Consider the following 54,926-nt stretch of genomic DNA (forward strand, 5'->3'; position numbering starts at 1 on the left):
GCAGCGTGGCCAAGGCTGTGGTGCGCTGGCGCGAGGCCAACGGTGCCTTCAAGAGCCGCAAGCAGCTGATGGAGGTGAGCGGCCTGGGCGCCAAGACCTTCGAGCAGGCGGCGGGCTTTCTGCGCATACGCGGGGGCGAGAACCCGCTGGACATGACCGGCGTGCACCCCGAGACCTACCCGGTGGTGGAGAGCATCATCGAGAAAACCGGCAAGAGCGTGGCCGATCTGATGGGCCGCGCCGACATGCTCAAGACGCTCAAGCCCGAACTGTTCGCCAATGAAAAATTTGGCGTCATCACCGTCAAGGACATCCTGGCCGAGCTGGAAAAACCCGGCCGCGACCCGCGCCCCGACTTCCATGTGGCGCGCTTCAACGAAGGCGTGGAGGAAATCTCCGATCTCAAGGAGGGCATGGTGCTGGAGGGCACGGTGAGCAATGTGGCCCAGTTCGGCGCCTTCGTGGACCTGGGCGTGCACCAGGACGGGCTGGTGCATGTGAGCCAGTTGGCCAACAAGTTCGTGAGCGACGCGCGCGAGGTCGTCAAGACCGGGCAGATCGTCAAGGTGAAGGTGCTGGAGGTGGACGTGGCGCGCGGGCGTATCAGCCTGACCATGAAGCTGGACGCCGCCCCGGCACGCCGCGATGGGCCGCGCGACAACCGCTTCGAGGGCGCGGGCCGCGCAGAACGGGGTTATGCCCAGCCGCAGCGGCGCAACGATCCTGCGCCGCAGTCGGCCATGGCCTCGGCCTTTGCCAAGCTGCAGGGCCGGCGCTGAATCTAGGTTGTGCGTTGGGCGTGGACGCTGCAATGGGTCGCACCACGCACATAATCGGCGCCTCGTCCGTTTCCAATCCTGCCATCCCCATGGAGCTTCAAGCCCTGCTGGCGCAGCCCTTCATGCTGCCCAGCCTGCCACGTGCCGTGGCGCTACTGATGAATGAACTGGGCAGTGCCGAGCCCAGTCTGCGGCGTCTGAACCAGCATTTTGGTTCCGACCCGGCGCTCGCCGCGCGCCTGCTGCAGGAGGCCAACTCCCCGTCGTTCGGCGCCCAGAGGCAGATCGCAGGCATTCCCGAGGCACTGGCCCTGCTGGGCGTGGCCCAGCTGCGCAGGCTGGTGAGCTCGGCGCCGCTGGGCGCCAGCTCGCGCTCGGTGCCGGGCGTGAACCTGCAGCATTTCTGGCGCTACAGTCTGAATACGGCCAAGCTGGCGCGCTCGTTCGCGGGCCTGGTGCACCAGAACCAGATTGCGGCCTACACGGCAGGCCTGCTGCATGCTGTGGGCGAGCTGGCGCTGCACCTGGGCGCCCCCGAGCGCATGCAGTCCATCAACACCCTGCTGGCGCCGCTGGATCCGCGCCGCGCCAAGCTGGAGCTGCGCCTGTTGGGCTACTGCTACGCCCAGGTCAGCGCGGGGCTGGCCGTGCGCTGGCAGCTGCCGGATGTGGTGGTGGACGCCCTGCGCCATCACCAGGCGCCCTTTGAGAATAATTCCTGCGAACCCCTGGCCGGCGTGCTGCACCTGGCCGCCTGGCGTGCGCGCGCGCGCGAGGCGGCGCTGGGCGAGCGCGAGCTGGCCGTGTCCTTTCCCGGCGAGGTGGGCGTGACCCTGGGCCTGGACATCGACATGGTGCTGCAGCAGGACCCGATCGACTGGATGGCGCGCTCGGACGCCGGGGAATACGTTTGAGCCTGCCCGGCAGATGAAGGCCATGGTGCCGGCCTGCCGGGTGCGCAGCCCGTGCAGGGGCGCTGCAAGCAAACCAAGGATTTTGAGCATTGACGACCGATATCGCCTCCAGTTCCCACGCGCGGCTCACGCCGCAGATGCGTAGCGTCACCGAGCGCATGGCGCGCGCCGGCCGCCCCCCGCTGCATACCCTGACCCCGTTGGAGGCGCGCGCCGCCTACGAGTTGGGCGCCGGCGTGCTGGAAGTCCCCAAGGCCGTGCTGGCGCGCGTGGAAGATCTGCATATCCCGGCGCGCGACGGGGCGCGGCTGCCCGCGCGCCTGTATGCAAGCGCCACGCGGCCCGGCCTGCCGCTGCTCTTGTACCTGCACGGCGGCGGCTTCACCATAGGTAGCATTGCCACGCACGACGTGCTGTGCCGCGAGCTGGCGCGCCTGGCCGGCTGCATGGTGCTGTCGATCGACTACCGCCTGGCGCCCGAGCATCCCTTCCCCACCGCCAGCAACGATGCCTGGGACGCGCTGGCCTGGCTGGCTGCCAACGCAGCCCGGCTGGGCGCCGACCCCGCGCGCCTGGCCGTGGGCGGCGACAGCGCGGGCGGCACGCTGGCGGCCGTGAATGCCATCCTGGCGCGCGATGCCGGCCTGCCGCTGGCGCTGCAGCTGCTGATCTACCCCGGCACCACGGCGCACCAGGACACGCCCTCGCACACCGAGTTTGCCCACGGCCCGGTGCTCGACCGCGCGGCCATCGGCTGGTTCTTCAACCAATACATCCCCGGCCACGCCGAGCGCGAGGACTGGCGCTTCGCCCCGCTGCTCGCCCCCGACGTCGACGGCGTGGCGCCCGCCTGGATCGGCCTGGCCGAATGCGACCCGCTGGTGGACGAGGGCGTGGCCTACGGCGACAAGCTGCGCGCCGCCGGCGTGGCCGTGGATCTGGAGATCTACCACGGCGTGACGCACGAATTCATCAAGATGGGTCGCGCCATTCCCGAGGCGCGGCGCGCCCACCAGGACGCGGCGTGCGCGCTGCGCACCGCCTTTCACATGGAGTGACACCCCTATGCAACGCCAAGACTTTCGCTGCCTTCACCGCCTGCGTGTGCGCTGGTCCGAGGTGGACATGCAGAAAATCGTCTTCAACGCCCACTACCTCAGCTATGCCGACTGCGCCATGACCGAATACTGGCGCGCGCTGGCCATGCCCTATGAGGCCGGCATGCGGGCCCTGGGCGGCGAGGTGTACCTGAAGAAGGCCAGCGTCGAGTACCACGCCTCGGCGCGCCTGGATGACCTGCTCGACTTGGGGCTGCGCTGCGCGCGCGTGGGCAACAGCTCGCTGGTGTTCGAATGCGGCATGTTCGCGGGCGAGCGGCTGCTGGCCGCCGTCGAGCTGGTCTATGTCTTCGCCGACCCGGCCACACAGACCAAGCGCGCCGTGCCGCCCCAGCTGCGCGCCATGATCGAGCACTTCGAGGACGGCGGCGAGATGGTGGAGCTGCGCGTGGGCGACTGGGCCACGCTGGGCCGCGATGCCACCCAGCTGCGCATGGCGGTGTTCGTGCAGGAGCAGGGCATAGACCCAGCGATCGAGCTTGACGAGCACGATGCCACGGCCGTGCACGCCGTGGCCTACAACCGCCTGGCGCAGCCGATAGCCACGGGCCGCCTGCTGTACGCGGCGCCGGGTGATGCGCGCATAGGCCGCATGGCCGTGGACCGCGTGGTGCGCGGCCAGCGCTGGGGCCGCATGGTGCTCGACGCCCTGGTGCATGCCGCGCAGGCACGCGGCGACGCCGAGGTCACGCTGCACGCCCAGCGCAGCGCCGAGGGCTTTTACCGCCGCGCCGGCTTCGAGGTGCAGGGCGAGCCGTTCGAGGAGGCCGGCATAGCGCACATCACCATGCGGCGGGTGTTGTCGTAGCGCTTACTTGAGTAATTCCTGCACCTGGTCGAGCGCCGCCTTGGCGCATTGCTCGTCCAGATGGCCGCCGGGGGCGCCGCCAATGCCCACGGCGCCGATCACCTCGTTGCCCACCTTGATCGGCAGACCGCCGCCCAGCAACAGGTAGCCCGGGATCTGGCCCAGGTTGACCGCGCCGGGGTTCTTCTGCGAGCCTTCCATGATGGCGCTGGTGCTGTTCTTCGCCGATGCCGAGGTATAGGCCTTCAGGCGGCTGGCTTCCAGGGTGTGGGGGCCGGCGTTGTCGGCGCGCAGCTGCGCGCGCACCTGGCCGGCGCGATCCACCACGGTGGCCGTCACCGCGTAGCCATTGGCGGCGCAGGCGGCAACGCTGCGCGTGGCGATCTGGCTGGCGAGCTCCAGCGACATGTTTTTCTCGGTGCGCACGGCCTGGGCGTTGGCGGCACAGGCGATGACGGTGGTGGCGAGCAGGGCGATGGTCTTGGTTTGCATGGGTGCTTTCTCCGGCAGGTTGACAGGCGCCGCAGCGGCGCTGCAGGCATGGATGCGACTGTAGAAAAAGCCTCCCTTGCGCACCATTCGCATGGCTACGCTGGGCGTTACGTAGTTTTACGCGGTGGGCGGCGCATCCATTTCCGCCAGGCTGGCGTAGCGGCGCACGAGGTATGCCAGGCTTGGCACCTGCAGCTTGGCGAACAGGTTGGCGCGGTGTACCTCCACGGTGCGTGGCGAAAGCTCCAGTGCGCGTGCCATTTCCTTGTTCGACAGGCCTTGCACGATCAGCGCCAGAACCTGGCGTTCGCGCGTGGAGAGTTCGGCAAACCGCTGCTCGGCATCGCGATCCGCCCGGCGTTGCTGGCGCGCGCGCACATGCTGGCGCACGGCCGCCTGCAGCGTCTCCAGCAGCAGTTCGTCGTCCACCGGTTTTTCCAGGAACTCCGCCGCGCCGGCCTTGAATGCGCGTCGGCACATGTCCACCGTGCCGTGGCCGGTCAGCAGGACGATGGGGTGGTCCACCCCCTGGTCCACGAGCTGCGCCAGCAGCACCAGGCCGCCGATGCCGGGCATGCGCACGTCGAGCACGATGGCGCCTATGCCTTCGCGGTCGAACTGCGCGGCAAACGCCAAGGGATCGGCCCAGGTCTGCACGCGCAGGCCAATGGTGGAAATGAGCAGCGCCAGACTGGCGCGTACTGCGTCGTCATCGTCCACCAGGTGGATCAACGGGGATAGGTCTGCGTTGGAGGCGGTCATCTTAGAGCGTGTTCAAGGTCTTTTCATGGAGCCCGCAAGGCAGCAAAAGGCTGCAATCTAGGCGCACGCCGCAGCCCATGCTGGCGGCCTGGGTAAGGCGGGCAACGACGAGTGCGGCCTTTTGCTGCCTTGCCCGAAGGGTTGCCCCGCAAAAACATCATCTGCGGCGTTGCAAATCCTCGCCGGGCCACCAGCCCGGCTGCGGTTTGCGCCTTGCATCTGCCGCCTTTGCGGGGCAACGGGCTCCATGAAAAGACCTTGAACACGCTCTTAGGGTGTGCACCGGCAGGCGCAGGGCAAAACAGGCCCCGGGGCCGGTGGCGGCCTCGTGCAGCTGCAGGCTGGCGCCCATGCTCTCGGCCAGGCTTTGGCTCAGCGTCAATCCCAGTCCCAGGCCGTGGGCACGGTTGCTGGCAAACGGAATGAACAGACGGGGCAGCATGTCGGGGGCGATGCCGGGGCCGCTGTCGCGCACCGTGAGCAGCAACTGCGCGCCCTGGTGCGCGATCGTGATCCAGATCTGGCGTTCGCCCAGGGGCATCGGCTCGATCGCCTGCAGCGCGTTGGCCAGCAGGTTGTGCAGGATTTGCTGCAACGCCACCGCATCGGCGCTGGCGGCGGGAAGGCCGGGCGCGAACTGCGGGTGCACCTGCACCTTGTGGGCGGCAAGCTGGGGTTCGAGCAGGTGCAGCGCGTCGGTGACGGCCTGGGGCAGGTCGATGGCCCTGGTTCGCGCCGCCGCGTCCGGGCGTTCGACCAGGCGGCGCAGCCGCGTCACCACGTCCGATGCGCGCCGCGCCTGCGCCACCGCCTGTGCCAGGGCCTGGCGCAGCAGCGGCATGTCGGGTTCATCGTCGGCCAGCAGGCGCTGCGCGGCCTGGCTGCTGGCGAGCACCGCCGTGAGCGGCTGGTTGAGCTCGTGCGCCATGCCGGCGGCGAGCTCCCCCAGGGTGTTCAACCGCGCCACCTGGCCCAGCTGCAGCAACTGCTCGGCGCGCCGGCGGGCCACGCGCTGGCGCAGCAGCTGGCGCAGTGCGGCGAGAAGGGCGGCGCTGCCCGCCACCCAGCCGAGCAGCTCAGCCCAGGGCAGCATGCCGGCGCGCACCGTCTGCTGCATGTGCAGCGCCAGGGGCTGGCTCGCGGCCGCGAGCGTCTTCTCGGCCCGCCAGTGCCAGCGTCCTGCTTCCTCCGTACCGCCCTGGATCTCGTAGCGCTGGCTGCCGAGCGTGAGCCAGGCCCGCACCGGGCTGCCGGCGAGCAGTGGCCAGTCGTCGGTCAGTACCGTGGTGTGCAGGTCCAGGTGCAGCGCAAAGCTGGCGGGCGAGCCGGCCAGCACCAGATAGAGCTGGCCGCTGGCCAGGTCGCTCTGGGCCAGCACGGCGTGGCCGCTGGCGCGCGACTGTGCGAGTGCTGCATCCATGCCCTGCGGCCAGCCGGCGGGCCAGGCCTGGGCGGCATCGACGTGGCGCAGCACTTCGCGCACCTGCGGGTAGGGCCGGGTGAGTGCGCTCCAGGGCGCGGGCCCGGCCGCTGGGCCTTCGGGCTGCAGCAATACCAGCGTGGCCAGGATGGCCTCGTGCTGCACCATGCGCTGGCTGAGCACGCGGTGGGCAATGCGCGCATCGGTGTCGAAGGCGTCATGCAGCTGCTGCAGGCGCTGCTGCACCAGCCATGCGCAGCCGGCTGCGGCCAGCACCAGCCAGGCCAGCAGCCACGGGGCGATGCGGCGCAATCCGTTCATGGGCAAATTCTGGCACGCGGCTTCACGTTGCCGGCGGGCGCATCACATGCTCGAAGCGTGCGGGCGCAAAGCGTGCCACCAGCACCGCAACGAGCAGCGCGATGGCGCACTGCATCCACCAGCCGCTGGAAAAGCCGCTGCTGCCCTGGTGCAGCCGCGCCATCAGCCAGGGCGGCAGGGCCGAGAGCAGAAAGCCGCCGCCCTGCATCAGCGCGTTCAGCGCGCCGGCCTGCAGCGGTGCGTGCAAGTGCTCTAGTGCCACCAGCATGAAAAAGGTGAAGCAGCCGCCCAGGCCCACGCCCAGCACGATGACAGTCGCCAGCGGCGCGGCCAGGGGTGCCGTGGCCAGCAGCGCAAAGCCCAGCGCCTGGCAGCCGAGCGTGAGCCAGAGCCAGGGACGGCGATCGGGCCCGCCGCGCGTGGCCAGCACTGGCAGCAGCAGGGCGGCCACCGCTTGTGCGATCGACAGGACGGCGACCAGCGTGCCGCTGCGCGCGGCGCTCAAGCCCAGCTCCTGGTAGTGCGGCGCCAGCCACGCGACCATGCTGGCGTAGCCGCCGTTCATCAGGCCAAAGGCCAGCATCAAATACCAGGTGCGTGGGCGGCGCAGCAGCCAGGCGGTGGCGCCGCCGCGTGTTCCGGCAGCCGTGGGCGGCGCCATGCGGCCCAGCTGCCACCAGGCAAGGGCCAGCGCCGCCAGCACGGGCAGCGACCACAGCGCCAGGGTGCCGCTCCAGTCCATGCCCCACTGCAGCGCCAGTGGAGAAAGCTGCGCCCCCAGTGCGCCACCGCCCATGAGGGCGGCCGAGTACACACCCATCATCGGCGCGACATGGTGCGGCGTATGCAGCTTGATCAGGCCCGGCAGCACGCCCTGCACCAGCGCCACGCCCACGCCGCACAGCGCGGCGGTGGCGATCAGCCAGGCAGGAACCAGGCGCAGAGCGCAGCCCAGCGCCAGCAGCGTGAGCGCCAGCGCCAGCGTGGAGCGCGCGCCCACGCGCTGCAGCACGGCGGGCGCGAGCCAGGTGCCCGCGCCCATCAGTGCCATGGGCAGCAGCGTGAGCCAGGCCAACGCCTGCAGACTCAGGCCCGTGTGCGCCTGGATGGCCGGCGTGAGCGGCCCCACGGCGGTGAGAAACGGGCGCAGGTTGAGCGTGACCAGCACCACCGTGGCCAGCCACGCCGGCGCGATGCGCGCGCGCTCAACCACGGGGCGTTTCTGGCCAAGGAGCGTCGCCGTACAGCTGCGCCGCGCTGATGCCGGTATCGAGCCGCTCCATGGGCAGGGGAGGAGGGCTTAAAGACAGGCGCAGGCGCTGGTAGCTGCCTTCGCTGGACAGGCCATAGGGCGCGGCATCCTGGTTGTCGAAGGCAAAGAAGACGCGCTCGGCCCCGGCCATGACCAGCGCCGCCAGGCACATCGGGCAGGGGTGGCCGCTGGCGTAGACGCTGCAGCCGACAAGGCTTGCGTCACGCCTGGCGCGCGTGGCCGCGCGCAGCGCCTGCATCTCGGCGTGCGCGCTGGGGTCGCAGGTCTGGAGGATCTCGTTCACGCCGCTGGCCAGTGGCTGGCCGTCACACGCGATCACGGCGCCAAAGGGCCGCCCGCCCTGGATGCGGTTGGCGCGCGCCAAATCGACGGCTTGGCGCAGCAGTGCAACGTCGTGGGTGGAGGTGATAGGTGCCATGCCCAAGGGTTTCGGTTGGTTGCTCGTGCGGGTGGTGCGCTCAAAGAACCTGAATTCCCTCAAATATCCTCAAGCAGCGCATAAGGCAGCGGCAGCAGCGTGAGCGGCACGCCGTCCGCTGCGCCGACCTGCAGCGCGCCGCCAGCGGCCGCGATCTGCAGCGACACCAGCGCATCCACGCCGCCACCGGGCGCCGCGGCGCACTGCACCACGGTGCCCACGGGTTGTTCGGCGTCACCCTCGGCGAACACCTCGGCGCCCACGGCGATGGCCGAGGGCGCGTGCACCAGATAGGCGCGGCGCTTGAGCGTGCCGCGGAACTGGCTGCGCGCCACCACCTCCTGGCCGGGATAGCAGCCCTTCTTGAAGTTCACGCCGCCCACGGACTCGTAGTTCAGCATCTGCGGCACGAAGGCCTCGGCCACTGGGGCGGTCAGGGTGGCGACGCCGCTCCTGACTTCGCTCCACAGCCACAGTGCCTCATCCAGCGGCGCACCGGCGGGGGCGGCGCTCGCGGCGGGCGCCAGCCACAGGGCGCGCGCCTGGCCGTCGGCTGGGTACAGCCGCACCACGCTGGCATCGCCCACATCGGCCTTGGCCCAGGGCTCATCGTCCGCCGGCGGCACGGCGCGGGCCGCATCGCCCAGCAGGCCGTAGAGCGCGAAGTCGCCAGTGGCATCGGTCAGCCTGGCCTTGGCGCGCAGCACGAACATGGACAGGCGCTTGAGCGTGGGCGCCAGCAGGTCGCGCGCGCACACCAGCAGCACCTCGGTGTCGCTGCGCTTGAAGGCGATGCAGCTGGCCAGCATGCGGCCCTTGACGTTGAGGAAGGCCGCCAGGCGCGCGTGCCGCAGATCGAGCAGCGCAAAGTCCTGGGTCAGCTGACCATGCAGGTATTTGGCGGCGTCTTCACCGGCTACGCGGATCACGCCGAGCTGGGATAAACGGGTCACGCCGCCCACGGGCAGGGGCGGGGGCACTGGCTTGGGGTCGGTCATGGCTGAATTATGATGCCCGGCTTTCCTTCATACGGGCTGCAGGGTTGTGCGTAGGTTCCTACTTTTGGTGTTGCTCATCGCTCTGGCCGCGGCCTTTGGTGCGGCCTGGTGGCTGCACTCGCCCATGCCGGTGCGTGCCGGCCTGGGCACGGGGCAGCCGCTGGAGCTGGAGATAGAGCCCGGCACTACGCCGCGAGGCGTGGCGCGTGCCGTGGTGCAGGCCGGCTTCGACACCGATGCGCGCCTGCTGTTCTGGTGGTTCCGCCTGTCGGGCAAGGACCGCGGCATCAAGGCCGGCAACTACGAGATTCCACCGGACACCAGCCCCCATGCGCTGCTGCAGAAGCTGGTGCGCGGGGAGGAGGCGCTGCGCGCCGTGACGCTGGTGGAGGGCTGGAGCTTCCGCCAGCTGCGCCAGGCGCTGGCGCGCGCCGAGCAGCTCAAGAGCGAGACCGAGGGCCTGAGCGACGCCGACATCATGGTCCGCCTGGACCGTGCGGGCGTGCCGGCCGAGGGACGTTTCTTTCCCGACACCTACACCTACGCCAAGGGCAGCAGCGATCTGGCCGTGCTGCGCCGCGCGCTGCATGCCATGGACCGGCGCCTGGAAGCGGCCTGGGCCCAACGCGCACCCGATACGCCGCTCAAATCCGCCGAGCAGGCGCTGATCCTGGCCAGCATCGTGGAGAAGGAAACCGGCCGGGCCGAGGACCGCGCGCAGATCGCCGGCGTGTTCACGAACCGCCTGCGCGTGGGCATGCTGCTGCAGACCGACCCCACGGTGATCTACGGCCTGGGCGAGAGGTTCGATGGCAACCTGCGCAAGCGCGACCTGCAGGCCGACACGCCCTACAACACCTACACGCGCGCCGGCCTGCCGCCCACGCCAATCGCCATGCCGGGACGGGCGGCGCTGCTGGCTGCCGTGCAGCCAGCGGATACGCGCGCGCTGTACTTCGTGGCGCGCGGCGACGGCAGCAGCCATTTCAGCGCCACGCTCGACGAGCACAACCGCGCCGTCAACCGCTACCAACGAGGGCAGAAATGATGCAGGGGTTGTTCATCACCTTCGAGGGCATAGACGGCGCCGGCAAGTCCTCGCATATCGACACCCTGGCCCAGGCCCTGCGCGCCGCCGGGCGCACGGTGACGCTGACGCGCGAGCCCGGCGGCACGCCGCTGGCCGAGAAGCTGCGCGCGCTGCTGCTGCACGAGGCCATGGACGCGCTGACCGAGACCCTGCTGGTGTTTGCCGCAAGGCGCGACCACCTGCTGCGCGTGATCGAGCCGGCGCTGGCGCGCGGCGAGGTGGTGCTGTGCGACCGCTTCACCGACGCCACCTTTGCCTACCAGGGCGCGGGCCGCGGCTTTGATCTGAGTGTGCTCTCTTATATGGAGCGGCTTGCGCAGACGGGGATTGGGTTGCAGCCCGATTTGATGCTCAACCCCGATCTGACCCTATGGTTTGACGTGCCGCCCGAAGTGGCCGCCGAGCGCCTGGCCCAGGCGCGCGCGCCTGACCGCTTCGAGGCCGAGCCCGCCGCATTCTTCGCCCGCGTGGCGCGCGGCTATGCCGACCGCGCCGCCGCCGCGCCTGGGCGCTTTGCGCGCATCGACGGGGCGCAGGCGCGCGAGCGCGTGGCGGCCCAGATGCTGGCCATGGTCGCCGCACGCGGCTGGCTGCCCGAGGACGCGCAATGAGCACCGTCGCGCCCTGGATCGCCGCGCAGCGCACGCAGCTCTTGGCCCAGCGCGGCCATGCCTGGCTGCTGCAGGGCCCTTCGGGCCTGGGCCAGTACCAGCTCGCGCTGGAACTGGTGCGCGCCTGGCTGTGCGACGCGCCCGGCGAACATGGCGCCTGCGGCCAATGCGCGAGCTGCCACGGCGTGGACGTGCACACCCATGCCGACCTGTGCGTGCTCATGCCCGAAACGCAAATGCTAGCCCTGGGCTGGCCCCTGCCCGAAAAGGCGCAGGCCGAGATCGAGGACAAGAAGCGCAAGGCCAGCCGCGAGATCCGCGTGGATGCCATGCGCGACGCCGTGGAGTTTGCCCAGCGCACCAGCGCGCGCGGGCGCGGCAAGGCGGTGCTGGTGTTCCCGGCCGAGCAGATGAACCATGTCACGGCCAACGCCCTGCTCAAGACGCTGGAGGAGCCGCCGGGCGACGTGCGCTTTGTGCTCGCCACCGAGGCCGCGCACGAGCTGCTGCCCACCATACGCAGCCGCTGCCTGGGCCACACCATGCTCTGGCCCGCACCCGATGCGGCGCAGGACTGGCTGGCGGGGCAGGGCGTGGCGCCCGATGCCGCGCAGGCCCTGCTGCGCGCCGCGGGCGGGCGGCCCGACGATGCGTTGGCCCTGCAGCGCGCCGGCCGCAGCCCCCAGGCCTGGGCGTTGATTCCGAAGGCCATGGCGCGCGGCGATGTTTCGGCGCTGGCCGAGCTCGAACCGGCCCAGGCCGTGGATGCGCTGCAAAAGCTCTGCCATGACCTGCTGTTGCGCAGCGTGGGCGCGCAGCCGCGCTACTTTGCCGCGGCCGACCTGCCCGCGCCGCCGGGCGTGGGGCCGCTCACGCGCTGGTCGCGCGCCCTCGCGCAGGAAGCGCGCACGGCCGACCATCCCTTCAACGCCGGCCTGATGCTGGAGTCGCTTGTGGCCCAGGCAAAGAGCACACTAAACTCGCGCCATTGATACCCCCTGAGCATCTATGAGCAGTCCCTCCACAGCGCCGCGCCCCAGCGTCATGCAGCTGAACATCAAGGAAAAGGCCGCGCTGTACGCGGCCTATATCCCGCTCTTCGAGGAGGGCGGCATGTTCGTGCCCACGACGCGCGAGTACCGGCTGGGCGATGATGTCTACGTGCTGCTCACCCTGCCCGATGAGCCGCAGCGCTACCCCGTCGCCGGCCGCGTGGCCTGGGTGACTCCCGCGCGTGCGGCGGGCAACCGCACGCAGGGTGTGGGCATACAGTTCCCGAGGGACGAGAAGTCGCGCCAGCTCAAGCTCAAGATCGAGGAAATCCTGGGCACGACCCTGGCCTCGGACCGGCCGACGCAGACCATTTGAGCGGCGCGCTTTTGCCCTGATGCCGACCTCTCGCCGGTCGGCTTTTTCGTTTTTCTACCGCCATGTTTGTCGATTCCCACTGCCATCTGAATTTCCCCGAGCTTGTCCACCAGCTGCCCCAGATCCGCCAGGCCATGGCGGCGGCGCAGGTGGACCGGGCGCTGTGCATCTGCACCACCATGGAGGAGTTTCCCGCCGTGCATGGCCTGGCCACCACGTACGACAACTTCTGGGCCACCGTCGGCGTGCATCCGGATACCGAGGACATGACCGAGCCCAGCGTGCAGGACCTGCTCGCGTGCGCCGCGCTGGCGCGCGTGGTGGCCATCGGCGAGACGGGGCTGGACTATTACGGCATGCAGGAGCGCAAGGGCGGGCGCAGCATTGCCGACCTGGAGTGGCAGCGCGAGCGCTTTCGCACCCATATCCGCGCGGCGCGCGCCTGTGCCAAGCCGCTGGTGATCCACACGCGCAGTGCATCGCAGGACACGCTGGCCATCCTGCGCGAGGAGGGCGAGGACGGCGGCGCTGGCAGCGCCGGCGGCGTGTTCCACTGCTTCACCGAGAGCGCCGAGGTGGCGCGCGCGGCGCTGGACATGGGCTTCTACGTCTCGTTCTCCGGCATCATCACCTTCAAGAGCGCGCAAGACCTGCGCGACGTGGCCGCCTTCGTGCCCATGGACCGCCTGCTCATCGAGACCGACAGCCCTTACCTGGCGCCCGTGCCCTACCGCGGCAAGACCAACAATCCGTCCTATGTGCCCTTCGTGGCGCAGCAGATCGCGGCCGTGAAGGGTTTGCCCGTGGAGGAGGTGGCGCGGGCCACGAGCCGCAACTTCGAGCATTTGTTCCTGCAGGGAAGCACCGCATGACGAGCCGCCGCAGCACCCTGGCGTGGCTGGCCCTGGCCGCGATCGCCCCCCTGTCGGGGCCGGCGCAGGCCGGTTCCTATGAGGATTTTTTCAAGGCCATCGAGCTCGACAATGACGCGACCATCTCCGCCTTGCTGAAGCGGGGCTTTGACCCGAATGCGCGCGACCCCAAGGGCCAGCCGGCGCTCATCGTTGCGCTGCGGGGCGACTCGCGCAAGGCCGCAGCCGCGCTGATTGCGGCCAAGGGCCTGAAGGTCGAGGAGCGCAACGCCAACGACGAGAGCGCGCTGATGCTGGCCGCGCTGCGCGGCAACCTGGAGGCGGCACGCGCCCTGATCGCGCGGGACGCGGACGTCAACAAGACCGGCTGGGCGCCGCTGCACTACGCCGCCTCCGGCACCACGCAGGAGGCCAGGCCCATGGTGGCGCTGCTGCTGGAGGAAAACGCCTACATCGACGCCGCCTCGCCCAACGGCACCACGCCCCTGATGATGGCCGTGCGCTACGGCCAGGCCGACGTGGCGCGGCTCCTGGTCGAGGAGGGGGCAGACCCCCAGCTCAAAAACGAGCTGGGCCTGACGGCGCTGGACTTCGCGCGCCAGGCCAACCGCGCCGACATGGTGGAGCTGGTGTCGCAGGCCGTGCGCCGGCGCCAGCCGAATCGAGGCAAATGGTGATACTTTCTTTTTTGTAGCTATCTGCGCTTGATGCGTAAGCGCTACAGCCCTTTTTCTTTGAGTATCACTGACCCGCGCCGGTGTCCGAAATGCGCCGCGCGTAGGCCGCCAGCACGATGCGCTCGGAGTGCACCAGGTAGTCGCCCAGCGCGGCCGCGGCCTCCTGCAGCTTGCCGGCCTCGAACAGCTCGATGAGCTTCACGTTGCCGTCCACATAGGGCGCATGCAAGAACTCCGGGTCGTCGAGCAGGCCGAAGGCCAGGCGCAGCTCGGCCAGCAGGTGCGCAAACATTTCGTTCAGCCGCTCGCTGTCGGCCAGCTCGACGATGGCCTTGTGGAACTCCATGTTGGCCGTGCCCACGCCGCGCCAGTCGCCGCCCTCGCGGCAGCGCAGCGCACTGTCCACGGCCTGGCGCAGGCGTTTCCTGGCCGGGTGGCGCGGATAGGCCTGGGCCAGGGCCTGGCATTCGATGAGCCGGCGCACGCGGTAGATGTCGATGATGGCCGCGATGCTGGGAATGGCCACCGACACGCCGCGGTTGGGCTCGTGCTTGAGCAATCCCTCCTTGGTCAGCACGCGAAAGGCCTCGCGCAGCGTGTTGCGCGAGATCTCCAGGCTCTCGCTCAAGGTCGCCTCGGACAGGCGTTGGCCCGGGGCGAATTCGCCGTGGACGATCTTTTCCCGGACCAGCCCCGCAATGCGGTCGGAGAGGTTTTGTTGCGGGTCGGTGGCACTGGTCATGGGGCAAGCGAGGGGTATCGGAGGAGACAAGTGTAGCCAGCACTTTTGCGCATGTGCCTGCCGCAGGAGGAGCGCCGCCTGGTGCGTATCAGGGTTTCTCAGGATATTGATCGTCCTCCTTTTGCGTAATCATTGTTCAACAATTTGAAGAAAATGGTTCTTCAATTTTTCACCAGGCATGCTGCCGCAGCTCTGTGCGTCCTGCCTTCAGCCGTCCGTTTTCAACTTTCATTCCAAGGAGTCATCCCATGAAGCGCATTCTTTTGACAATGGCCTGCGTTGCGGCGGGCGCTGCCCAGGCGCAGGTCAAGTGGGATCTGCCCACGGGCTATGCGGCCAACACCTTCCAGACGCAGAACAACCAGCAGTTCGCCAAAGAGGTGGAAGAGCTGACCGGCGGCAAGCTGAAGATCACGCTGCACCCGGGCGGCTCGCTCTACAAGGCCAATGAGATCAAGCGTGCGGTGCAGACGGGCCAGGTTCCGGCGGCGGAGTTCATCCTCTCGGGCGCCGCCAACGAAAACCCCCTGTATGGCGTGGATTCCGTGCCTTTCCTGGCCAGCTCGTACGCCGATGCCTGGCGCCTGTACCAGGTGGCCAAGCCGGCCCAGGAAAAGCTGCTCGCCTCCCAGGGCATGAAGCTGCTGTACAGCGTGGCCTGGCCGGGCCAGTCGCTGTATTCGAACAAGCCCATCCAGGCGCCCGCGGATCTGGCGGGCACGAAGATGCGCGCCTACAACCCGACCTCCACGCGCATTGCGCAGCTGCTCAAGGCCCAGCCGGTCACCATCCAGCTGTCCGAGCTGGGGCAGGCGCTGGCCACGAATACGGTGAACAACTTCCTCACCTCCAGTGCCAGCGGCGTGGAGAGCAAGCTGTATGAGCAGATCAAGTACTTCTATCCCGTGAACGCCTGGCTGCCGCGCAACGCCACCGTGGTCAACCAGAAGGCTTTCGACAGCCTGGACAAGGGCCTGCAGGAGGCCGTCCTGAAGGCTGCCGCCGCGGCCGAGAAGCGCGGCTGGGAGGCAAGCGAGCGCCTGGACAAGGAATACCTGAAGGAGCTGGCCGCCAAGGGCATGACCGTGGCCGAGCCGTCCGATGCGCTGAAGAAGGAATTCGCCAGCATCGGCACCACCATGGCCGAGGAGTGGGTGAAGGCGGCCGGCGCCGAAGGCAAGGCCATCGTGGACGCCTACCGCAAGCGCTGACACCTGGAGTTCGCCATGGATCAGCTCACCCGTCATTTCTACCGCCTGCTCATCGGGCTCGCCTGCGTGTCCATGGTGGCCGCGTTTGTGATCGTTATCCTGGGGATCCTGGCGCGGCAGGTGACGTTCATCGACATCCAGGGGCTGGACGCCTACGCCGGCTATGCGATTGCCGCAACCCTGTTCTTTGCCCTGCCCACGGCGCTGATGCATGGTGACCATATCCGCGTCACGCTGGTGCTCGATCGCCTGGGCAGCCGGGCCCGCGCCGTGTTCGAGTGGGGCGGGCTGATCGTGGCGCTGGGCCTGTCGGTCTATCTGGCCTGGTTTGCCGTGCGCGCCGTATGGCTGTCGTACACCACGCATGACATCTCCCCCGGTGCGGATGCCACGCCGCTGTGGATTCCGCAGCTGAGCATGGCCATAGGCTGCGTGGCCTTCGCGCTGGCCTTTCTGGACGCCATCGTGGCCCGCCTGCGCGGGCGTGAATGGTTTGTCGCCGGCCCGGGTTCGGTGGCCGAGTAAGCCGAGGAGATCAACATGGACATGATGGCTGCATTGGTGCTGATCATTGCGCTGTTCGCAGTGCTGGGCGCCGGCATGTGGATTGGCCTGGGCCTGCTGGCCGTGGGTTTGCTGGGCATGGAGCTGTTCACCAGCCGGCCGGTGGGCGACAGCATGATGCTCACGATCTGGGGCGCAAGCTCGGCCTGGACCCTGACGGCGTTGCCGCTGTTCTTGTGGATGGGCGAAATCCTGTTTCGCAGCAAGCTCTCGGACAGCATGTTCCGGGGCCTCGCGCCGTGGATGGACAAGCTGCCCGGGCGGCTGCTGCACACCAACGTGGTGGGCTGCACCATCTTTGCCGCCATTTCCGGCTCGTCGGCCGCCACCTGCGCCACCATCGGCAAGATGACCCTGCCCGAGCTGAAAAGGCGCGGCTACCCCGATGCCATGGCCGTGGGCACATTGGGGGGCGCGGCCACCCTGGGGCTCTTGATTCCGCCGTCGATCATCATGATCGTCTACGGCGTGGCGGCGAATGTGTCCATCGCCAAGCTGTTTCTAGCCGGGGTCTTCCCGGGCCTGATGCTGGCCGGGCTGTTCATGGGCTATATCGCCATCTGGGCGCTGTTCAACCGCGACCAGGTGCCGGCGTCGGACATATCGATGACCTTCCTGCAGAAGCTGTACGAGTCGCGCCACCTCATTCCCGCGGTGATCCTGATCGCCCTGGTGCTGGGCGGCATTTACACCGGTATTGCCACGGCCACCGAGGCGGCCGCCCTGGGCGTGGCCGGTGCGCTGGGCCTGGCGGCCTGGGAGGGGTCTCTGTCCTGGCAGAAGTTCCGGGAGGGGCTGATCAGCGCCTGCCGCGTGTACTGCATGATCGGGCTCATCCTGGCGGGGGCGGCGTTCCTCACGCTGGCCATGGGATTTATCGGGCTGCCGCGCCATCTGGCCGAATGGATTGGCTCGCTGCAGCTGTCGCCCTTTGCGCTGCTCATGATGCTGACGGTGTTCTTCATCGTGCTGGGCTGCTTTCTCGATGGCATTTCCATGGTGGTGCTGACCATTGCCGTGCTGCTGCCGACGGTGCAGGCCGCAGGCTATGACCTGATCTGGTTTGGCATCTTCATCGTGCTGGTGGTCGAGATGGCGCAGATCACGCCGCCCGTGGGGCTGAATCTGTTCGTGATCCAGGGCCTGACCAAGCGCGACATCGCCTGGATCGCCCGCGTCACCGCACCCATGTTCTTCGTCATGCTGGCGGCCGTGATCCTGCTGTACGCAGTACCCCAGATCGTGCTCTGGCTGCCCTCGCGCATGTAGTCAAAGCGGGAGATAAGCATGTCTGTGATGGATCTGAACAGCGACCTGGGCGAAAGCCTGGGCGCCTGGAGCATGGGCGACGATGCCGCCATGCTGGACATTGTCAGCAGCGCCAACGTGGCCTGCGGCTTCCATGCGGGCGACCCGGCGGGCATCCTCGCCACGCTCAAGGCCGCGCAGGCGCGCGGCGTGGCCGTGGGCGCGCATGTGGCCTACCCGGACCTGGTGGGCTTTGGCCGGCGCAACATGGACGTGGCCAGCCCCGACCTGGTGGCCGACGTGATCTACCAGATCGGCGCGCTGCAGGGCCTGGCGCGCGCCGCCGGCACGCGCATCCGCTACGTAAAGCCCCATGGCGCGCTCTACAACACCATTGCGCAGGACGAGCGCCAGGCGCGCGACGTGATCGCCGCCATCCGCGCGGTGGATGCCAGCCTGGCCCTGGTGGCGCTGGCGGGCTCGCCGCTGGTGGGCTGGGCGCAGGCGGCCGGCCTGCGCGTGATCGCCGAGGCCTTTGCCGACCGCGCCTACACCCCGCAGGGCCAGTTGGTATCGCGCCGCGAGAAGGGCGCCGTGCTGCACGACAGCGCCCTGGTGGCCGAGCGCATGCTGCGCCTGGTGCGCGACGGCGTGGTCGAGGCCGTGGACGGCAGCCTGGCGCGCGTGGAGGCGCAGTCCATCTGCGTGCACGGCGACAGCCCCGGCGCCGTGGAGATGGCGCGCGCCGTGCGCATGGCGCTGGAGAGCGATGGCGTCGTTGTACGCCCATTCGCGTGAAATGGAGACTGGAGCAAACACCATGCAAGCTAATGCATTGCAGCAGGCCCGCGCCGCCGCCGTGGCCGCCGCGCACCAGGCACGTGCTGCCTATCGCGCCGGCAGCGTGCGGCCCACGGCCGGCGTCGCGCCCGGCATGACCCAGGCCAACATGATCGCCCTGCCGCGCGACTGGGCCTGGGACTTCCTGCTGTACGCGCAGCGCAACCCCAAGCCTTGCCCGGTGCTGGATGTGATCGAGGCCGGCGCGCACCAGACCCTGCTGGCTGATGGTGCCGATATCCGCACCGACATTCCGCTGTACCGCGTCTGGCGCAACGGCCGGCTGGCCGAGGAGGTGCAGGACGCGACCGCCCTGTGGGCCGAGCACCCGGACCTGGTCACGTTTCTGATCGGCTGCAGCTTCACCTTCGAGACCCCGCTGCAGGAGGCCGGCATCGAGGTGCGCCACATCGCCGACGGCTGCAACGTGCCCATGTACCGCACGAATCGCCAATGCCGCCCGGCCGGGCGCCTGCACGGCGAGATGGTGGTGTCCATGCGGCCCATTCCCGCGCACCGCGTGGCCGATGCGGTGAGCATCTCGGCGCGCTTTCCCTCGGTGCATGGCGCGCCCGTGCATGTGGGCGACCCGGCGGCGCTGGGCATTGCCGACCTGGCCAGGCCCGACTTTGGCGACCCGGTGCGCATCGAACCCGGCGAAATTCCCGTGTTCTGGGCCTGCGGCGTCACGCCCCAGGCGGCGGTGATGGCCTCGGGCGTGCCGTTTGCCGTCACGCATGCGCCGGGCTACATGTTCATCACCGATGTGCCCGACAGCAGCTACCACGTGTGAGGCCAGCGTGCGTTTTTTACCCGTCTCACTGAACGCGCTGCTGGTGGAGCTGGCCGACCTGGACCAGACCCTGGCGCTGCTGGCTTCGCTGCAGCGTGAGCCGCTGCCCGGTGTCGAGGAACTGGTGCCCGCCGCGCGCACCATCCTCGTGCAGTTCTGCCCCTCCGCCACCGGCGTTGCCACCCTGGTGCGCGCTATTTGCGCGCGCGACCTGTCGCAGCAGGTGCAGCGCGGCGCCACGCTGGTGGAAATCCCCGTGCGCTACGACGGCGAGGACCTGACCGAGGTGGCGCAGCTGCTGGGCATCACGCCCGAGGAACTGGTGCGCCGCCATACGGGCAGCGAGTACAACGTGGCCTTCGTCGGCTTTGCGCCGGGTTTTGCCTACCTCTCGGGCGGCCACGCAAGCCTGGATGTGCCGCGCCGCGCCACGCCGCGCACGCGCATCCCGGCGGGCAGCGTGGGCCTGGCGGGGCAGTTCAGCGGCGTGTACCCGCAGGCCAGCCCCGGGGGCTGGCAGATCATCGGCACCACGCCGCTGGCCATGTGGGACATCGCGCGCGCCGTGCCCGCGCTGCTGCAGCCGGGCTTTCGCGTGCGCTTTGTCGATATTGCTACTCTATCTATAGCTGCTCGCGCAGAGCTGGAAAGGGTTGCAAGCCAAAAGTACGTTGAACCAGCCGCACCGGCGGAGGTGGTCGGCCCGGCGCTCGAGGTGCGCGCGCCCGGCCTGCTCACGCTGCTGCAGGACCGGGGCCGGCCGGGTTTGGCGGGGCAGGGGGTTTCGGCCTCGGGCGCGCTGGACCAGGGTGCGTGCCGCGCGGCCAACCGGCTCGTGGGCAACCCCTCCGATGGCGCCTGCCTGGAGACGGTGAACGGCGGCCTGCAGCTGCGCAGCCATGGCGACACGGTGCTGGCGGTCACGGGCGCCGATGCGCCGCTCACGCTCAGCGCCGCCAGCGGCGCGCGCTGGAGCGTGCCGCACTACCAGCCCGTGGCGCTGGCCGATGGCGATGTGCTGACCATCGGCGAGCCCACGGCGGGCACGCGCTGCTACGTGGCCGCGCGCGGCGGGTTCGACGTGCCGGCGGTGCTGGGCAGCCACAGCACCGACACGCTGGCCCATGTGGGGCCGCCCGCATTGAGCGCCGGTGATGTGCTCGCCCTGCGCCCGGTGGCGCAGGGCGCCATCGTCGGCAGCGCGGAACTGCCGCCCGACGACCTGCCCAGCGTGCGCGAGGACGTGGTGCTGGACGTGCTGCCGGGCCCGCGCACCGACTGGTTCACGCCCGAGGCCATGGCGCTGCTGGCAAGCCAGCGCTGGCAGGTCACGCCCCAGTCCAACCGCGTGGGCCTGCGCCTGGCCGGCGCGCGGCCCCTGGTGCGTGCCATCACCCAGGAACTGCCCAGCGAGGGCACGCCCTCGGGCGCCATCCAGGTGCCGGCGAGCGGCCAGCCGGTGTTGTTCCTGGCCGACCATCCGCTCACCGGAGGCTATCCGGTGATCGCCTGCGTCGCGCCCTACCACTTGGACCGCGCGGGGCAGATCCCCGTGAACGCCTGGGTGCGCTTCAACCCCATTCGGCCCTTCGAGGCCATCACCTGCCCATGAATGCCATGAAAAAAGTCCTGATTGCCAACAGGGGCGAGATCGCCGTGCGCATCGTGCGCGCCTGCCGTGACTACGGCGTGCAGTCCGTCGCCGTCTACGCCGATGCCGACATCGATGCCCTGCACGCGCGCATGTCCGACGAGGCCTATGGCCTGGACGGCGATCGTCCCGCCGACACCTATCTGCACATCGAGAAGCTGCTGGGCATCGCCCGCAAGAGCGGCGCCGACGCCGTGCACCCGGGCTACGGCTTCCTGTCCGAGAGCGCCGCCTTCGCCCAGGCGGTGATCGACGCCGGCCTGATCTGGATCGGCCCCTCGCCCCAGGCGATTGCGCGCCTCGGCGACAAGGTGGAGGCGCGCAAGATCGCACTCAAGGTGGGCGCGCCGCTGGTGGCGGGCACCAAGGAGCCAGTCAAGGACGCCGATGAGGTGCTGCAGTTCGCCGAGCAGCACGGCCTGCCCATCATCATCAAGGCCGCGTTCGGCGGCGGCGGGCGCGGCATGAAGATCGCGTGGCGCATGGACGAGGTGGCCGAACTCTACGCCTCCGCCGTGCGCGAGGCCACGGCGGCCTTCGGACGCGGCGAATGCTTCGTCGAGCAGTTCCTGGACAAGCCGCGCCACATCGAGGCCCAGGTCATCGGCGACCTGCATGGCCAGGTGGTGGTGCTGGGCACGCGCGACTGCTCGCTGCAGCGGCGCAACCAGAAGCTGGTGGAGGAGGCGCCCGCGCCCTTCCTCACCGACGCGCAGCGCCAGCGCATCCACCAGGCCGCGCACGACATCTGTGCCGAGGTCGGCTACGCCGGCGCGGGCACGGTGGAGTTCTTGCTCTCGGGTAACGGCGCCATCTCCTTCCTGGAGGTGAACACGCGGCTGCAGGTCGAGCACCCGGTGACCGAGCAAACCACGGGCCTGGACCTGGTGGTGGAGCAGCTGCGCGTGGCCGACGGCCTGCCGCTGTCCATCACCGCCACGCCCGCGCCGCTGGGCCACGCCATCGAGTTCCGCATCAATGCCGAGGACGTGGGTCGCGGCTTTCTGCCCACGCCGGGCCCGGTGCACCGTTTCGACGCGCCTTCGGGCCCCGGCGTGCGTGTGGACAGCGGTGTGCAAGCGGGATCGACCGTGCCCGGAACTTTCGATTCGCTCATGGCCAAGCTTATCGTGACGGGCGCCACGCGCGCGCAGGCGCTGGCGCGCGCGCGCCGGGCGCTGGCCGAGTTCCACATCGAGGGCGTGGCCAGCGTGCTGCCGTTTCACCGCGCCGTCATGGCGCATGCGGACTTCGTCGGCACGGATAGCTTCAAGGTACACACGCGCTGGATTGAGACGGATTTCGCCAATGACCTGGCGGCAGCCGTGCGCGCCGAGCCCCAGCCCGACGCCACGCTGCTGCGCTGCGCCATAGAGCTCGACGGGCGTCGCATGCAGCTGGGCCTGCCGGCCGCGCTGCTGCAGGGCCTGGCGGGCGCTGGCGGCGCAGCCACCGCCGCCGCACCGGCCCAGGCCGAGGCGGACGCCGCCAGCGTCGCCGCGCCAATCGCCGGCAACCTGCACGCCTGGAAGGTGCAGGACGGCGACGCGGTGCAAGCGGGCGATGTCATCGCCGTCATGGAGGCCATGAAGATGGAGATGCAGGTCATGGCGCACCGCGCCGGCCGCATCGCGTTGCAGGCGGCGGCGGGCAGCTACCAGGCGGCGGGAGCCTGCATCGCTCGCATCGTTTGATAGCACCACCGCCAAATGAAGCCCGTCACCCCGGACTCCGATCCGGGGCCTTGGTCCAGTGACCGTCCTCTGGATTCCGGCATGCGCCGGAATGACATAGCCTGAAGAGTTTTTCGCGTTAGCGCTTGTGTATCAAGCGCTGGCAGCTATGTTTTTTGCATCAAGAGGTGTGCGCCTGCAGGCGCGCAAACAGCCCGCCGGCGGCCACCAGTTCGGCATGCGTGCCCTGTTCAGCAATGCGCCCGCGCTCCATCACCACCACGCGATCGGCATGCTCTATGGTGGACAGGCGGTGCGCAATCACCAGCGTGGTGCGGCCGCGCATCAGGCGCTGCAGGGCGTCCTGCACCAGGCGCTCGGACTCGGTATCGAGCGCCGAGGTGGCCTCGTCCAGGATCAGGATAGGCGCGTCCTTGTACAGCGCGCGCGCAATCGCCAGCCGCTGGCGCTGGCCACCCGAGAGCTGCGTGGCGTTGTGCCCTACCACGGTCTTCATCCCCTGGGGCAGGGCGCCCACATACTGGGCCAGGTTGGCAGCCTCCAGGCAACGCTGCACGCGCTGCTCGTCGATGGCCGCGCCCAGCGCGACGTTGGCGGCGATGCTGCCATTGAACATCACCACATCCTGGCTCACCATGGCGAACTGCGCGCGCAGGCAGTCCAGGTTCCAGTCCTCGGCCGGCACACCATCGAGCAGCACCTGGCCGCTGCTGGGCGCGACAAAGCGCGGCAGCAGGTTTACCAGGGTCGTCTTGCCCGCGCCCGACGGGCCCACCAGGGCCACGACCTCGCCGGGGCGTATGTCCAGGCTCACGTCGCTCAGGGCGGGCGCATGCTCGCTGTCAAAAGATACGCTCACGCCCTGCAGGCTGATGGCGCCCCGGGCATGTGCCACCGCGTGCGTGCCACCCGTCTCCGCCGGCGTATCGCTGAGCAGCAGCAGGCCGCGCTCCAGCGCCGCCACACCGCGCGTGATGGGGTTGGCCACGTCGGCCATGCGGCGTATGGGGGCAATCAGCATCAGCATGGCGGCGATGAAGGAGGCGAAGCCACCCACCGTCACATCCTTGGCGCCATGGCCGTGGCTTTGCCACAGGGCGATGCAGATCACGGTGGAGAGGGCTCCCGCGGCCAGCAGCTGCGTGGTGGGCGTCATGGCCGCCGAGGCGATCGTGGACTTGATAGCCAGGCGACGCAGCTTCTGGCTGAGCGTGTTGAAGCGCTCGCTCTGCCCGGCCTGCGCGCCGTGCAGGCGCACCATGCGGTGGGCCAGCACGTTTTCCTCCACCACATAGGCCAGGTCGTCGGTGGCCTGCTGGCTGCTCTTGGTGATCTTGTACAGGCGCCGCGACAGTGTCTTCATGATCCAGGCCACGCCCGGCACCATCACGGCCACGATGAGCGTGAGCTGCCAGTTCAGGTAGATCAGGTAAGCCAGCAGCGCGACCAGCGTGAAGCCGTCGCGCGACAGGCCGATCAGCGCATGCACCAGCGAGGTGAAGCCGGTCTGCACCTCGTACACCACGGTGTTGGAAAGGGTGCTGGCCGACTGGCGCCGAAACAGCCCCATGTCGGCCGCCAGCAGGCGCTCGAAGAGGGCGGTGCGCAGCCGCAGCATGCCCTCGTTGGCGATGCGGCTCAGCGCATACTGGCTGGTGAACTGAGCCACGCCGCGCACCAGGAACACACCGATGATGGCCACGGGAACCATCCACAGTTGCAGCGATCCTTCCGTGAAACCCTGGTCCAGCAAGGGTTTGAGCAGCGCCGGAATCAGCGGCTCGGTGATGGCCGCCACCACGGTACCCAATAAGGCCATGGACCAGGCCAGGCGCTGGTAGCCAAAGTATGCGTGCAGGCGCCGCAGCCGGGCCAGCAACGGGAGCGACTGCGGCGAGACGGTCTGGGGCGCGCTATGATTCAAGTCTTGCATGAGGGGCGGATTTTACGTTTCGGCCATGTCCGGTCAGCACAGTTTGTCACATGGCGCGCTACGTTATGTGTAACATGCCCGCTTGTGTTGACCGGTATTCGACGGTCGTTTGACGGTTATTCGACGGTTGCCAATGACTATTGACCGCATTCCTTATTCCTCCCTTTCTTCCCTTCCTCGCACGGCTCTGCCGCCCTTGTCGCGGCGCCACGCCGTGGCGGCCCTGGCGGCCGGCGCCAGCATTCCTGCACTTGCGCAGTTTCGCGTCGAGATCACGGGCGTGGGCCTGACACAGCTGCCGATTGCCATTGCACCCCTGCGCGGCGAGGCGCAGTCGCCGCAGAAAATCTCCGCCATCGTGCAGGCCGACCTGGAGCGCAGCGGCCGCTTCGTCGGCGTCGATGCCGCGGGCGTGGCGCTGGATGAAACCTCGCGCCCCGACCTGTCGCAGTGGCGCCAGCGCAAGGCAGACGCCTTGAGCACCGGCAGCGTCACGCGCCTGGCCGATGGGCGTTTCGACGTGCGCTTTCGCCTCTGGGACGTGGTCAAGGGCCAGGACCTGGGCGGGCAGAGCTTTGTCGTCACCCAGGCCGACCTGCGCCTGGTAGCCCACCGCATCTCGGACTTCATCTACGAGAAGCTGACGGGCGAGCGCGGCATCTTCTCCACACGCATCGCCTATGTCACCAAGGTGGGCGCACGCTACAGCCTGTGGGTGGCCGACGTGGATGGCGAGAATGCGCAGTCGGCGCTGTCGAGCCCCGAACCCATCATCTCGCCGGCCTGGTCGCCCACGGGCGCGCAGCTGGCCTATGTGTCGTTCGAATCGCGCAAGCCCGTGGTCTACGTGCACGAGGTGGCCACCGGCAGGCGCCGGCTGATCGCCAACTTCCGCGGCTCCAACAGCGCCCCTGCCTGGTCGCCCGATGGCCGCACGCTGGCCGTGACCTTGAGCCGCGATGGTGGTTCTCAGCTCTACACCATCGACGCCAACGGCGGCGAGCCGCGCCGCCTGATGCAAAGCAGCGGTATCGACACAGAGCCGGCATTCTCGAGCGACGGGCGCAGCATCTACTTCGTGAGCGACCGCGGCGGCTCGCCGCAGATCTACCGCGTGGCGGCTGGCGGCGGCAACGCCGATCGCATCACCTTCAACGGCTCCTACAACATCTCGCCGGCCATCAGCCCCGACGGTCAGTGGCTGGCCTACATCTCGCGCGTGGGTGGCGCCTTCAAGCTGCAGGTGATGGACCTGAAGTCAGGCACCGTCACACCCCTCACTGATACCAGCGCCGACGAAAGCCCGAGCTTTGCGCCCAACAGCCGGCTCATCCTGTACGCCACCCAGCAGCAGGGCCGCGAGGCCCTGATGACCACCACGCTGGACGGCAAGATCAAGGCCCGACTGGCCGGCCAGGGCGGAGACATCCGTGAGCCCGATTGGGGGCCTTTCCAAAAGCAATGATTTTTCAGATTTTCAAACGCCCATTTCTCAGGACAACACCATGAAGCACACTCAAATCAAACGCGTTTCCATTGCCCTCACCATTGCCGCCCTCATGGCCGGCTGCAGCTCCGGCGTCAAGCTCGACGATGTTCCGGTGGAAGACAAGGGCGCAACCTCCACGCTGGGCGGTGGCGCCGGTGCTGGTGGAGCGGGCCAAAGCGGCGTGGCACCGGTCGACCTGACCCAGTCCGGCCGCGATGTCGGCGGTCCCGCCGGCGTGGCACGCATCATTTATTTCGACTTCGACAGCTTTGTTGTCAAGCCCGAGTACCAGTCGGTGCTGGAGGGCCACGCGCGCTACCTGAAGGCCTCGTCCGCGCGCAAGGTGATGATCGAAGGCCACACCGACGAGCGCGGTGGCCGCGAGTACAACCTGGCCCTGGGCCAAAAGCGCGCCGAGGCCGTGCGCCGTTCCATGGCCCTGCTGGGCGTGTCCGATGCCCAGATGGAAGCCGTGAGCTTCGGCAAGGAAAAGCCCGCCGCACAAGGCCACAGCGAGAGCGCATTTGCGCAAAACCGCCGCGCCGAACTGTCCTACCGTTGATGGCTGCGCGCATGTCTTTTCCCCAGCGTTCGCGTGCCCTGACGGCGGCGGTTTTCACGGCTGTCGCCTGCTGGGCCGTGCCCAGCCATGCGCTGTTTGGGGACGATGAGGCGCGCCGCGCCATTTTGGAGCTGCGCCAGCGCGTCGATGCCCTGCAGCAGTCCAACCAGCGTGCGGGTGAACGCGCGGGTGACGATGTGTCGCAACTGCGCCGCAGCCTGCTCGATCTGCAGACGCAGATTGAGGCGCTGCGCACCGAGCAGGCGGCCTTGCGCGGGCAAAACGAGCAGCTGCAGCGCGACGTGGCCGAGTTGCAGCGCCGGCAAAAGGACATCGCCCAGGGCGTGGATGAGCGCCTGCGCCAATTCGAGCCCGTGGCCGTGACCGTGGACGGACGTGAATTCCGCGCAGATCCGGCGGAAAAACGCGACTTCGAGGCCGCCCTGGCGGTCTTCCGTTCGGGCAAATTCCCTGAGGCGGCCACGGCGTTCGGCAGCTTCGTGCGCCAGCATCCGCAGTCGGGTTATGTGCCGTCCGCACGTTTCTGGCTTGGCAACGCCCAGTACGCCACGCGCGAGTACAAGGAAGCCATCGACAGTTTCAAGAGCCTGCTGGCGACCACGCCCGACCATGCGCGCGCGCCCGAGGCGGCGCTATCCATCGCCAATTGCCAGATCGAACTCAAGGACACCCGCGCCGCACGCAAGACGCTGGAAGATCTACTGCGCGTGTACCCCCAGTCCGAGGCCGCCGCCGCCGCCAAGGAACGCCTGGCGCGCCTGAAGTGAGCACAGTGCAGGAACCGGCCGACCTGGAGCGGCGCTTCGGTGGCTTGGCCAGGTTGTTTGGCGTGGATGGCGCGGCGCGCATTCGCGCGGCCCATGTTGCTGTCATCGGCATCGGCGGTGTCGGCTCTTGGGCCGCCGAAGCCCTGGCACGTAGCGGCGTGGGGCGCCTGACCCTGATCGACATGGACCATGTGGCCGAGTCGAACATCAATCGCCAGATCCACGCCCTGGGCACGACGCTGGGCCAGGCCAAAGTACAGGCCATGGCCGCACGCATTGCCCTGATCAACCCCGAATGCCAGGTCGAGTGCATCGAGGAATTCGTGGAGCCAACTAACTGGCCGGCCATCGTGCAGGCTCCGGTCGATGCCGTCATCGACGCATGCGACCAGGTCAGGGCCAAGACGGCCATGGCCGCATGGGCCCTCCACACCCGCACCTCCTTCATCGCCGTGGGCGCGGCGGGCGGCAAGCGATCGGCGCACAAGGTGGACGTGGACGATCTAGCCCGCACCACGCACGACCCCTTGCTGGCACAACTGCGCTACCGCCTGCGCAGAGAGTACGGCGCGGCACGCGACGGCAAGCGCATCGGCGTGGCTTGCGTCTTCAGCAGAGAGGCCGTCGCCCCGCCTCATGCATCCTGCGCAGTGCAAGAAGGGGACGGCACGCTCAATTGCCATGGCTATGGCTCCTCGGTAGCTGTCACAGCCACGTTTGGACAGTGCGCCGCCGGCTGGGTATTAGATGAACTAGCCGTTCATAGTGGAAAAATTAAGCTATAATCTCCGACTTTGCTGCATATCAGCAGCGACTGTGGGACGTTAGCTCAGTTGGTAGAGCAGCGGACTTTTAATCCGTTGGTCACAAGTTCGAATCTTGTACGTCCTACCAAAGATATCAAGGGCTTAGCCGTCAAGGCTAGGCCCTTTTTTTTGTGCGCCCAGCATGGGCGCACACCTGCAGGTGCAAGTCCCGCTGGGAGCTGGTCACAGTGAGCAAAGTGAAACGCAGCTGCGTGAGGGCGACCGAGCGTGGGAAGGAAGCGTGGAGCGTAAATCGTGAGCCGATGGACAAGAACCGCATAGAAGGCGTTGCCGAGCAGGGCGAGCGGGCAAGAAACCGCAAAGCTCTTGTGACCAAGGCGAGGCGGCGTAGATGCGGCGGTTGTGCGATGAAGGTGTGCGTTCTTACCTGGGGAGATCTCGCCTTGCGCCTGAAAGGGCGACGGCTGTGCCGCAAGCGAGAAGTCAGCAGAGGTCGTAGTAGCTGGGGCCGGGGCCGATGAAGCCAGAAGGCGACAGCGAAGGACCGAACAAGAGTGAGTGACCGAGGACACGAGGGATGTCAAAGGCCATGCGTCAGATGCCGGGCGAGCCCGGGCGGATGGGCGTAGCGCAGGGTTAAGCCATGCGCGATCTCATCAGCGACGAAGCCAGCGGCCCGCCCAGTGAACACCCGGGCACAGGGTCGGCAAAGCCGAAGGCGGGCACTGGTGGCCTGCTGCAGGCGGCGCTGGCGAGACAGAACCTGCAAACGGCGTGGAGGCGGGTCAAGGCCAACAAAGGCGCGGCCGGGGTGGACGGGCTCGACATCGAGCAAACCGCCCAGGTCATACGCCAGCGCTGGCCCGAAATCCGCCAGGTGACCTTGCCCTCGTTTCGTGTAGCTCTTAGCCCACGGTTTACACGGCCTTTTTACGCTGTGCCTCGTACCAGCGTTGCTCAAACTGCATCGGGCTGAGATAGCCCAGTGTGGAATGCAGCCTGCGGTGATTGTAGAAAGCCATCCAGCCCATCACTGCCTGTTTGGTCTGCTCTCTGGTGGCGAATTTGTGGCCATGAACACTGGCGTTTTTCAGTCGCCCCCAGAAGCTCTCGGTCGGTGCGTTGACGCTCCTATGTCAAGTGGTGGCGACCGAATCCGCGAGGTCTTCCAGAATCAGCGGATACAACTCGCGAACGATGTAGCGCTTCAGACAGCGATGGATTTCCTTTTTCGACAGCCCTTCAGCGGTGCGCCTGGCAACGTATTGCAGGGTGCGCGCATCGCTTCGAATTCGGACCATGGCGATGGTCCACAACGCGTTGTTGGCCTGTCTCTGGCCGCCACGATTGAGCCGGTGTCTATTCCGGTAAGCGTCCAATCACGCTACGTTGACGGTGTTCGGCATCTCCTTGTCGGTGGTCAGCACGGTGGGGGTGGCAGGGGTGGCGGTCGTTGACCAGCCGATCGACCAGGTCAGCGCCTGGTCCGAACGAAAAAACCGGCTGAGCCGGCTCTTCGTTGGAAGCGACTGGGGTCAGTAACGGCCACCGCCGTAGCCGCCATTGCCATAGCCAACGTCCTCTCGCGTTCGGGCCTTGAAACCGGCCGCACCGTAGCCAGCCGAACCACGGCTTTCTTCACGAGGACGGGCCAGGTTCACGACGATCGAGCGTCCATCCACGGACATGCCGTCCAGCGCTTTGATGGCGGCCTGGGCGACGTCCGCAGACGCCATCTCCACAAAACCGAAGCCCTTGGAGCGGCCGGTATCGCGGTCCATCATGACCTTGGCGGACGAAACGCTGCCGAACTCGGCAAAGTTGCTTTCCAGGATGGAATTGGTCACGGAGTAGGGCAGGTTGCCCACGTAGATTTTGCTGCTCATGGAAGAGCCTTTCTCAATGATGGCGCACCACGTAGGGCGCACCGTGGGAAGCGGGTATGCGGATCGGAATTCCGGCGCAACGGGGAAGGCTGGCGTGGATCTGCGTCGAGCAGACCATCAGCACGCCGGGGGATGCACCATACACGTTTGCAGCCAGCCCTGGGTGACGGCAAACATCCGGGCGGCTTCGCGCGAGGCGAAGGCTTTATCGAATCGGAATACGCGGCAGTAGCTGCCGTTTCCCTGTGACCGATGGATCGAGAAGGAGGCGCGGAAGCGGCCGCAGTCGGTCGGGTGTGTCGCGGGCGAAACGACGTACTGGCCCATGGATATAGCGGACTGTGAAATCTAGTGCATTCAGGACCGCAGGCTTGGATCAACCTGCGTGAGCATCAGGGACTCGGTTGGCTGCAGCTCGACAGACCAACTGGGCGACCAAGGTCGCAAGAGGCACGCAGCATCGTTCGGCTTGCCGCCTATGAGCATGCGTTTCGGATGGAGAGCCCCCGTCAGGAACTCTCTCTCTGCAACCCACCAGAGCGCGCCAAGCACGCTCTTGAGACTGCGCTCCAGTGAATCAGTAGCGATTGCCGCCGTAGCCGCCAGCGCGGGGAGGACGCGCCTCCATCGGCTTGGCGACGTTCACGACCATGTCGCGGCCGCCCAGATCCTGCCCGTGCAGGGCTTCGACGGCGGCATTGGCTTCAGCGGCGGTGGACATCTCGACAAAGCCGAAGCCCTTCGATCGACCGCTGTCGCGGTCCATGATGACCTTGGCGCTGTTGACCGACCCGAACGCACCGAAAGTGCGCTGCATGTCGTTGTCGCTGAAGGAGTAGGGCAGGTTGCCCACGTAGAGTTTGTTTTCCATGATGTCTCCATTGAGGAAGGGGCCGCGCAACAACATGCCGTGCGGTGCACAACGCCAGAGAACATCGAGAGGGATTCAGACAACGACGCGGCGGGCTGCAAATCCGCCGGAGGGGAAAGTAAGACCTGAAGAGCGACGATCTATTGAACGTCCAGCAACGCGCAGGTTAGCACGTTATGAACTTTCGTGCAATGCAAGTTCGCGCTTTCATCGCGATGGCCGGCTTGGAGCTGGAATCAGGAAGGGATGAGGCGCGCTGCTTTGGTCAAACCAAGTGGTCAGGCGCCTGCCTGCCACGGACCCAAAGTCGAGTTCACCTGCTGCCGGTCTGACCTGTGGTGAGCATCTTCAAACGCACGTCCAACAACCATCACAAACTGGTTTCATAGGAGGCCGATAGCTGAGTCAAGTTAGGCTGGCTGTAGCTCGCTGTTCGGTTTCTGGCGCGCCGCAGGCCTCGGGGGCACATAGCCCGCGTCAAACGTCGTCTCCCGCGTCATCAGGCACCACAGGATTCTGGCGTTCTTGTTGGCCAGCGCCACGGCCGCTTTCTGCCAACCCGCACGGGCCTTGAATTGCACCAGCCACTGGCTGAGCCGATCACTGCGCTTGGCAGCCGTGTTCACAGCGGACTTGGCCTCCTGAATCAACAAGGTCCGCAGGTACTCATCGCCACGTTTGGTGATATTCCCGAGACTGGTCTTACCGCCGCTGGAAATCAGTGCTGGACTAGGAAAGTCCCTTCGTATTCGTTTTGGGATGGTCGCGCAACGGCCAGAAGCCGTCGTGGTGAGAGCGCGTAGCGGTTTCCGTTTCTGTTTAGGGTTGTGAGATACCTGCCCGGAGACTGGCGCTGAGGGATGTTCGGCGACGACCTTAGGGCAGGTGTCTCACAACCCTAAACAGTAGCCGCCATCAGCAAGATAAGACCGCTCCGGGGCACAGAACATCGAAGCCGTTGAGGGCGTCAGTCCCCGAGAATTGGGCAATCAGCAAGTGATGAGATCCGTGTGCCCGAAGCCCTTGGAGTAGTCAAGGATAGAAATGACCAAAGGCGTTACGCGGAACAGCCGCACCTCGTCTGGGGTCGGCATTTTCATTGGAAGCGGCTTCGCCTCGGGGTATTTCAGCGGCAGCATGCGCAGGACTTTCTCCGCTTCGGCGCGATCAGTCACCGCCTGTGCGCGTGCGGCCATGGACAGGCCGGTGATGGCCATCAAATCCGCAGTGTCGTGATCAATCGTCAGTGACAGTCGATCATCCTGCGCCAGGTTTTTTGCCTTCTGGCTGTCCAGCCCGCAGAGGAAATACAGGGTCAGGCCCTCATTCACGTAGCCAACCGTCGTTGCCTGTGGCCAGCCATCCGGCCGCAGCGTTGCAACCGTCATGATCCGGTGCTGATCCAGCAGCGCCAGGATTTTCCGTCTGATTTCGTTGTCCATGAGTTGCCTCCTCGATCACCAACAGAAATAGCCGAACACATTGTGCGCTTGTTCAAACGTGCACCCTTGGCCTTTGCAAGGGCCAAAGACATGGCCCCAGCCCGCTATTTGGCAGGTTACATCACCAGTCGTGTGCGAACTCGTCCGACAGCCCAATCGGCAGCGCATCGGGCACAGCCATGCCGCGCTGCTCAAAGGTGGCCTTGATCGCTTGGGCCAGGAGATCGGTGTCCAGGATTTCTCGTTCCAGCAGCACCGACAGATCGAAGTAGTCTTTCAGGCGGCTATTGGTCATGCCCAGCAGGGCGATGGCGTGGAGTTTTTCCGCGATGTCCGTGTACGTTGGGTAGGCCCACAGCCGGGGCGCGGGCAGGTCGTCCAGCAATACCGGATAGACCGAATCCACCGGCGCAGGTGTGACGGCATCGCCGAAACCAACGTCGATTTGGCGGGCGGTGACAGATCAATTAGAAAAGCTCGATTTTCTTTTCCTGCGCAGCTGGCCTGTGGCCGCGCTCCAGCAGCGATTCTTCGTAGGCGTTCTCGGCGTTCGCCATGGCAATTGCCTCGGGGCGGTGGATGGCAGTACGGCGGCAAAAGGCATCACCCGTCAGCGGATCGAGCACCACCTTGCGCGACCATGAGCCTCCGAAATCGGCGGCCACCAGCGCGATACCCTCGCGCTGCAGCCATTCGCGCGCAAACTCGGCGTTGCGCGTACCAATGGCCATCTGGATGGAGTTGACCACATTGCCCCCGCCAAATGCCTTGGCCACCAGGCGGGCGGGCGAGGCACCGCGCGCGTACATGGCATTGCGCAGCACCTCCATGGCATAGTCGCCGTGCAGCACGGTGTCGTCATCATCGCCACTGCGGCGGCCGCCGCTGGGCAACAAAAAATGGTTCATGCCCGCCAGGCACAACTGCGGGTCGTAGAAACAGACGGCCACGCACGAGCCCAACAAGGTAGCGATGGGGCGCTCGCGCTCCACCGCCCAGCCTCCAGGATTGATCACCCGCGCCACACGCTCCAGGGCGCGCCCGGTGGAGCCCGCGGGGGACGGATCCTTGGGTGCCGGGCACACCGGGATGGCTCGGTCAACGGCCATATGCAATGATCTCCTGGGCGATTCGATCGAGCGGCACCACCTTGGCCACGCCGCCCATCTCGATCGCCACCTTGGGCATGCCGAAGACCACGCAGGTCGATTCGTCTTCTGCCACGGTCAGCGCGCCGGCGTTGTGCATTTCCTTCATGCCATGCGCGCCGTCGTCGCCCATGCCGGTCATGATGATGCCCAGCGCGTTGCGCCCCGCCACCTGCGCCACGGAGCGAAACAGCACATCCACCGACGGTTTGTGCCGGTTCACCACCGGGCCGTCGCGCACCTGCACCAGGTACTGTGCGCCGCTGCGCTGCAGCAGCATGTGGCGCCCGCCCGGGGCGATCAAGACCCTGCCGGGCAGCACGCGGTCGCCGTCCTGCGCCTCGCGTACCTCCATGGCGCACAGGCTGTTCAGGCGCTGGGCAAACAGGGCGGTGAATTTTTCCGGCATGTGCTGCACCACGACGATGCCGGTGCTGGTGCGCGGCAGTTGGGTGAGCACTGCTTCAAGCGCCTGCGTGCCTCCGGTGGAAGTGCCTATGGCCACCACTTTGTCAGTGGTGTCGTGCATGGCACTGCTGCCGGTGCCTGCAGGGTTTTTCGCCGCCAGCACGGCATCAACTGCCAGCCTGGGACGTGCCTGGGTGCGCACATGCCCCATGTTGGCGCGTGCTGCGGCGCGCACGGCGGCGACGATGTCGTTGCCCGCATCCTGCAAAAACTGCTTCACGCCCAGCGCAGGCTTGGTGATGATGGCCAGCGCCCCGGCGGCCAGCGCCTCCATGGTGGTGGCCGCGCCCTCTTGCGTGAGCGAGGAGCACACCACGGTAGGCGTGGGCCGTTCGGCCATGATTTTTTTCAGGAAGGCGATGCCGTCCATGCGCGGCATCTCGATGTCGGTGACGATCACGTCGGGCCACTGCTGGCGCATTTTCTCCAGTGCCGCCACAGGATCGGGGCAGACGGCGATGACCTCGATGTCGCTCGCGCGCGCCAGCGTCTCGCGGTTGACCTGGCGCACCACGGCGGAGTCGTCCACCACAATCACCTTGATCTTGGCCACGGCGCTCACGTTGTTGCCGGCGCGGGTGGCAGGCGGTAGATGGTCGGTCGCACGAGCTTTACCTTGTCGCTGATGCCGTTCAGGCTCTCGGAATGGCCCACGATCAGGTAGCCCCCGGGATGGAGCTTTTGCACGATGCGCGCCACCACTTCGCGCTTGGTGTCGTTGTCAAAATAAATCATCACGTTGCGCAGGAACACCACATGAAAGCGTCCGATGTCGGGCAGCGTGGTGTTGAGGTTGATCTGCATGAAGCGGGTGTGGCGGCGCAGTTCCGGGGCGATCAGAAAGCTCCCCTCCTGGCTGCGTACGCCCTTGAGGCAGTATTTGTGCAGGTACTCGGTGGGCAGGCCGCGCGTGCGCTCCAGCCAGTAGTGGCCGCGCTCTGCGGTGGCCAGCACCTGGGTGCTGATGTCCGAGCCCAAAATGCTCCAGGCGCCATCCACCCCCAGGCAATCGGCCAGCACCATGGCCAGGGTATAGATCTCCTCGCCGGTGGAGGCGGCCGCACTCCAGACGTCAAAAGACTGGCGCGGCGGGTGCTGGGGCACGATGGCGCCCCGCAAGTAATCAAAATGCGCCTGCTCGCGGAAAAAATAGGTCTCGTTGGTGGTCAGCAAGTCCACCATGGTCTGGCGCTCTTGCGGGTCTTTGCCACTTGCCACCACATCGTGGTACTGGCCAAAACTCTTGAGCTGCAGCGCGCGCAGACGCTTGCCCAGGCGGCCCACCAGCAGCACCTTCTTGGAGTCTGCCAGGCTGATGCCGGCGATCTCGTAGATCAGGCCCTGAAAGCGCGCAAACTCCTTGTCGGTAATGCTGAGGTCGGCCATGCAGGATTGGGGGAAATAATAAAGCTATATCTTTAATAGCTTGCAGCGCTTTTCGTATAAGGGTGTAAGCCGTTTTTCATCAAAACTCTATTGGCGGCCTTGCTTCATGCACGGTCCGCGCTCTCGGCCTGGCCCTGGCCGATCTGCGCCAGCACCGCCATTTCATCGACCGACAGCACGCGTTGAATGGCCAGGATGATGACGAACTTGCCCGCCACCTTGCCCATGCCGGCGATGAAGTCGGCGCGAATGCGCGCGCCGAAGGAGGGAGCCGGTTCGATCTCTGTGTCGGGGATCTCCAGCACCTCGGAGACGGCATCGACCATGATGCCGATATCGTGTTTTTCGTCATCTTGCTGCACCTCGACGATGACGATGCAGGTGCGCCGCTGGACAGCGGAGACCTTGCCGCTGAAGCGTGCGCCCAGGTCGATCACCGGCACCACGGCGCCGCGCAGGTTGATCACTCCCCTGATGAAGCTGGGCATCATGGGGATTTCGGTCAGGTTGTCGTACTCGATGATTTCCTTCACGTTCAAGATACCGACAGCGAACATTTCGCTGCCGACGGTGAACGTGAGGTACTGGTGGGTGTCGCCGCCCTGTCTGAGCTGGGCGGCAGCACCCGCGCCACGCGGCGACGGGTTGGACTGGTGCATGGGGTCGTTCCTCGGGCTGGTGTCGGTCGGGTCAGTAACGCTCGAAGTCCTGCTCATTCACGGTCAACGCCGGCAAGGCCTTGCTGTAGCCGACCGAACGCGGCGCCGCTGCCAGCACTGGGCGTGCAGGCTTGCGTGCCGTGCCAGCGCTGCTGCCGCCATGCCCATGCCCGTGTCCGGCGGCATCGACGGCGAAAAAGCTCATCAAATCCTGGAGCTGCCCGGCCTGGCCGCCCATTTCCTCGGCGGTCGCCGCCAGTTCCTCGGAGGCCGAGGCGTTTTGCTGCGTCGCCTTGTTGAGCTGGCCCATGGCGCCGTTGATCTGGCCCACGCCCTGGGTTTGCTCCTGGCTGGAGGCGGCAATCTCCTGCACCAGGTCGGAGGTCTTGCGGATCGCCGGCACCATTTCACTCAGCAACTGTCCCGCCTGCTCGGCCAGTTTCACCGAGCTCGAAGCCACCTGGCCGATTTCCTGCGCCGCCACCTGGCTGCGCTCGGCCAGCTTGCGCACTTCGGCCGCCACCACGGCAAAGCCTTTGCCGTGTTCGCCGGCGCGCGCCGCCTCGATGGCGGCATTGAGCGCGAGCAGGTTGGTCTGGTAGGCGATGTCGTCGATGATGCCGATCTTGTCGGCAATCTGCTTCATGGCCTCGACGGTTTCCTTCACCGCCACGCCGCCCTCCTGCGCCTGCTGCGCCGCCGAGGTCGCCATGTGGTCGGTGACCTTGGCGTTTTCCGAGTTCTGGTTGATGCTGGCCGTCATCTGCTCCATGGAGGCCGTGGTTTCCTCCACCGACGCCGCCTGTTCGGACGAAGACTGGCTCAGCGACTGCGCCGTGGCCGAAACCTGGCCGGCAGCGCTGTTCAATGCATCGGCTGCGACGTTGATCTGGCCAATGGTGTCGGCCAGCTTGGCGATGGTGTTGTTGATGGCCTGCTTGAGCGCGCCAAAGTCGCCGTTGTAATGCGCGCTGATAGTCTGGGTCATGTCGCCATGCTCCATCGCTGCCATCACGCGGCGCACGTCGTTGATCGGGCCGACGACGTTGTCCAGCGTCTCGTTCACCCCCTCGACGATCTTGCGGAAGTCGCCCTGGTGGCCAAAGGCCTCGGCGCGGGTATCCAGGCGCCCGGCCACGGCCGCTTCGGACAGCATGCGCGCATCGGCCACCAGCTTGTTCACCGCGTCGATACAGGTGTTGAGGTTGTGCTTGATGGTGTTGAAGTCGCCGTTGTAGGAGTCAGTGATCTTGGCCGGGATGTCGCCCTTGGAGATGCGGTCCACATAGTTGGCCGCCACGTTCAGCGGGCCGATCACCGCGTCCAGCGTGGCGTTCACGCCAGCGACGATTTTTTGGTATTCGCCATGGTACTTGGAGGCATCGGCGCGGGTGGCAAGCTTGCCTTCCACCGCGGCCTGGGCGAGCTGGCCCGCTTCCGTGCTCATGGCCTTGACGGCATGCACCGCCTTGTCCAGCGCAAGCAGCACCTGGCCGACCTCATCGCGCGCCGAGGTGTCGATCTGCATGGCGAAATCGCCAGCGGCGATTTTTTCAGCGATCTTGACCGCCTCACCCACAGGGCGGGTGATGCTGCGGGTGATCAACCACCCCAGCAACATCGCCAGCAGCATCGCCACGGTGGACAGACCCAGCACCAAGGTCTGGGCACCTGTGACCGTGGCCTCGGAAGTCTTGCCGGATTGCTGCATCAGCTCGGTCTGGAACTGCACCAGGCTGGCGACCGCATCCAGGTACTGGCTCTGCGTCGTGCGCAGATCGCCGGTAATGAGAGCGCCAAACTGCTCTGACGAGGCGCCCTGGCGGATCATCTCCATCGCCCGGTCCTGCTGGGCACGGTAGGCCGTGCGCTGGTTGTGCAGCGTTTTGAGCTTTTCCTTGCCGGCGTCGCTGTGGATAGTCGCGTCGAGCTTACTCAGCGCGGTGTCGATGATCTTGCGCTGCACTTCGATCTGGTCCAGTGCTTTTTTCTTCTCCGCGGCATCAGGAATGATGTGGGCATTGCGCAATTGCCGGGCAACGACGTTGATGGCGCTGGAGACTTCGTTGGCCAGCAACACCTTGGGGAATTTGTCATGCACCATGTCCTGCACTTCATTGCCCAGGATGGCCAAGCGGGTGTAACTGATGGCGGCAATGACCACCATCAGCAGCAAGGTCACGGCAAAGCCGATGCCCAGACGGGTGCCGATCTTGAGGTTGTTCATTTTTCTATTCCTATGGGGTGGCAAATGAAGGTTGGACGGGGGTGGTGGTGCCATGGGATGCGGCGGGGGGCACCTGGCGGCTTTCTTCGCGCTGGGCCGCCAGGTGGGTCAAGGCCTGCACATCCAGGATGAGGGCGACCTCGCCCGAACCCAAAATGGTGGACCCCCCAATGCCACGCAGGTGGCGAAAGAGCTGGCCCAGCGGTTTGATGACGGTCTGGAATTCGCCCAGCAGCTGATCGACGACGATGCCCGCCTTGTAGTTGCCTGCCGCAATGACGACCACGTTTTCGCGGGCCGGCGGCTGGCCTTTGATTTCAAAGAAATCACGCAGGCGAATGAAGGGCAGCACCTCGCCGCGCAAATTCAGCATGGCCCCGCGCGTGTCCTGGGCCTGCAGCTCCAGGCATTCGACGACCGCATCCAGTGGAATGACGTAAGACGCCGGCCCCACCGCCGTGAGAAAGCCGTCGATGATGGCCAGGGTCAAGGGCAGGCGGATGGTGAAGCGCGATCCCTGGCCCGCCCAGGTCTTGACCTCCACACTGCCGCGCAGCGCCTGGATGTTGCGCTTGACCACATCCATGCCCACACCGCGCCCGGAGAGGTTGCTCACCGACTCGGCCGTGGAGAAACCGGCCTCGAACACCAGGTTGACGATTTCCTGCTCCGTCAGGCTGTGGCCCGCCTGGATCAGGCCGCGCTCGATGGCCTTGGCCTGCACGCGCTCGGCGTTGATGCCGCCACCGTCGTCGGACACCTCGATGACGATGCTGCCCGAATCGTGAAAAGCATTCAACTCCAGCCGCCCGCGCGCGGGCTTGCCCAAGGCCGTGCGCACCTGGGGCAGCTCGATGCCGTGGTCCATGGCATTGCGCACCAGGTGCATGAGCGGGTCACCGATTTTCTCCACCACCGACTTGTCCAGCTCGGTCTCGGCGCCGGAGATCACCAGCTCGATGTCCTTGCCGATCTCGCGCGCGGTATCACGCACCACGCGGTTGAAGCGGTTGAAGGTCTCGCCAATTTGCACCATGCGCAGTTGCAGTGCCGAGTCGCGGATGTTTTCCACCAGGCGCGAGAGCACCGAGGTGGCCTCCATCAGCGGCCCTTGCCCGCTGCGGCGCGCCAGCAGGCTGGCCGAGGCGCCGGCAATCACCAGTTCGCCCACCAGGTCGATGAGCTGGTCCAGCTTGTCGGCCTGTACGCGGATCAGGCGCGCATCGGCGCTGCGCTTGTCCTGCACCTGCTTTTGGCGTGCGGCGGCGGCCTCGACGATTTCGGGCTGCACCACCTTGCGCTCGACCAGGATTTCACCAATGGGAGGAGAGGGCGGGGCGGCCGTTGCGCCTGGCGTGTGCACCACCTTGTCCTGTGCATCGCGCTGCTGGTGCAGCCCAGCGTCGAGCTCTTCGCGCGTGAGCGCGCCCGAGCGCACCAAAATCTCGCCCAGGCGCAGCGGCTCTTCGGGCAACTGGGCAATGAGCTGCAGGTAGTCGGCCACCCTGCTGTGTGGCGGCAGGATGCGCAGCTCGCAGTCATCACGGCAAAAGGCGAAGACGTTTTCAATCTCCTCCTTGCCGGCACGCGAGTGCAAGGTGATTTCAAAGCCCAGATAGCACGCTTCGGCGTCCATCTCCTGCGCAGCAGGCATGGCGTCGGACAGCGTGGTCAGGTGCGTCACCTCGCCCAGTTGCTGCAGGTAGCGCAGGAAATTGAGCGGATCCATGCCCAGCTTCAGCACATTCGGGCCGAAGCGGATGGAGATATGCCAGCCATCCGCGGCGGCTGCAGCGCCCGCACCATCGTCATTGCCTTCGCCCGCGGCAGGGCCTGGCTGGACGACGCCGGGATCTGCGCTGCCGTGTGCCGCCGTGCCGCCTTGGCTGCCGAAGGCGCGCAAACCATCGGCCAGCCCTTGGCCGGCCCGTGCCAGCACGGGGTCTTCCTCGGTGTTTCCCTGCTCGACGATGCCCAGCAAGCTGCCAATATGGTCACAGCCCTGCAGCAGCAGGGTGATCATCTCGCTGCTGACCGCCAGCTCGCCGTTGCGCAGCCGGTCGAGCAGGTTTTCCAGCACATGGGTAAAGCGCTCGATGTGGTGCAGCTCGACCACGCCCGAGGCGCCCTTGATGGTGTGCGCGGCACGAAAGATGGCGTTGAGCAGGTCGGCCTCGGTGTCGCCTTGCTCCATGCGCAGCAGGCCATCCTCCATGGCGGTGAGCTGCTCACGCGCCTCCTGGATGAAGACGGCGAAAATCTCTTCCATGGCCCCTCCCTTTCAACTTCCGTTTTGGGCCAACCCGAAACGGGCGCCCAGGCGGCAAAAATCAAGCACCTCGCGCACGGCGCCGCTCACGGCCGTGATGTGCAGCCGCCCGCCCAGGCGCTGCACCTCACGCTCCAGCAAGAGCAGCAATTGCACGCCAGAGGTGTCGATTTCAGGTACCTGCGCCAGGTCCAGCTCGATCACCTGCCCGTCTTGCAGCCCATCGAGCAGCCGGGTTTTCAGGTCACTGGCGTCGTAAATCGTCAACGGCCCCTGCAATACCAGGCGCTGCAGGCCCGGTGCAGGGGTGTGCAAGCTGATGTCCGTCATGGCGCAATTCCTGTCAGCGGGATCAAAAAAGCTCAATCTTGGGTTCGCCGCCGGGGGCGGCCGGCATTGCCGGGGCCTTGGCGGCCGATGGCGCCAGGCCTGCGTCCGCATCGCGCACGGCGCTGCGGTGGTCGCTGCGCTGGGTATGCATGACATAGCCGCTGTAGATCTCATCGAGCTGCTCGGACAGCGGGCGCAGCTCTTGTCCTGAATCGCCCAGATCCTGCAGGTGGTCGGCGAGCTGCTGGGCATGGCTGTCGAGCCGGGTCAGCGCAGCCATCACATGCTCGATCTGCTGGCGCGTCACGTCCTGGAATTGCACGCTGGCCAGCATGTCCATGAACATCGCCGTCAATTGCTGGCTCGATTCGTGGATTTGCCGCATCACCTGGGCGTCGTTATGCGCCATCTCCTGGTAACTGCGCCCCAGCTCGCCCAGTTGGGCAGAAAAGCTGTGCAATGCGGCGCGCTCGGCCTCGATGTCGTTGTGCTGAAGCCTGTGCTGGTACTGCTGCTCGATCGCCTCAACCACGCTCTGTATGCCGTCGTTGATCTGGCCCACCGCCCGGTCAGTATCCTGGGCGAGCCTGCGCACCTCGCCCGCCACCACGGCAAAGCCACGCCCCGCCTCGCCCACGCGTGCCGCCTCAATGGCGGCATTGAGCGCAAGCAAATTGATCTGGAACGCAATATCGCGGATCAGGGCCACCAGGCTGCCCAACCCGCGCCCTTGTTCGGCAAATTGCTGGGAGCGTTGCTGTTCGGCCTCGGCATCGCGCACCCGCTGGGCGATGTAGCGCTCCAGTTGTTCGATCAGGCGCTGGTTGTGTGCGATGCGCTCCCCTGAGGCGTCGATGATGCCGATCGAAGCCTGGTTGTTGCGCTCGACAAGCTCGTTGAGCCGCTCGACCACGCTGTCGATGTCACTCAGCCGAGCGATGATGTCAAACGAAGCCTTCTCGGTTTCTTGCACCACCGAGCCCAGTTGCGTACGCACCACGGCATTGAACTGGGGAATATGCTCCAGCTCCTTGCCCACGCGCCGTGCGGCGGCCGCGCGCGTCTCCACCCCCAGACGCCAGTTGCGATAAAGCACCATCGCCACCAGGCGCTGCGCGGCAAACGAGACCACGACGATCACGGCGGTGCCAACCGCTGCCCCCACAGGGCTTGAAAAGCCCAAGAGCGGTAACAATTGCCGCTCAAACCATTCGTTTAAAAAATAGACGCTGGCGGCCATGCCCAGCGTCACCACCGCCAGCACCAGCGCCAGCCGGCGCACCTGGACCGCGTCGTCCATGGCGATTACCTCATCACCAGCTTGATGGTGTTGAGCAGGTCGGTGGCCGTCACCGGCTTGACCAGCCAGCCCGAGGCCCCGGCCGCCTTGGCCTCCATGCGTTTGGCCTGCTGTGATTCGGTGGTCTGGAACAAGATGGGCATGAAGCGGTACGGCGCCAGCTTGCGCACCTCTTTGATGAACTCGATGCCGTTCATTCCGGGCATGTTCAAGTCGGTGATGAGCAAATCCACCGGCAGACGGGTGGCAAATTTTCTCAAGCCCTCTTCGGCGCTGGCGGCTTTTTCGACCTTGTAGCCAGCCTTGCCCAAAATGCTGGAGACAGACAACAGCAGGGTGGCGGAATCGTCCACCAGCATGATCGTTTTCATAGCGGACCCTCTTCAAAGGCCGTGCGAAGAGGCTGCAACATGAACATATTGGCTTTTACAAAATGTTGAAATTGCGGCTCATCATAGCAGGGGAAACCCGCTTTTCAGGTCCGGTGAACGAGATCATCGTCATCGGAATTGACGCTAAAAATATAGCGGCATACGATTGCTCCGTAAGCGTTTGGACGGTTTTCACCGCATCTGTGCGGCTGCGTTGATCCATCCTGACGATGGCGGGAGGCTACGGCAAGCGGGTTTAGAACAGCTCTACTTCGTCGTGGGTCACGCGGGCCTGCAGCGCGCCACTGATCCGCAGGTCGTCGTAGAAGCAGACCTGGTTGCGCCCATGTTCCTTGGCGTAATAGAGCGCCTGGTCGGCGCGCCCCAGCGCCTCTACGGGCGAGCCCTGCTGCGTGGCCGCACAGCCTATGCTCACCGTGATGTGGCCAATCTGCGGGAACGCGTGCGCCTGGATGGCCGCGCGCAGGCGTTCCAGCACCTGGCGTGTCTGGGCCAGCGTGACGCAGCGCAGCAGCACCACGAATTCCTCGCCGCCAAAGCGGAAGATGCGGTCCTGGCTGCGAAACTGCGAGCGCAGCAGATTGGCCACCAGGATCAGCACCTCGTCGCCATACAGGTGGCCAAAGCGGTCGTTGACCGACTTGAAATAATCGATGTCGATCACCGCCAGCCACTGGCGTGGCGCGCCTGTGCCTTCGTCCGCGGCACTGTCGGCCTGGCGCGCATACTGTTCCTCGAAGGTCTTGCGATTGAGCAGGCCGGTGAGCGCGTCGCGTTCGCTGTAGTCCAGCAGGCTTTGGTAATTCTGGTAGACGAGGAACACGCCCATGATCACGTCGCGCTGGTGCTGCGTGAAGGCGCGCGACTGGGTGACCTCCAGGCAGGTGCTGGCCTGGCCTGCCAGCCATACCGGCAGCCACAGGGTGTGGCGATGGGGCTCCGATCGCTGGGCGCTTTCCCCGCCGGTGGCGATGCATTGCGCCAGCCCGGGCTCCTGCGCCAGCGGCATGCGCCGGGGGTCTGCGGCAGCGTCATGCTCGCTGGAGATGATCTGTCCGTTCTCACTCCAGCAGCGCGGCCGCAGCATGGTGTCCCGATCCTGCGTGAACAGCTCCAGGGCCCGCACCTGCACGATGTGCCCCAGCTTGAGGAGCGTGGACAGCACCGATACCTCCAGCCGCAGATGATCGCGGTGGGCGGTCATTTCGGCCAGGTTGCGCAGCAGGGGTTTCATCGGGTGGTGCTCCGTGGTTCGGGGCGTCAGCGGCGTGTGAACACCAGGTCCCACACGCCATGGCCCAGGCGCATGCCGCGGTTCTCGAACTTGGTCAGGGGACGGTACTCGGGCTGGGGGGCATAGCCCTGGGCGGTGTTGGCCAGCAGCGGCTCGGCCGACAGCACCTGCAGCATCTGCTCGGCATAGGGCTGCCAGTCGGTGGCGCAGTGGATGTAGCCGCCGGGCTTGAGCCGGCTGGCCAGCTTGGCTACCAGCGGCGGCTGGATCAGGCGGCGCTTGTTGTGGCGCTTCTTGTGCCAGGGGTCGGGAAAGAAGATGTGCACTCCGTCCAGGCTGTCCGGCGCCAGCATGTGCTCCAGCACCTCCACGGCGTCGTGCTGCAGGATGCGGATGTTCGACAGGCCCTGTTCGCCGATGCGCTTGAGCAGCGCGCCCACGCCGGGCTCATGCACCTCGCAGCACAGGAAGTTGTCGCCCGGGCGCACGCCGGCGATATGCGCCGTGGCCTCGCCCATGCCAAAGCCGATCTCCAGGATCAGGGGCGCGGTGCGGCCGAAGGCGGCGGCTGCGTCAAGTGGGGCCGGGGCATAGTCGAGCACATAGCGCGGCCCCAGGTCTTCCAGGGCCTTGGCCTGGCCGGTGGTGGTGCGGCCGGCGCGGCGCACATAGCTCTTGATGCCCTTGGGGTGGGCGACGTCGGCAGGGGCGCCGGCAGGGGGATTCTGTGGGGAAAGCGTTTCAGTCACAGGGCTGGATTGTAGATTCGTGCCCAGGCGCCGACCCACAGTGCCAGCGCCTGGGCGACAGTGCTGCCGTCCTCTGGCGCTGGCAGGCCCAGCGCCTGGGCGGCCTTGGCTAGCGCCTGCAGCGGTCGGCCGTGGTCGATGGGGGGGGCGCCGTGCTGCTTGGAGAGCTTTTCGCCATCCGCCGCGCGCACCAGCGACGTGTGCAGGTAGTGCGGCGTGGGCAGTCCCAGGGCCGACTGCAGCAGGATCTGGCGCGGGGTGTTGTCCGCCAGGTCCTCGCCGCGCACCACATGGGTCACGCCCTGGTCGGCATCGTCCACCACCACGGCCAGCTGATAGGCCCACAGGCCATCGGCGCGGCGCAGCACGAAGTCGCCTACCTGCCGGGCCACGTCCTGGAACTGCGGGCCCAGGCGCCTGTCGGTCCAGTGGACACCAGTGATTGCTATTGAAATAGGAGCTTCTTGCGCTTTACTGGAAAGCGCTAGAGGCATTTTTGCCTGATATTGTGTGGCATGGAAGCGCCAGGCGCGCGGTGCACGGCCCTGCAGGCCCTGGCGGCAGGTGCCGGGGTAGGGTCGCTCCACATGGCGTTCATGCGCCAGGCCCTGGGCGGCAAGGGCCGCCGCGATGTCGCGCCGGGTGCAGGCGCAGGGGTAGGCCAGCCGCCCGGCGAGCAGCTGGTCCAGCACCTGCTGGTAGCGCGCGCCGCGGCTGGATTGGTACAGCGGTGGCGCGTCCGGCAGCAGGCCGCAGGCCGCGAGCTGGGCCAGGATGCGCTCGGCCGCGCCGGGGACGCAGCGCGGCAGGTCCACGTCCTCGATGCGCACCAGCCAGCGCCCGCCGCGCCCATCATGGACCGCGCGCGCGTCCAGCCAGCTGGCGAGGGCGGCGACGAGCGAGCCCGCGTGCAGCGGGCCGGTGGGCGAGGGGGCAAAACGACCGATGTAGGGACCGGCGTGGCCCGCGCTCATGCTGCGGCCAGGGCCAGCTCCAGGCCAGAGACAAAGGCGTCCTCCAGCCGGTGGCCCAGGCACCAGTCGCCGCAGGCGCCCAGGCCCGTGGCGCTGTCCCACAGAAAACTCTGGCCCAGCGGCTTTTGCGTCTGGGCGTAGCGCCAGCGGCGCAATTCTGCATGGGTGGGCGTGGCGTGTATGCCGGTGACCTCGGCAAAGGCCTTGATGAGCTTGGCCTGCACGCGCGCGCCATCGTCGTCCAGGTGTTCCAGCGACCAGGCGGGGCTGGCCTGCACCGTCCAGCGCTCGATCTGCTTGCGCCCGGGCTTGCTCGATTCGCGCGCCAGCCAGGCGATGCGGTGGTGTGTGCTGCGCGCGGCGTTCCATTGCGGGCCCAGCGTGGTCAGGCCCGGGCGCACGGCATGGGCAAAGGCCAGCATCAGCGTCCAGCAGGGGGCGATGTCCACCGCGTCCAGCGCCTGGCCCCAGGGCGCGGCCAGGTCGGACTGCTGCAGCAGCGCCTGGCTGAGCGGCGCCGGCTGGGCCAGCACCACGGCGTCGAAGCCGGTGTGCAAGTGGGTGTCGCCGCCCAGCGTCTCGCAGTGCAGCTGCCATACCGTGGGGTGCATGGGATCGCGCTCCAGGCGCGTGACGGTGGTGTGCGTGTGCAGCATGCCATCGCGTACCAGCGGCTCGGCCCAGGCGTGCACCAGCGCGTCCATGGTGGGGGCGGCCACCCAGTGCGCCTCGCCAGGTGTGCGCGTGGCTGCGGCCACGCGGCCGGCGGCGTCCAGCACGCGGATGGTGGTGGCACTCCAGGGGCGGCACAGGCCGGGCACGGTATCGAGCGCGCGCTGAAAGCGCTCATCGCGCACGGTGAAGTACTGCGCGCCGGTATCAAAACTGCCAAAGGGCGATGCCATGGCTGCCGTGCGCCCGCCGGCGTGAGGCGCTTTTTCAAACACGGTGACGGCATGGCCCGCCTGCGCCAGCGTGCGTGCGCAGGCGATGCCGGCCATGCCGGCACCGATCACGGCAAAGCGGCGTGCCGGACCACTGGGCGCTTTGGGTTTCAACCGATGGCTGGAGCGGGTACGGGGTGCTGTCATGGCAGGCTTTCGTGGAGGTGGAGGCTGACGTGAAACATCAATGACTCTACACGCGCCGCGGCCGCTGCGGATTAGAAATGGTGGTGATTTTCGAGCAGGGCACGGCGCGTGGCCTGGCTTTGCAGCTGCGACAGCCACCATTGCAGGGCTCGCCCAGGCGCCGAGGCTGCGGGCCCGCCCCATTGGTAGGACATGGACACATTGCGTGTGGGGCGCGCCACTTTGCGCACCACCAGATGGCCCGCCTCGACATAGGGGCGCACCATGGGCTCGGGCAGAAAGCCGGCGCCCAGGCCGCGCAGCTGGGCATGGATCTTGGCGCGCATGTTGTCCACGGTGAAGACGTCCTGCCCCGGCAGAATGCCCATGGTGACGTTGCCGCGCCGCGCCGAGTCGGCCACGGCAATCTGGCGGTGCCCGCGCAGCACGCTGTCGCTGAGGGGCTCGGGCAGCTTTGCCAGCGGGTGGTGCGGCGCCACCACGAAAATGAAGTTCAGCTTGCCCAGCGGCGCGGACTGCAGGCCCGCCACGTTGGCGACAACCTCGGTCACGCCTATGGCCAGATCGGCATGGCCCAGGGCCAGCGCCTCGGCCGTGCCGCTCAGGATGCCGTCGCTCCACTTGAGCCGCGTCGGCGGCCCAAGCGCATAGAAGGCCTCCACCAGCTCCAGCATGGTGGTGGGCGAGATCACGCCATCGACCGACAGGGTGAGCTGGGGCTCCCAGCCCGTGGCCACGCGGCGCACGCGGTTGGCGACGGCGTCCACGTCCTCCAGCAGGCGCCGGCCCTCGCGCAGCAGCTCCAGGCCGGCATCGGTGGGGCGGGCCTGGCGCGCGCTACGGTCAAACAGCAGCACGTCGAGCGCATCCTCGATCTGGCGCACGCGGTAGGTCAGGGCGCTGGGCACCAGGCCCAGCTGGCGCGCGGCGGCGGCAAAGCTGCCCGTCTCGGCAATGCTTTGCAGCAGGCTGAGGTTGTCCGGCGTCAGTACATTGCGGATGTTTTGCATGGTCTGTTTTCAGCAGTTCAATACTCTTGAATGATGCCTTCAAGCCTCCAGTCCCCGCAAACACTGGTGCCGGCCTACATTGGCAGTCATGCCATGCACGTTCCGGAAGACCCCATGCTGACCCTGCGCAAATCCCAAGACCGTGGCCATGCCGACCACGGCTGGCTCCATTCCTTTCACAGCTTTTCGTTTGCCGGTTACTACGACCCGCGCCACATGGGCTGGGGCAACCTGCGCGTCATCAACGAAGACCGCATCGCCCCCGGCACGGGCTTTGGCACGCATGGGCATCGCGACATGGAGATCATCAGCTACGTGCTCTCGGGAGAGCTGGCGCACCAGGACAGCCTGGGCAACGTTAAGGTCATACCGCCGGGCGACGTGCAGCGCATGAGCGCCGGCTCGGGCGTGATGCACAGCGAGTTCAACCACGCCCAGGGCCAGGTTACGCATTTCCTGCAGATCTGGATAGAGCCCAACGTGCGCGGCATGGTGCCCAGCTACGAGCAAATCACCGTGCCCGAGGACGACAAGCGCGGCGCGCTGCGGCTGGTGGCCTCGCCCCAGGGCGGGGCGGGCGTGGTGCGCATCCATGCCGACGCATCGCTGTACGCGGGCTTGTTCGACGACGCGGAGTCCGCCGCGCTGGCCATGGACCCGGCACGCAAGGCCTATGTGCACCTGGTGCGCGGCGCGCTGCAGGTCAACGGCAGGCCGCTGTGCGCGGGCGACGCGGCAATGCTGCAGGGGGAGGAGCAGATCCGGCTGGAGGAGGGGAAGAATGCCGAGGTGCTGGTATTCGACCTGGCACCGCAAGCTTATTTTACTATTTAAATAATAGCTTCTTACGCTTTATGGGCGTGCGTTTTTGCCTTATTCCACTGTCCGTTGATGAGGAGCTCATGCGGCATGAAGCGCGCCTTGTAACTCATCTTCGGGCTTTGCTCTATCCAGTAGCCCAGGTAGACATGGGGCAGCCCCAGGGCGTGCGCCTGCTGCAACTGCCACAGCACGTTGTAGGTGCCATAGCTGGCAGCGGGCTCGGGCTCGTAGAAGGTATAGACGGCGGAGATGCCGTCCTCCAGCACATCGAGGATGGACACCATCTTGAGCACGCCCGGCTGGCCGTCCGCGCCGGGCTCGCGAAACTCCACCAGGCGTGAATTGACCCGGCTTTGCAGCAGGAACTGCGTGTACTGGTCGATGCTGTCCTGGTCCATGCCGCCACCGGCGTGGCGCGCGGACTGGTAGCGCAGGTACAGCTGGTAATGCTCAGGGACATAGCACAGGCGCAGCACGCGTGCCTGCAGGCCGGCGTGGCGCTTCCAGGCGCGGCGCTGGCTGCGGTCGGGGCGAAACGGCTCGACCAGCACGCGCAGCGGGGTGCAGGCCCGGCAGCCCTCGCAGTGCGGGCGGTAGGTGAACATGCCGCTGCGCCTGAAACCGCGTGCCACCAGGTCCGAATACACGGCGTTCTGGATCAGGTGGCTGGGCGTGGCCACCTGCGAGCGCGCCTGCCGGTCCGGCAAATAGCTGCACGGGTAGGGCGCCGTGGCATAGAACTGCAGGCTTTGTAGCGGAAGATCGTTGAGCTGGGTCACACAGCCGGCGTCACGGATAGAAGTTCATCCCAGTATACGGATTCGAAGTGCCAGTTGCAGGCCGGTTGCAAGCGTGCATCATCGACATGGCGCAGGAACTGGGCGCGCTCCACCTCGCGCGCGCCCAGCGACGCCAGGTGGCCGGTGTTCTGCTGGCAGTCGATGAGCTGCACGCCCTCGCGCCGGCACAGGCAGATGAGCGCCGCGAGCGCGATCTTCGAGGCGTCGGTGGCATGCGCGAACATCGACTCGCCGAACACCGCGCGCCCCAGCGCCACGCAATACAGCCCGCCGACGAGCCGGCCATCCACCCAGGTCTCCACGCTGTGGGCGTGGCCTGCGGCGTGCAGCGCCTCATAGGCCGCGACCATGGCTGGCACGATCCAGGTGCCGTCCTGGCCGGCGCGCGGCGTCTGCGCGCAGGCGTGGATCACGGCGGAAAAGTCGCTGTCGATGCGCAGCTCGCAGCCCGGCGTGGCGCGAAAGCGCTGCAGCACGCGGCGCAGCGAGCGGTGCAGGCGGAATTCGGCCACGGGCAGCACCATGCGCGGGTCGGGGCTCCACCACAGGATGGGCTGGCCGGCGCTGAACCAGGGGAAGATGCCCTGCCGGTAGGCCGCGAGCAGGTAGGAAACACTCAGCTCGCCGCCGGCCGCCAGCAGCCCGGGGGCCGGGGAGGCTGCGTCCCAGCTGCGGCTGGGGTGCGGAAAACCGTCGGGTGATTGGATCCAGGGCAGGGAAGAGGACACGCGAGGAGAAGAAAGCCGGCCAGTGCCAGCATTGTCTCCCGGATCCATGCAGTCAATCAGGCCAGCGTATAGGCCGTTTTCACCGTGGTGTAGAACTCCTGCGCATAGCGCCCCTGCTCGCGCGGCCCGTAGCTGCTGCCCTTGCGCCCGCCGAACGGCACGTGGTAGTCCACGCCCGCCGTGGGCAGGTTGACCATCACCATGCCGGCCTGGCTGTGGCGCTTGAAATGCGTGGCGAGCTTGAGACTCGTGGTGGCGATGCCGGCCGACAGGCCGAACGGCGTGTCGTTGGCGACGTGAAGCGCCTCCTCGTAGTCCTTCACGCGGATCACGCTGGCCACGGGGCCGAACACCTCCTCGCGGTTGATGCGCATCGCGGGGGTGCTGTCCACGAACAGCGTGGGCGCCATGAAGAAGCCCGCCTTGCCGCTGCCGGTGTGGCAGGCCACGCGGCTGCCGCCCGCGGCCAATTGGGCGCCCTCGGCCTTGGCGATCTCCACGTAGCAGAGATCCTGCTCCAGCTGCGCCTGGCTGACCACCGGGCCCATGTCGGTGCCGGCGGTGCGTGCGTCGCCCACCTTGATGCGGGCCATGCGCTCCTGCAGCGCCGCTATGAAGGCCGGGTAGATCCTGTCGGTGACGATCAGGCGGCTCGACGCCGTGCAGCGCTGGCCCGTGGAGTAGAAGCCGCTTTGCGCCGACAGCTCTACCGCCTGCGGCAAATCGGCATCGTCCAGCACCACCTGCGGGTTCTTGCCGCCCATCTCCAGCTGCACCTTCTTGCCGGACTTCACGCAGGCCTCGGCAATGCCGCGGCCCACGCCCACCGAGCCGGTGAAGCTGATGGCCGCCACGCCGGGGTGGTTCACCAGCGCCTCGCCGATCACGCGCCCGGGCCCCATCACCAGGTTGAACACCCCGGCCGGGATGCCGCTCTTGTGGATGATCTCGGCCAGCGCCCAGGCGCTGGCGGGCACCAGGTCGGCGGGCTTCAGCACCACGCAGTTGCCAAAGGCCAGGGCCGGGGCGATCTTCCAGGCCGGAATGGCGATGGGGAAGTTCCAGGGCGTGATCAGGCCGACCACGCCGATGGGCTCGCGCGTGATCTCCACGCCAATGCCGGGGCGCACGGAGGGCAGGGCCTCTCCGCCCAAGCGCAGGCATTCGCCGGCGAAGAACTTGAAGATCTGGCCCGCGCGGGCGACCTCGCCGATGGCCTCGGGCCGGGTCTTGCCCTCCTCGCGCGCCAGCAGGTCGCCGAGCTCCTCCTTGCGCGCCAGGATCTCGTTGCCGATCCTGTCCAGCGCGTCGTGGCGCGCCTGGATGCCCGAGGTGCTCCAGACCGGGAAGGCGGCGGTGGCGGCGGCCACGGCGGCCTGCACGTCGGCGGCATCGCCCTGGGCGTATTCGCCGATCACGTCGGACAGGTCGCTGGGGTTGGTGTTGGGGGCGCAGGACGCGCCGGGGGTCCATTGGCCGTTGATGAGGTTGTGGTACTGGGTCATGGTTTTTTAAGGGTTTTTGGCCGCCAACGCCCGGTGGGTGGGCGCTGGCAGCTATCAAAAAATAGGATGATCAGCGCACCATGCAGGGGCGCTTGTTGTCGAACTTCCAGCCCGGGATCAGGTACTGCATGGCCATGGCGTCGTCGCGCGCACCCAGGCCGTGCTCCAGGTACAGGGCGTTCGCGTGCTTGAGGGCCTCGCGGTCCACGGTCACGCCCAGACCCGGGGTCTTCGGCACTTCGACGAAGCCGCCCTTGATCTGCAGGGGTTGCTGCGTCAGGTACTGGCCGTCCTGCCAGATCCAGTGCGTGTCGATGGCCGTGACCTTGCCCGGCACGGCGGCGGCCACGTGGGTGAACATGGCCAGCGAGATGTCGAAGTGGTTGTTGGAGTGCGAGCCCCAGGTCAGGCCCCAGTCGCGGCAGGTCTGGCCCACGCGCACCGAGCCGGACATGGTCCAGAAATGCGGGTCGGCCAGCGGAATGTCCACCGACTGCAGCGCCAGCGCGTGCACCATCTGGCGCCAGTCGGTGGCGATCATGTTGGTGGCCGTGGGCAGGCCGGTGGCACGGCGGAACTCGGCCATGACCTCGCGGCCCGAGAAGCCGCCCTCGGCGCCGCAGGGGTCCTCGGCATAGGCCAGCACGCCGCGCATGTCGCGCATCAGGCGGATGGCGTCCTTCAAGAGCCAGCCGCCGTTGGGGTCCAGCGTCACGCGGGCCTGGGGAAAGCGCCGGGCCAGGGCGGTGACGGCCTCGACCTCCTGCTCGCCGGCCAGCACGCCGCCCTTGAGCTTGAAGTCGTTGAAGCCGTAGCGCGCATGGGCGGCCTCGGCCTGGCGCACTACTGATGCGGGCGTCATGGCCTCCATGTGGCGCACCTGGGTCCAATCGTCGCTGCCGCTCTGGTCCTCGCCGGGCTTGATGTAGGGCAGGCCGGTCCTGCCGCTCGGGCCGACGAAGAACAGGTAGCCCAGCATCTCCACCCGCTCGCGCTGCTGGCCCTCGCCGAGCAGCGCAGCCACGGGCACGCCCAGGTGCTGGCCCAGCAGGTCCAGCAGGCAGGATTCGATGGCCGTGACGGCATGCACGGCGATGCGCAGGTCGAAGGTCTGCAGGCCGCGCCCGCCCGTGTCGCGGCCCTCCAGGGCCTTTTGCAGTTGCTGCAGCAGTTGCAGGTGTCGGCCTATGGACTGGCCGATGAGCACGCCCCTGCTGTCCTCCAGCGCCTGGCGGATGCCCTCGCCGCCCGGTACCTCGCCCACGCCGGTGCGGCCGGCGCTGTCGTGGATCAGCACCACGTTGCGCGTGAAATAGGGCGCGTGTGCGCCACTCAGGTTCATCAGCATGCCGTCGCGGCCGGCGACGGGGATGACTTCGATGTCGGTGATGGTCGGTGTCTGGGACATGGCTAGTGCAAACAAAAGGCGGGGTGGAAAGAGTGTCAGGCGGTCTGCGCCTGCCGGGCCGTGGCCGCAGCGGCGGACCAGGGCACCTCGGCCACGGGGCGGCCGGTGGCGATGCATTGCGCAAGGTTCTGCAGCACCAGGTCGGCCATGGCGTGCCGCGTCTCGTGCGTGCCGCTGGCGATGTGCGGGCTGAGCACCACGTTGTCCAGCGCCAGCAGCGCGGGCAGGGGATGGGGCTCGTCCTCGAACACGTCCAGGCCCGCGCCGGCGATGCGGCCGTCCTGCAGCGCGGCCGCCAGGGCGGCCTCGTCGACCACGCTGCCGCGCGCCACGTTGACCAGGAAACCCTGCGGGCCCAGCGTGTCCAGCACCTCGGCGTTGACCAGGTGGCGCGTGGCGTCGCCGCCGGCGGCGGTGATGAGCAGGAAGTCGGCCCAGCGCGCCAGCTCCAGCAGCGAGGGCAGGTACTGGTGCGGCGAGCCCTCGACCGGGTGGCGATTGTGGTAGGCCACCTGCATGCCGAAGCCAGCCGCGCGCCGCGCCACGGCGCTGCCGATGCGGCCCATGCCGAAGATGCCCAGGCGCTTGCCGCTGGCGCGCGTCTGTATGCCAAAGCGCTGACGGCTCCAGTCGCCGCGGCGCACGAAGCGGTCGGCGGCCGACAGGCCGCGCGCTGCGTCGAGCAGCAGGGCGAAGGCCATGTCGGCCACGCAGTCGTCGAGCACGCCGGGCGTGTAGCCCACGCGCGCGCCGCGGCGCAGCAGCGATTCTTTGTCCAGCGCGTCGAAGCCTACGCCGAAGCTGCTGACGAAGCGCAGGTGGGGCAGGGCATCGACCACGCGCGCGGGCAGGCCCATGGCGGCCGAGGTCACCAGGTACTCGAAATGCGTGCCTTGCTCGGCGAGAAAGCGGTCGGGATCGGCCTGCTCGCTGAGCACGGCGACGTCGAATTGCGCGGCGAGTTCACGGTCGAGCGCGGACAGGGGCATCCTGCCGTACTGGAGGAGGCGGGGAGGGCGTTGCGTCATGGGGTGCGTATGAAGGGGACCGGCGCGCGCAATCGGCTTGTGCCGGCCCCGGGGCGAGGAGGATCAGTCCGCCGTGATTTTTCGGGCTTCGATCAGCGTCTTCCAGCGCGTGTACTCGCGCGCCTGGAAGGCCGCGAATTCCTCGGGCGTGTTGGCCACGATCTCCATGCCCTGGTCCGCCAGGCGCTTCTTCAGGACTGGTTCGCTGATGGCCTGGATGGCGGCGTCGGCCAGCTTCTTCTTCACCTCGGCGGAGAGGCCCTTGGGGGCGGCCATGCCCTGCCAGGAATAGACTTCGGCTCCCTTCACGCCGGCCTCGGCCAGCGTGGGCACGTCGGGCAGCACGGGCGAGCGCCTGTCGCCGGTGACGGCGATCGCATGCAGCTTGCCGGCGCGGATGTGCTGCAGCACGGCGTTCACGTTCTGGAACGAGAAGTCCACCTGGCCGCCGAGCAGGTCGTTGATGGCCGGCGCGCCACCCTTGTAGGGCACATGCACGCCCGAGGTGCCGCTTTGCTGCCAGAACAGCTCGGCCGACAGATGGTCCGACGAGCCGTTGCCCGAGCTGGCGAAGCTGATCTTGCCCGGCTGGGCCTTGAGCGCGGCCACCACCTCGGCCAAGGTGCGCGCCTTCTGCGCGGGCGAGGCCACGAGCACGTTGGGCGCCTGTACGGGCAGGGAGATGTAGTCGAAGTCCTTGACGGCGTCGTACGGTATGTTCTTCACCAGATGCGGCGCGATCACGAAGGGGCCGAGCGAGGCCACCAGCAGCGTGTAGCCGTCGGGCGCGGCGCGCTTGACCGCGGTGGCGCCAATGGTGCCGGTGGCGCCGGGGCGGTTGTCCACCACGAAGGGCTGGCCCAGCTTCTCGCCCATGTGCTGCGCCATGGCGCGGGCGATGGTGTCGGTGGAGCCGCCGGGCGGGAAGGGCACGATGATGTTCACGCTCTTGTCCGGCCAGGCGGCTGCGGCAGACAGGGCCACGCTGGCCGCGAG

The 54,926-nt window shown here is 67.2% G+C and carries 57 protein-coding genes, 1 tRNA gene and 4 pseudogenes (2 of these 62 cut by a window edge); 25 read left to right on the top strand and 37 right to left on the bottom strand.

Translation table 11 applies throughout. The features are described 5' to 3' along the window. The 4 genes from P7644_RS10355 to P7644_RS10370 form a co-directional block, all read left to right on the top strand. Positions 1-779 carry the 3' end of a Tex family protein gene (locus P7644_RS10355; protein WP_404298851.1) on the top strand. It extends 1,693 nt beyond the left edge of the window, so 779 of the gene's 2,472 nt are visible here — the last part of the coding sequence; its start codon lies beyond the left edge, outside the window; it ends in the stop codon at positions 777-779. An 89-nt stretch (positions 780-868) separates the two neighbouring features. Then, a complete protein-coding gene (locus tag P7644_RS10360) occupies positions 869-1,693 on the top strand; it encodes an HDOD domain-containing protein (protein WP_404298854.1) in 825 nt (274 codons plus the stop codon). A gap of 137 nt (positions 1,694-1,830) precedes the next feature. After that, entirely contained in the window at positions 1,831-2,751 is a 921-nt protein-coding gene (locus P7644_RS10365; protein ID WP_404303174.1) for an alpha/beta hydrolase, read from the top strand. A gap of 7 nt (positions 2,752-2,758) precedes the next feature. Next, positions 2,759-3,619 carry a YbgC/FadM family acyl-CoA thioesterase gene (locus P7644_RS10370; protein WP_404298857.1) on the top strand — a complete coding sequence of 287 codons (861 nt, stop codon included), beginning with the start codon at positions 2,759-2,761 and terminating at the stop codon, positions 3,617-3,619. A gap of 3 nt (positions 3,620-3,622) precedes the next feature. On the opposite strand, the gene P7644_RS10375 is transcribed toward P7644_RS10370, so the two are convergent. The 6 genes from P7644_RS10375 to P7644_RS10400 all read right to left on the bottom strand — a co-directional run bounded on the left by P7644_RS10375 (position 3,623) and on the right by P7644_RS10400 (position 9,303). Further along, entirely contained in the window at positions 3,623-4,111 is a 489-nt protein-coding gene (locus tag P7644_RS10375) for a heme-binding protein (RefSeq protein ID WP_404298859.1), read from the bottom strand. A 117-nt stretch (positions 4,112-4,228) separates the two neighbouring features. Then, the gene (locus P7644_RS10380) at positions 4,229-4,873 is read right to left on the bottom strand and encodes a response regulator transcription factor (protein WP_404298861.1); all 645 of its coding nucleotides are present in this window, start codon (positions 4,871-4,873) and stop codon (positions 4,229-4,231) included. Between the two features lie 157 nt (positions 4,874-5,030). After that, the gene (locus P7644_RS10385) at positions 5,031-6,614 is read right to left on the bottom strand and encodes an ATP-binding protein (RefSeq protein ID WP_404298864.1); all 1,584 of its coding nucleotides are present in this window, start codon (positions 6,612-6,614) and stop codon (positions 5,031-5,033) included. A gap of 22 nt (positions 6,615-6,636) precedes the next feature. Continuing rightward, a complete protein-coding gene (locus P7644_RS10390; protein WP_404298866.1) occupies positions 6,637-7,827 on the bottom strand; it encodes an MFS transporter in 1,191 nt (396 codons plus the stop codon). Continuing rightward, the gene (locus tag P7644_RS10395) at positions 7,820-8,305 is read right to left on the bottom strand and encodes a nucleoside deaminase (protein ID WP_404298868.1); all 486 of its coding nucleotides are present in this window, start codon (positions 8,303-8,305) and stop codon (positions 7,820-7,822) included. The genes P7644_RS10390 and P7644_RS10395 overlap by 8 nt, the downstream gene beginning before the upstream one ends. A 59-nt stretch (positions 8,306-8,364) precedes the next feature. Continuing rightward, on the bottom strand, positions 8,365-9,303 hold the full coding sequence (locus P7644_RS10400; RefSeq protein ID WP_404298870.1) for a YgfZ/GcvT domain-containing protein: 939 nt from the start codon (positions 9,301-9,303) through the stop codon (positions 8,365-8,367). A gap of 46 nt (positions 9,304-9,349) precedes the next feature. Here P7644_RS10400 and mltG point away from each other — a divergent pair, with 46 nt between their 5' ends. The 6 genes from mltG (at position 9,350) to P7644_RS10430 (ending at position 13,921) form a co-directional block, all read left to right on the top strand. Beyond that, positions 9,350-10,351: an endolytic transglycosylase MltG gene (gene mltG / locus P7644_RS10405; protein ID WP_404298872.1), complete on the top strand. Its 1,002-nt coding sequence runs from the start codon at positions 9,350-9,352 to the stop codon at positions 10,349-10,351. Further along, positions 10,348-11,004: a dTMP kinase gene (gene tmk, locus P7644_RS10410; protein ID WP_404298874.1), complete on the top strand. Its 657-nt coding sequence runs from the start codon at positions 10,348-10,350 to the stop codon at positions 11,002-11,004. The genes mltG and tmk overlap by 4 nt, the downstream gene beginning before the upstream one ends. Beyond that, on the top strand, positions 11,001-11,996 hold the full coding sequence (locus P7644_RS10415) for a DNA polymerase III subunit delta' (protein WP_404298875.1): 996 nt from the start codon (positions 11,001-11,003) through the stop codon (positions 11,994-11,996). The genes tmk and P7644_RS10415 overlap by 4 nt, the downstream gene beginning before the upstream one ends. A 16-nt stretch (positions 11,997-12,012) precedes the next feature. After that, a complete protein-coding gene (locus P7644_RS10420; protein WP_404298877.1) occupies positions 12,013-12,372 on the top strand; it encodes a PilZ domain-containing protein in 360 nt (119 codons plus the stop codon). 62 nt (positions 12,373-12,434) lie between these two features. Then, positions 12,435-13,244, top strand: a complete 810-nt coding sequence (locus tag P7644_RS10425) for a TatD family hydrolase (RefSeq protein ID WP_404298880.1) — start codon at positions 12,435-12,437, stop codon at positions 13,242-13,244. Further along, positions 13,241-13,921 (top strand): ankyrin repeat domain-containing protein, encoded by a 681-nt coding sequence (locus P7644_RS10430; protein ID WP_404298882.1) that lies wholly within the window; start codon positions 13,241-13,243, stop codon positions 13,919-13,921. The genes P7644_RS10425 and P7644_RS10430 overlap by 4 nt, the downstream gene beginning before the upstream one ends. 64 nt (positions 13,922-13,985) lie before the next feature. On the opposite strand, the gene P7644_RS10435 is transcribed toward P7644_RS10430, so the two are convergent. Then, on the bottom strand, positions 13,986-14,663 hold the full coding sequence (locus tag P7644_RS10435; protein ID WP_404298883.1) for a GntR family transcriptional regulator: 678 nt from the start codon (positions 14,661-14,663) through the stop codon (positions 13,986-13,988). A gap of 248 nt (positions 14,664-14,911) precedes the next feature. Between P7644_RS10435 and P7644_RS10440 the strand changes: the two genes are divergently transcribed. Genes P7644_RS10440 through P7644_RS10470 form a run of 7 tightly spaced genes read left to right on the top strand, consistent with a single transcriptional unit; the run spans position 14,912 to position 22,664 of the window. Continuing rightward, positions 14,912-15,874 carry a TRAP transporter substrate-binding protein gene (locus P7644_RS10440; protein ID WP_404298885.1) on the top strand — a complete coding sequence of 321 codons (963 nt, stop codon included), beginning with the start codon at positions 14,912-14,914 and terminating at the stop codon, positions 15,872-15,874. A 15-nt stretch (positions 15,875-15,889) separates the two neighbouring features. Next, entirely contained in the window at positions 15,890-16,399 is a 510-nt protein-coding gene (locus P7644_RS10445; RefSeq protein WP_404298886.1) for a TRAP transporter small permease, read from the top strand. 15 nt (positions 16,400-16,414) lie between these two features. Next, entirely contained in the window at positions 16,415-17,707 is a 1,293-nt protein-coding gene (locus P7644_RS10450; protein ID WP_404298888.1) for a TRAP transporter large permease, read from the top strand. Positions 17,708-17,725: 18 nt separating this feature from the next. Next, entirely contained in the window at positions 17,726-18,484 is a 759-nt protein-coding gene (locus tag P7644_RS10455; protein WP_404298890.1) for a LamB/YcsF family protein, read from the top strand. Between the two features lie 22 nt (positions 18,485-18,506). Further along, a complete protein-coding gene (locus P7644_RS10460; protein ID WP_404298892.1) occupies positions 18,507-19,319 on the top strand; it encodes a putative hydro-lyase in 813 nt (270 codons plus the stop codon). A 7-nt stretch (positions 19,320-19,326) separates the two neighbouring features. Beyond that, positions 19,327-20,931 carry a 5-oxoprolinase subunit PxpB gene (gene pxpB / locus P7644_RS10465; protein WP_404298894.1) on the top strand — a complete coding sequence of 535 codons (1,605 nt, stop codon included), beginning with the start codon at positions 19,327-19,329 and terminating at the stop codon, positions 20,929-20,931. A 5-nt stretch (positions 20,932-20,936) separates the two neighbouring features. Then, on the top strand, positions 20,937-22,664 hold the full coding sequence (locus tag P7644_RS10470; protein WP_404298895.1) for an acetyl/propionyl/methylcrotonyl-CoA carboxylase subunit alpha: 1,728 nt from the start codon (positions 20,937-20,939) through the stop codon (positions 22,662-22,664). Positions 22,665-22,824: 160 nt separating this feature from the next. Here the strand turns inward: P7644_RS10470 and msbA are convergent, their stop codons facing one another. Next, entirely contained in the window at positions 22,825-24,597 is a 1,773-nt protein-coding gene (msbA, locus tag P7644_RS10475; protein WP_404298897.1) for a lipid A export permease/ATP-binding protein MsbA, read from the bottom strand. Between the two features lie 133 nt (positions 24,598-24,730). On the opposite strand from msbA, the gene tolB reads away from it, so the two are divergent. The 6 genes from tolB (at position 24,731) to P7644_RS10505 (ending at position 29,179) form a co-directional block, all read left to right on the top strand. Beyond that, positions 24,731-26,062 carry a Tol-Pal system beta propeller repeat protein TolB gene (tolB, locus tag P7644_RS10480; RefSeq protein WP_404298900.1) on the top strand — a complete coding sequence of 444 codons (1,332 nt, stop codon included), beginning with the start codon at positions 24,731-24,733 and terminating at the stop codon, positions 26,060-26,062. A gap of 40 nt (positions 26,063-26,102) precedes the next feature. Then, entirely contained in the window at positions 26,103-26,648 is a 546-nt protein-coding gene (gene pal, locus P7644_RS10485) for a peptidoglycan-associated lipoprotein Pal (RefSeq protein WP_404298902.1), read from the top strand. After that, on the top strand, positions 26,648-27,436 hold the full coding sequence (gene ybgF, locus P7644_RS10490) for a tol-pal system protein YbgF (RefSeq protein WP_404298904.1): 789 nt from the start codon (positions 26,648-26,650) through the stop codon (positions 27,434-27,436). Before pal ends, ybgF begins: the two co-directional genes overlap by 1 nt. Before the next feature lie 5 nt (positions 27,437-27,441). Further along, positions 27,442-28,221, top strand: a complete 780-nt coding sequence (locus tag P7644_RS10495; RefSeq protein WP_404303175.1) for a ThiF family adenylyltransferase — start codon at positions 27,442-27,444, stop codon at positions 28,219-28,221. Positions 28,222-28,254: 33 nt separating this feature from the next. Further along, a tRNA-Lys gene (locus P7644_RS10500) sits at positions 28,255-28,330 on the top strand. Between the two features lie 516 nt (positions 28,331-28,846). Then, positions 28,847-29,179 (top strand): RNA-directed DNA polymerase (Reverse transcriptase), encoded by a 333-nt coding sequence (locus tag P7644_RS10505; RefSeq protein ID WP_404298906.1) that lies wholly within the window; start codon positions 28,847-28,849, stop codon positions 29,177-29,179. Here the strand turns inward: P7644_RS10505 and P7644_RS10510 are convergent. Together P7644_RS10510 and P7644_RS10515 are read right to left on the bottom strand one after the other, a co-directional pair. Beyond that, positions 29,121-29,327: pseudogene (locus P7644_RS10510) on the bottom strand (IS3 family transposase); the annotation flags it as partial. The gene P7644_RS10505 and the pseudogene P7644_RS10510 overlap by 59 nt on opposite strands. A gap of 12 nt (positions 29,328-29,339) precedes the next feature. Next, a pseudogene (locus P7644_RS10515) lies at positions 29,340-29,564 on the bottom strand (IS110 family transposase); the annotation flags it as partial. A gap of 34 nt (positions 29,565-29,598) precedes the next feature. Between P7644_RS10515 and P7644_RS10520 the strand changes: the two are divergent. Further along, positions 29,599-29,745, top strand: coding sequence for a hypothetical protein (locus P7644_RS10520; protein WP_404298908.1), 147 nt, complete (start codon positions 29,599-29,601; stop codon positions 29,743-29,745). Here the strand turns inward: P7644_RS10520 and P7644_RS10525 are convergent. From P7644_RS10525 to P7644_RS10625, 21 genes and pseudogenes are all read right to left on the bottom strand, one after another. Further along, positions 29,739-30,089 carry an RNA recognition motif domain-containing protein gene (locus P7644_RS10525; protein WP_404298910.1) on the bottom strand — a complete coding sequence of 117 codons (351 nt, stop codon included), beginning with the start codon at positions 30,087-30,089 and terminating at the stop codon, positions 29,739-29,741. The genes P7644_RS10520 and P7644_RS10525 overlap by 7 nt on opposite strands. A 117-nt stretch (positions 30,090-30,206) precedes the next feature. Continuing rightward, a complete protein-coding gene (locus tag P7644_RS10530; protein WP_404298911.1) occupies positions 30,207-30,416 on the bottom strand; it encodes a hypothetical protein in 210 nt (69 codons plus the stop codon). A gap of 250 nt (positions 30,417-30,666) precedes the next feature. Beyond that, the gene (locus P7644_RS10535; protein ID WP_404298913.1) at positions 30,667-30,960 is read right to left on the bottom strand and encodes an RNA recognition motif domain-containing protein; all 294 of its coding nucleotides are present in this window, start codon (positions 30,958-30,960) and stop codon (positions 30,667-30,669) included. Between the two features lie 410 nt (positions 30,961-31,370). Next, complete coding sequence (locus P7644_RS10540) at positions 31,371-31,586, bottom strand: hypothetical protein (RefSeq protein WP_404298915.1); 216 nt, start codon at positions 31,584-31,586, stop codon at positions 31,371-31,373. 42 nt (positions 31,587-31,628) lie between these two features. After that, positions 31,629-31,721 (bottom strand): annotated as a pseudogene (locus P7644_RS10545) (hypothetical protein); the annotation flags it as partial. 228 nt (positions 31,722-31,949) lie between these two features. Then, positions 31,950-32,402, bottom strand: coding sequence for a pyridoxamine 5'-phosphate oxidase family protein (locus tag P7644_RS10550; RefSeq protein WP_404298916.1), 453 nt, complete (start codon positions 32,400-32,402; stop codon positions 31,950-31,952). A 127-nt stretch (positions 32,403-32,529) separates the two neighbouring features. Then, a pseudogene (locus P7644_RS10555) lies at positions 32,530-32,850 on the bottom strand (nucleotidyl transferase AbiEii/AbiGii toxin family protein); the annotation flags it as partial. 19 nt (positions 32,851-32,869) lie between these two features. After that, on the bottom strand, positions 32,870-33,511 hold the full coding sequence (locus P7644_RS10560) for a chemotaxis protein CheD (RefSeq protein WP_404298918.1): 642 nt from the start codon (positions 33,509-33,511) through the stop codon (positions 32,870-32,872). Continuing rightward, the gene (locus P7644_RS10565) at positions 33,501-34,571 is read right to left on the bottom strand and encodes a chemotaxis response regulator protein-glutamate methylesterase (protein ID WP_404303176.1); all 1,071 of its coding nucleotides are present in this window, start codon (positions 34,569-34,571) and stop codon (positions 33,501-33,503) included. The genes P7644_RS10560 and P7644_RS10565 overlap by 11 nt, the downstream gene beginning before the upstream one ends. Before the next feature lie 5 nt (positions 34,572-34,576). Further along, the gene (locus tag P7644_RS10570) at positions 34,577-35,404 is read right to left on the bottom strand and encodes a CheR family methyltransferase (protein WP_404298920.1); all 828 of its coding nucleotides are present in this window, start codon (positions 35,402-35,404) and stop codon (positions 34,577-34,579) included. A 104-nt stretch (positions 35,405-35,508) separates the two neighbouring features. After that, on the bottom strand, positions 35,509-36,063 hold the full coding sequence (locus P7644_RS10575) for a chemotaxis protein CheW (protein WP_404298922.1): 555 nt from the start codon (positions 36,061-36,063) through the stop codon (positions 35,509-35,511). A gap of 31 nt (positions 36,064-36,094) precedes the next feature. Further along, positions 36,095-38,290 carry a methyl-accepting chemotaxis protein gene (locus P7644_RS10580; RefSeq protein ID WP_404298924.1) on the bottom strand — a complete coding sequence of 732 codons (2,196 nt, stop codon included), beginning with the start codon at positions 38,288-38,290 and terminating at the stop codon, positions 36,095-36,097. Between the two features lie 10 nt (positions 38,291-38,300). After that, entirely contained in the window at positions 38,301-40,559 is a 2,259-nt protein-coding gene (locus P7644_RS10585) for a chemotaxis protein CheA (protein WP_404298926.1), read from the bottom strand. 12 nt (positions 40,560-40,571) lie between these two features. Further along, positions 40,572-40,889, bottom strand: coding sequence for a lipid asymmetry maintenance protein MlaB (locus tag P7644_RS10590; RefSeq protein WP_404298928.1), 318 nt, complete (start codon positions 40,887-40,889; stop codon positions 40,572-40,574). A 22-nt stretch (positions 40,890-40,911) separates the two neighbouring features. Continuing rightward, on the bottom strand, positions 40,912-42,189 hold the full coding sequence (locus P7644_RS10595; protein WP_404298930.1) for a methyl-accepting chemotaxis protein: 1,278 nt from the start codon (positions 42,187-42,189) through the stop codon (positions 40,912-40,914). Between the two features lie 5 nt (positions 42,190-42,194). Next, complete coding sequence (locus P7644_RS10600; RefSeq protein ID WP_404298932.1) at positions 42,195-42,560, bottom strand: response regulator; 366 nt, start codon at positions 42,558-42,560, stop codon at positions 42,195-42,197. A 256-nt stretch (positions 42,561-42,816) separates the two neighbouring features. Next, positions 42,817-43,815 (bottom strand): diguanylate cyclase, encoded by a 999-nt coding sequence (locus tag P7644_RS10605; RefSeq protein WP_404298935.1) that lies wholly within the window; start codon positions 43,813-43,815, stop codon positions 42,817-42,819. Between the two features lie 26 nt (positions 43,816-43,841). After that, positions 43,842-44,564 (bottom strand): tRNA (guanosine(46)-N7)-methyltransferase TrmB, encoded by a 723-nt coding sequence (gene trmB, locus P7644_RS10610; RefSeq protein ID WP_404298937.1) that lies wholly within the window; start codon positions 44,562-44,564, stop codon positions 43,842-43,844. Beyond that, positions 44,561-45,538, bottom strand: coding sequence for a tRNA glutamyl-Q(34) synthetase GluQRS (gene gluQRS / locus P7644_RS10615; RefSeq protein WP_404298939.1), 978 nt, complete (start codon positions 45,536-45,538; stop codon positions 44,561-44,563). The genes trmB and gluQRS overlap by 4 nt, the downstream gene beginning before the upstream one ends. Next, positions 45,535-46,629, bottom strand: coding sequence for an NAD(P)/FAD-dependent oxidoreductase (locus tag P7644_RS10620; protein ID WP_404298942.1), 1,095 nt, complete (start codon positions 46,627-46,629; stop codon positions 45,535-45,537). Before P7644_RS10620 ends, gluQRS begins: the two co-directional genes overlap by 4 nt. Positions 46,630-46,700: 71 nt before the next feature. Continuing rightward, positions 46,701-47,639, bottom strand: coding sequence for a LysR family transcriptional regulator (locus tag P7644_RS10625; protein WP_404298944.1), 939 nt, complete (start codon positions 47,637-47,639; stop codon positions 46,701-46,703). A 114-nt stretch (positions 47,640-47,753) separates the two neighbouring features. Here P7644_RS10625 and P7644_RS10630 point away from each other — a divergent pair, with 114 nt between their 5' ends. After that, complete coding sequence (locus P7644_RS10630; RefSeq protein WP_404303178.1) at positions 47,754-48,473, top strand: pirin family protein; 720 nt, start codon at positions 47,754-47,756, stop codon at positions 48,471-48,473. 11 nt (positions 48,474-48,484) lie between these two features. Here the strand turns inward: P7644_RS10630 and P7644_RS10635 are convergent, their stop codons facing one another. From P7644_RS10635 to P7644_RS10660, 6 genes are all read right to left on the bottom strand, one after another. Beyond that, positions 48,485-49,240, bottom strand: coding sequence for an arginyltransferase (locus P7644_RS10635; protein ID WP_404298946.1), 756 nt, complete (start codon positions 49,238-49,240; stop codon positions 48,485-48,487). Then, entirely contained in the window at positions 49,237-49,989 is a 753-nt protein-coding gene (aat, locus tag P7644_RS10640) for a leucyl/phenylalanyl-tRNA--protein transferase (protein ID WP_404298948.1), read from the bottom strand. The genes P7644_RS10635 and aat overlap by 4 nt, the downstream gene beginning before the upstream one ends. A gap of 56 nt (positions 49,990-50,045) precedes the next feature. Continuing rightward, positions 50,046-51,494 carry an aldehyde dehydrogenase family protein gene (locus P7644_RS10645; RefSeq protein WP_404298950.1) on the bottom strand — a complete coding sequence of 483 codons (1,449 nt, stop codon included), beginning with the start codon at positions 51,492-51,494 and terminating at the stop codon, positions 50,046-50,048. Between the two features lie 70 nt (positions 51,495-51,564). Continuing rightward, positions 51,565-52,902: an enolase C-terminal domain-like protein gene (locus P7644_RS10650; RefSeq protein WP_404298952.1), complete on the bottom strand. Its 1,338-nt coding sequence runs from the start codon at positions 52,900-52,902 to the stop codon at positions 51,565-51,567. 35 nt (positions 52,903-52,937) lie between these two features. Beyond that, complete coding sequence (locus P7644_RS10655) at positions 52,938-53,930, bottom strand: 2-hydroxyacid dehydrogenase (protein WP_404298954.1); 993 nt, start codon at positions 53,928-53,930, stop codon at positions 52,938-52,940. Between the two features lie 63 nt (positions 53,931-53,993). Further along, on the bottom strand, positions 53,994-54,926 hold the 3' portion of the coding sequence (locus P7644_RS10660; protein ID WP_404298956.1) for a Bug family tripartite tricarboxylate transporter substrate binding protein. Its footprint extends 21 nt past the window's final position; only the last 933 of its 954 coding nucleotides appear in the window; its start codon lies beyond the right edge, outside the window — the gene reads right to left on this strand; the stop codon is at positions 53,994-53,996.

The sequence above is a fragment of the Alicycliphilus denitrificans genome (genome assembly GCF_044792555.1).
GTDB lineage: Bacteria > Pseudomonadota > Gammaproteobacteria > Burkholderiales > Burkholderiaceae_C > Alicycliphilus > Alicycliphilus denitrificans_A.

What these genes read in the sequence shown, in the direction of transcription:
- P7644_RS10360 (WP_404298854.1), top strand. Translation starts at nt 869, where the DNA reads ATGGAGCTTCAAGCCCTGCTGGCGCAGCCCTTCATGCTGCCCAGCCTG.
- P7644_RS10365 (WP_404303174.1), top strand. Translation starts at nt 1,831, where the DNA reads ATGCGTAGCGTCACCGAGCGCATGGCGCGCGCCGGCCGCCCCCCGCTG.
- P7644_RS10370 (WP_404298857.1), top strand. Translation starts at nt 2,759, where the DNA reads ATGCAACGCCAAGACTTTCGCTGCCTTCACCGCCTGCGTGTGCGCTGG.
- P7644_RS10375 (WP_404298859.1), bottom strand. Translation starts at nt 4,111, where the DNA reads ATGCAAACCAAGACCATCGCCCTGCTCGCCACCACCGTCATCGCCTGT.
- P7644_RS10380 (WP_404298861.1), bottom strand. Translation starts at nt 4,873, where the DNA reads ATGACCGCCTCCAACGCAGACCTATCCCCGTTGATCCACCTGGTGGAC.
- P7644_RS10385 (WP_404298864.1), bottom strand. Translation starts at nt 6,614, where the DNA reads ATGAACGGATTGCGCCGCATCGCCCCGTGGCTGCTGGCCTGGCTGGTG.
- P7644_RS10395 (WP_404298868.1), bottom strand. Translation starts at nt 8,305, where the DNA reads ATGGCACCTATCACCTCCACCCACGACGTTGCACTGCTGCGCCAAGCC.
- P7644_RS10400 (WP_404298870.1), bottom strand. Translation starts at nt 9,303, where the DNA reads ATGACCGACCCCAAGCCAGTGCCCCCGCCCCTGCCCGTGGGCGGCGTG.
- tmk (WP_404298874.1), top strand. Translation starts at nt 10,348, where the DNA reads ATGATGCAGGGGTTGTTCATCACCTTCGAGGGCATAGACGGCGCCGGC.
- P7644_RS10415 (WP_404298875.1), top strand. Translation starts at nt 11,001, where the DNA reads ATGAGCACCGTCGCGCCCTGGATCGCCGCGCAGCGCACGCAGCTCTTG.
- P7644_RS10420 (WP_404298877.1), top strand. Translation starts at nt 12,013, where the DNA reads ATGAGCAGTCCCTCCACAGCGCCGCGCCCCAGCGTCATGCAGCTGAAC.
- P7644_RS10425 (WP_404298880.1), top strand. Translation starts at nt 12,435, where the DNA reads ATGTTTGTCGATTCCCACTGCCATCTGAATTTCCCCGAGCTTGTCCAC.
- P7644_RS10430 (WP_404298882.1), top strand. Translation starts at nt 13,241, where the DNA reads ATGACGAGCCGCCGCAGCACCCTGGCGTGGCTGGCCCTGGCCGCGATC.
- P7644_RS10435 (WP_404298883.1), bottom strand. Translation starts at nt 14,663, where the DNA reads ATGACCAGTGCCACCGACCCGCAACAAAACCTCTCCGACCGCATTGCG.
- P7644_RS10440 (WP_404298885.1), top strand. Translation starts at nt 14,912, where the DNA reads ATGAAGCGCATTCTTTTGACAATGGCCTGCGTTGCGGCGGGCGCTGCC.
- P7644_RS10445 (WP_404298886.1), top strand. Translation starts at nt 15,890, where the DNA reads ATGGATCAGCTCACCCGTCATTTCTACCGCCTGCTCATCGGGCTCGCC.
- P7644_RS10450 (WP_404298888.1), top strand. Translation starts at nt 16,415, where the DNA reads ATGGACATGATGGCTGCATTGGTGCTGATCATTGCGCTGTTCGCAGTG.
- P7644_RS10455 (WP_404298890.1), top strand. Translation starts at nt 17,726, where the DNA reads ATGTCTGTGATGGATCTGAACAGCGACCTGGGCGAAAGCCTGGGCGCC.
- P7644_RS10460 (WP_404298892.1), top strand. Translation starts at nt 18,507, where the DNA reads ATGCAAGCTAATGCATTGCAGCAGGCCCGCGCCGCCGCCGTGGCCGCC.
- P7644_RS10470 (WP_404298895.1), top strand. Translation starts at nt 20,937, where the DNA reads ATGAAAAAAGTCCTGATTGCCAACAGGGGCGAGATCGCCGTGCGCATC.
- msbA (WP_404298897.1), bottom strand. Translation starts at nt 24,597, where the DNA reads ATGCAAGACTTGAATCATAGCGCGCCCCAGACCGTCTCGCCGCAGTCG.
- tolB (WP_404298900.1), top strand. Translation starts at nt 24,731, where the DNA reads ATGACTATTGACCGCATTCCTTATTCCTCCCTTTCTTCCCTTCCTCGC.
- pal (WP_404298902.1), top strand. Translation starts at nt 26,103, where the DNA reads ATGAAGCACACTCAAATCAAACGCGTTTCCATTGCCCTCACCATTGCC.
- ybgF (WP_404298904.1), top strand. Translation starts at nt 26,648, where the DNA reads ATGGCTGCGCGCATGTCTTTTCCCCAGCGTTCGCGTGCCCTGACGGCG.
- P7644_RS10505 (WP_404298906.1), top strand. Translation starts at nt 28,847, where the DNA reads ATGCGCGATCTCATCAGCGACGAAGCCAGCGGCCCGCCCAGTGAACAC.
- P7644_RS10525 (WP_404298910.1), bottom strand. Translation starts at nt 30,089, where the DNA reads ATGAGCAGCAAAATCTACGTGGGCAACCTGCCCTACTCCGTGACCAAT.
- P7644_RS10530 (WP_404298911.1), bottom strand. Translation starts at nt 30,416, where the DNA reads ATGGGCCAGTACGTCGTTTCGCCCGCGACACACCCGACCGACTGCGGC.
- P7644_RS10535 (WP_404298913.1), bottom strand. Translation starts at nt 30,960, where the DNA reads ATGGAAAACAAACTCTACGTGGGCAACCTGCCCTACTCCTTCAGCGAC.
- P7644_RS10550 (WP_404298916.1), bottom strand. Translation starts at nt 32,402, where the DNA reads ATGGACAACGAAATCAGACGGAAAATCCTGGCGCTGCTGGATCAGCAC.
- P7644_RS10560 (WP_404298918.1), bottom strand. Translation starts at nt 33,511, where the DNA reads ATGGCCGTTGACCGAGCCATCCCGGTGTGCCCGGCACCCAAGGATCCG.
- P7644_RS10570 (WP_404298920.1), bottom strand. Translation starts at nt 35,404, where the DNA reads ATGGCCGACCTCAGCATTACCGACAAGGAGTTTGCGCGCTTTCAGGGC.
- P7644_RS10575 (WP_404298922.1), bottom strand. Translation starts at nt 36,063, where the DNA reads ATGCACCAGTCCAACCCGTCGCCGCGTGGCGCGGGTGCTGCCGCCCAG.
- P7644_RS10580 (WP_404298924.1), bottom strand. Translation starts at nt 38,290, where the DNA reads ATGAACAACCTCAAGATCGGCACCCGTCTGGGCATCGGCTTTGCCGTG.
- P7644_RS10585 (WP_404298926.1), bottom strand. Translation starts at nt 40,559, where the DNA reads ATGGAAGAGATTTTCGCCGTCTTCATCCAGGAGGCGCGTGAGCAGCTC.
- P7644_RS10590 (WP_404298928.1), bottom strand. Translation starts at nt 40,889, where the DNA reads ATGACGGACATCAGCTTGCACACCCCTGCACCGGGCCTGCAGCGCCTG.
- P7644_RS10595 (WP_404298930.1), bottom strand. Translation starts at nt 42,189, where the DNA reads ATGGACGACGCGGTCCAGGTGCGCCGGCTGGCGCTGGTGCTGGCGGTG.
- P7644_RS10600 (WP_404298932.1), bottom strand. Translation starts at nt 42,560, where the DNA reads ATGAAAACGATCATGCTGGTGGACGATTCCGCCACCCTGCTGTTGTCT.
- P7644_RS10605 (WP_404298935.1), bottom strand. Translation starts at nt 43,815, where the DNA reads ATGAAACCCCTGCTGCGCAACCTGGCCGAAATGACCGCCCACCGCGAT.
- gluQRS (WP_404298939.1), bottom strand. Translation starts at nt 45,538, where the DNA reads ATGAGCGCGGGCCACGCCGGTCCCTACATCGGTCGTTTTGCCCCCTCG.
- P7644_RS10620 (WP_404298942.1), bottom strand. Translation starts at nt 46,629, where the DNA reads ATGACAGCACCCCGTACCCGCTCCAGCCATCGGTTGAAACCCAAAGCG.
- P7644_RS10625 (WP_404298944.1), bottom strand. Translation starts at nt 47,639, where the DNA reads ATGCAAAACATCCGCAATGTACTGACGCCGGACAACCTCAGCCTGCTG.
- P7644_RS10630 (WP_404303178.1), top strand. Translation starts at nt 47,754, where the DNA reads ATGCTGACCCTGCGCAAATCCCAAGACCGTGGCCATGCCGACCACGGC.
- P7644_RS10645 (WP_404298950.1), bottom strand. Translation starts at nt 51,494, where the DNA reads ATGACCCAGTACCACAACCTCATCAACGGCCAATGGACCCCCGGCGCG.
- P7644_RS10650 (WP_404298952.1), bottom strand. Translation starts at nt 52,902, where the DNA reads ATGTCCCAGACACCGACCATCACCGACATCGAAGTCATCCCCGTCGCC.
- P7644_RS10655 (WP_404298954.1), bottom strand. Translation starts at nt 53,930, where the DNA reads ATGACGCAACGCCCTCCCCGCCTCCTCCAGTACGGCAGGATGCCCCTG.